The 57,671-nt window shown below is 35.8% G+C and carries 54 protein-coding genes (1 of these 54 running past the window's edge); 34 read left to right on the forward strand and 20 right to left on the reverse strand.

Annotated elements, in window-relative coordinates:
* Window positions 1–873: 873 nt before the first annotated feature.
* From ACRD69_RS11115 to ACRD69_RS11125, 3 genes are read right to left on the reverse strand one after another with little or no spacing between them, the layout of a single operon-like run.
* Window positions 874–3,072, reverse strand: coding sequence for an OmpA family protein (locus ACRD69_RS11115; RefSeq protein ID WP_430815158.1), 2,199 nt, complete (start codon window positions 3,070–3,072; stop codon window positions 874–876).
* Window positions 3,073–3,119: 47 nt separating this feature from the next.
* Window positions 3,120–4,061: a PorP/SprF family type IX secretion system membrane protein gene (locus ACRD69_RS11120; protein WP_430815159.1), complete on the reverse strand. Its 942-nt coding sequence runs from the start codon at window positions 4,059–4,061 to the stop codon at window positions 3,120–3,122.
* A gap of 33 nt (window positions 4,062–4,094) precedes the next feature.
* Window positions 4,095–14,018, reverse strand: a complete 9,924-nt coding sequence (locus ACRD69_RS11125) for a cadherin-like domain-containing protein (protein WP_430815160.1) — start codon at window positions 14,016–14,018, stop codon at window positions 4,095–4,097.
* Between the two features lie 309 nt (window positions 14,019–14,327).
* On the opposite strand from ACRD69_RS11125, the gene ACRD69_RS11130 reads away from it, so the two are divergent.
* A complete protein-coding gene (locus ACRD69_RS11130) occupies window positions 14,328–15,113 on the forward strand; it encodes a DUF4382 domain-containing protein (protein ID WP_430815161.1) in 786 nt (261 codons plus the stop codon).
* A 268-nt stretch (window positions 15,114–15,381) separates the two neighbouring features.
* Here the strand turns inward: ACRD69_RS11130 and ACRD69_RS11135 are convergent, their stop codons facing one another.
* The 4 genes from ACRD69_RS11135 to ACRD69_RS11150 form a co-directional block, all read right to left on the reverse strand.
* Window positions 15,382–15,975 (reverse strand): indolepyruvate oxidoreductase subunit beta, encoded by a 594-nt coding sequence (locus tag ACRD69_RS11135; RefSeq protein ID WP_430815162.1) that lies wholly within the window; start codon window positions 15,973–15,975, stop codon window positions 15,382–15,384.
* A 66-nt stretch (window positions 15,976–16,041) separates the two neighbouring features.
* Window positions 16,042–17,655 (reverse strand): thiamine pyrophosphate-dependent enzyme, encoded by a 1,614-nt coding sequence (locus tag ACRD69_RS11140; RefSeq protein WP_430815163.1) that lies wholly within the window; start codon window positions 17,653–17,655, stop codon window positions 16,042–16,044.
* A gap of 110 nt (window positions 17,656–17,765) precedes the next feature.
* The gene (locus tag ACRD69_RS11145; protein WP_430815164.1) at window positions 17,766–18,176 is read right to left on the reverse strand and encodes a secondary thiamine-phosphate synthase enzyme YjbQ; all 411 of its coding nucleotides are present in this window, start codon (window positions 18,174–18,176) and stop codon (window positions 17,766–17,768) included.
* 54 nt (window positions 18,177–18,230) lie between these two features.
* Window positions 18,231–19,184, reverse strand: coding sequence for an NAD(P)-dependent oxidoreductase (locus ACRD69_RS11150; RefSeq protein ID WP_430815165.1), 954 nt, complete (start codon window positions 19,182–19,184; stop codon window positions 18,231–18,233).
* Between the two features lie 425 nt (window positions 19,185–19,609).
* On the opposite strand from ACRD69_RS11150, the gene ACRD69_RS11155 reads away from it, so the two are divergent.
* A complete protein-coding gene (locus ACRD69_RS11155; protein ID WP_430815166.1) occupies window positions 19,610–20,212 on the forward strand; it encodes a Fic/DOC family protein in 603 nt (200 codons plus the stop codon).
* Here ACRD69_RS11155 and ACRD69_RS11160 read toward each other — a convergent pair.
* The gene (locus ACRD69_RS11160; protein WP_430815167.1) at window positions 20,202–20,369 is read right to left on the reverse strand and encodes a hypothetical protein; all 168 of its coding nucleotides are present in this window, start codon (window positions 20,367–20,369) and stop codon (window positions 20,202–20,204) included. The two genes, ACRD69_RS11155 and ACRD69_RS11160, sit on opposite strands and share 11 nt — an antisense overlap.
* A gap of 182 nt (window positions 20,370–20,551) precedes the next feature.
* Between ACRD69_RS11160 and ACRD69_RS11165 the strand changes: the two genes are divergently transcribed.
* The 5 genes from ACRD69_RS11165 (at window position 20,552) to ACRD69_RS11185 (ending at window position 27,032) form a co-directional block, all read left to right on the forward strand.
* Window positions 20,552–22,996, forward strand: a complete 2,445-nt coding sequence (locus ACRD69_RS11165; RefSeq protein ID WP_430815168.1) for a TonB-dependent receptor — start codon at window positions 20,552–20,554, stop codon at window positions 22,994–22,996.
* Between the two features lie 126 nt (window positions 22,997–23,122).
* Entirely contained in the window at window positions 23,123–24,298 is a 1,176-nt protein-coding gene (locus ACRD69_RS11170) for a PP2C family protein-serine/threonine phosphatase (RefSeq protein ID WP_430815169.1), read from the forward strand.
* A 204-nt stretch (window positions 24,299–24,502) separates the two neighbouring features.
* A complete protein-coding gene (queC, locus tag ACRD69_RS11175) occupies window positions 24,503–25,168 on the forward strand; it encodes a 7-cyano-7-deazaguanine synthase QueC (RefSeq protein ID WP_430815170.1) in 666 nt (221 codons plus the stop codon).
* Window positions 25,169–25,186: 18 nt separating this feature from the next.
* Window positions 25,187–26,044: a 7-carboxy-7-deazaguanine synthase QueE gene (locus ACRD69_RS11180; RefSeq protein WP_430815171.1), complete on the forward strand. Its 858-nt coding sequence runs from the start codon at window positions 25,187–25,189 to the stop codon at window positions 26,042–26,044.
* Between the two features lie 118 nt (window positions 26,045–26,162).
* Window positions 26,163–27,032: an NADPH-dependent 7-cyano-7-deazaguanine reductase QueF gene (locus ACRD69_RS11185; protein WP_430815172.1), complete on the forward strand. Its 870-nt coding sequence runs from the start codon at window positions 26,163–26,165 to the stop codon at window positions 27,030–27,032.
* Between the two features lie 112 nt (window positions 27,033–27,144).
* On the opposite strand, the gene ACRD69_RS11190 is transcribed toward ACRD69_RS11185, so the two are convergent.
* The 4 genes from ACRD69_RS11190 to ACRD69_RS11205 all read right to left on the reverse strand — a co-directional run bounded on the left by ACRD69_RS11190 (window position 27,145) and on the right by ACRD69_RS11205 (window position 31,182).
* Complete coding sequence (locus tag ACRD69_RS11190) at window positions 27,145–27,576, reverse strand: OsmC family protein (protein WP_430815173.1); 432 nt, start codon at window positions 27,574–27,576, stop codon at window positions 27,145–27,147.
* 25 nt (window positions 27,577–27,601) lie between these two features.
* Entirely contained in the window at window positions 27,602–29,293 is a 1,692-nt protein-coding gene (locus ACRD69_RS11195) for a SulP family inorganic anion transporter (RefSeq protein WP_430815174.1), read from the reverse strand.
* 80 nt (window positions 29,294–29,373) lie between these two features.
* Window positions 29,374–30,939 carry a tetratricopeptide repeat protein gene (locus ACRD69_RS11200; protein ID WP_430815175.1) on the reverse strand — a complete coding sequence of 522 codons (1,566 nt, stop codon included), beginning with the start codon at window positions 30,937–30,939 and terminating at the stop codon, window positions 29,374–29,376.
* Window positions 30,940–31,020: 81 nt separating this feature from the next.
* Complete coding sequence (locus ACRD69_RS11205) at window positions 31,021–31,182, reverse strand: hypothetical protein (protein ID WP_430815176.1); 162 nt, start codon at window positions 31,180–31,182, stop codon at window positions 31,021–31,023.
* 155 nt (window positions 31,183–31,337) lie between these two features.
* On the opposite strand from ACRD69_RS11205, the gene ACRD69_RS11210 reads away from it, so the two are divergent.
* Together ACRD69_RS11210 and ACRD69_RS11215 are read left to right on the forward strand one after the other, a co-directional pair.
* On the forward strand, window positions 31,338–32,531 hold the full coding sequence (locus ACRD69_RS11210; protein ID WP_430815177.1) for a recombinase family protein: 1,194 nt from the start codon (window positions 31,338–31,340) through the stop codon (window positions 32,529–32,531).
* 243 nt (window positions 32,532–32,774) lie between these two features.
* Entirely contained in the window at window positions 32,775–33,059 is a 285-nt protein-coding gene (locus tag ACRD69_RS11215) for a hypothetical protein (RefSeq protein WP_430815178.1), read from the forward strand.
* 81 nt (window positions 33,060–33,140) lie between these two features.
* Here the strand turns inward: ACRD69_RS11215 and ACRD69_RS11220 are convergent, their stop codons facing one another.
* The 7 genes from ACRD69_RS11220 to ACRD69_RS11250 form a co-directional block, all read right to left on the reverse strand.
* Window positions 33,141–34,592 carry a DNA adenine methylase gene (locus ACRD69_RS11220; RefSeq protein ID WP_430815179.1) on the reverse strand — a complete coding sequence of 484 codons (1,452 nt, stop codon included), beginning with the start codon at window positions 34,590–34,592 and terminating at the stop codon, window positions 33,141–33,143.
* Between the two features lie 3 nt (window positions 34,593–34,595).
* Window positions 34,596–35,105: a hypothetical protein gene (locus ACRD69_RS11225; RefSeq protein WP_430815180.1), complete on the reverse strand. Its 510-nt coding sequence runs from the start codon at window positions 35,103–35,105 to the stop codon at window positions 34,596–34,598.
* Window positions 35,106–35,475: 370 nt separating this feature from the next.
* Window positions 35,476–35,775 (reverse strand): hypothetical protein, encoded by a 300-nt coding sequence (locus ACRD69_RS11230; RefSeq protein WP_430815181.1) that lies wholly within the window; start codon window positions 35,773–35,775, stop codon window positions 35,476–35,478.
* Window positions 35,776–35,920: 145 nt separating this feature from the next.
* Window positions 35,921–36,196: a hypothetical protein gene (locus ACRD69_RS11235; protein WP_430815182.1), complete on the reverse strand. Its 276-nt coding sequence runs from the start codon at window positions 36,194–36,196 to the stop codon at window positions 35,921–35,923.
* Between the two features lie 29 nt (window positions 36,197–36,225).
* Window positions 36,226–36,474, reverse strand: coding sequence for a hypothetical protein (locus tag ACRD69_RS11240; RefSeq protein ID WP_430815183.1), 249 nt, complete (start codon window positions 36,472–36,474; stop codon window positions 36,226–36,228).
* Window positions 36,464–36,655 carry a hypothetical protein gene (locus ACRD69_RS11245; protein WP_430815184.1) on the reverse strand — a complete coding sequence of 64 codons (192 nt, stop codon included), beginning with the start codon at window positions 36,653–36,655 and terminating at the stop codon, window positions 36,464–36,466. Before ACRD69_RS11245 ends, ACRD69_RS11240 begins: the two co-directional genes overlap by 11 nt.
* 19 nt (window positions 36,656–36,674) lie before the next feature.
* Window positions 36,675–37,199, reverse strand: coding sequence for an NUMOD4 motif-containing HNH endonuclease (locus ACRD69_RS11250; RefSeq protein WP_430815185.1), 525 nt, complete (start codon window positions 37,197–37,199; stop codon window positions 36,675–36,677).
* Window positions 37,200–37,934: 735 nt separating this feature from the next.
* On the opposite strand from ACRD69_RS11250, the gene ACRD69_RS11255 reads away from it, so the two are divergent.
* Together ACRD69_RS11255 and ACRD69_RS11260 are read left to right on the forward strand one after the other, a co-directional pair.
* Window positions 37,935–39,170, forward strand: coding sequence for a hypothetical protein (locus ACRD69_RS11255; protein WP_430815186.1), 1,236 nt, complete (start codon window positions 37,935–37,937; stop codon window positions 39,168–39,170).
* A gap of 10 nt (window positions 39,171–39,180) precedes the next feature.
* Window positions 39,181–39,495 carry a hypothetical protein gene (locus ACRD69_RS11260; protein ID WP_430815187.1) on the forward strand — a complete coding sequence of 105 codons (315 nt, stop codon included), beginning with the start codon at window positions 39,181–39,183 and terminating at the stop codon, window positions 39,493–39,495.
* Between the two features lie 43 nt (window positions 39,496–39,538).
* On the opposite strand, the gene ACRD69_RS11265 is transcribed toward ACRD69_RS11260, so the two are convergent.
* On the reverse strand, window positions 39,539–40,021 hold the full coding sequence (locus ACRD69_RS11265; RefSeq protein ID WP_430815188.1) for a hypothetical protein: 483 nt from the start codon (window positions 40,019–40,021) through the stop codon (window positions 39,539–39,541).
* Window positions 40,022–40,066: 45 nt separating this feature from the next.
* Between ACRD69_RS11265 and ACRD69_RS11270 the strand changes: the two genes are divergently transcribed.
* The 23 genes from ACRD69_RS11270 to ACRD69_RS11380 form a co-directional block, all read left to right on the forward strand.
* The gene (locus ACRD69_RS11270) at window positions 40,067–40,405 is read left to right on the forward strand and encodes a hypothetical protein (RefSeq protein ID WP_430815189.1); all 339 of its coding nucleotides are present in this window, start codon (window positions 40,067–40,069) and stop codon (window positions 40,403–40,405) included.
* Window positions 40,406–40,480: 75 nt separating this feature from the next.
* On the forward strand, window positions 40,481–40,732 hold the full coding sequence (locus ACRD69_RS11275) for a hypothetical protein (RefSeq protein ID WP_430815190.1): 252 nt from the start codon (window positions 40,481–40,483) through the stop codon (window positions 40,730–40,732).
* A 13-nt stretch (window positions 40,733–40,745) separates the two neighbouring features.
* The gene (locus ACRD69_RS11280; protein WP_430815191.1) at window positions 40,746–40,910 is read left to right on the forward strand and encodes a hypothetical protein; all 165 of its coding nucleotides are present in this window, start codon (window positions 40,746–40,748) and stop codon (window positions 40,908–40,910) included.
* Between the two features lie 188 nt (window positions 40,911–41,098).
* Window positions 41,099–41,260, forward strand: coding sequence for a ribbon-helix-helix protein, CopG family (locus ACRD69_RS11285; protein ID WP_430815192.1), 162 nt, complete (start codon window positions 41,099–41,101; stop codon window positions 41,258–41,260).
* 19 nt (window positions 41,261–41,279) lie between these two features.
* Window positions 41,280–41,816 carry a hypothetical protein gene (locus tag ACRD69_RS11290; RefSeq protein ID WP_430815193.1) on the forward strand — a complete coding sequence of 179 codons (537 nt, stop codon included), beginning with the start codon at window positions 41,280–41,282 and terminating at the stop codon, window positions 41,814–41,816.
* A 161-nt stretch (window positions 41,817–41,977) separates the two neighbouring features.
* Entirely contained in the window at window positions 41,978–42,160 is a 183-nt protein-coding gene (locus ACRD69_RS11295; protein ID WP_430815194.1) for a hypothetical protein, read from the forward strand.
* 165 nt (window positions 42,161–42,325) lie between these two features.
* Window positions 42,326–42,532, forward strand: a complete 207-nt coding sequence (locus ACRD69_RS11300; RefSeq protein WP_430815195.1) for a hypothetical protein — start codon at window positions 42,326–42,328, stop codon at window positions 42,530–42,532.
* Entirely contained in the window at window positions 42,525–42,911 is a 387-nt protein-coding gene (locus ACRD69_RS11305) for an HNH endonuclease (RefSeq protein ID WP_430815196.1), read from the forward strand. Before ACRD69_RS11300 ends, ACRD69_RS11305 begins: the two co-directional genes overlap by 8 nt.
* Window positions 42,898–43,143 (forward strand): hypothetical protein, encoded by a 246-nt coding sequence (locus ACRD69_RS11310; RefSeq protein WP_430815197.1) that lies wholly within the window; start codon window positions 42,898–42,900, stop codon window positions 43,141–43,143. Before ACRD69_RS11305 ends, ACRD69_RS11310 begins: the two co-directional genes overlap by 14 nt.
* Window positions 43,144–43,262: 119 nt before the next feature.
* Complete coding sequence (locus tag ACRD69_RS11315) at window positions 43,263–43,598, forward strand: P27 family phage terminase small subunit (protein ID WP_430815198.1); 336 nt, start codon at window positions 43,263–43,265, stop codon at window positions 43,596–43,598.
* Window positions 43,585–45,402, forward strand: a complete 1,818-nt coding sequence (locus tag ACRD69_RS11320) for a terminase TerL endonuclease subunit (RefSeq protein WP_430815199.1) — start codon at window positions 43,585–43,587, stop codon at window positions 45,400–45,402. Before ACRD69_RS11315 ends, ACRD69_RS11320 begins: the two co-directional genes overlap by 14 nt.
* 17 nt (window positions 45,403–45,419) lie before the next feature.
* Entirely contained in the window at window positions 45,420–46,697 is a 1,278-nt protein-coding gene (locus ACRD69_RS11325; protein WP_430815200.1) for a phage portal protein, read from the forward strand.
* On the forward strand, window positions 46,694–48,337 hold the full coding sequence (locus tag ACRD69_RS11330) for an HK97 family phage prohead protease (RefSeq protein WP_430815201.1): 1,644 nt from the start codon (window positions 46,694–46,696) through the stop codon (window positions 48,335–48,337). Before ACRD69_RS11325 ends, ACRD69_RS11330 begins: the two co-directional genes overlap by 4 nt.
* Before the next feature lie 80 nt (window positions 48,338–48,417).
* Window positions 48,418–48,951, forward strand: a complete 534-nt coding sequence (locus tag ACRD69_RS11335; protein WP_430815202.1) for a hypothetical protein — start codon at window positions 48,418–48,420, stop codon at window positions 48,949–48,951.
* A gap of 1 nt (window position 48,952) precedes the next feature.
* Window positions 48,953–49,264 (forward strand): hypothetical protein, encoded by a 312-nt coding sequence (locus tag ACRD69_RS11340; protein ID WP_430815203.1) that lies wholly within the window; start codon window positions 48,953–48,955, stop codon window positions 49,262–49,264.
* Between the two features lie 2 nt (window positions 49,265–49,266).
* Complete coding sequence (locus ACRD69_RS11345; protein WP_430815204.1) at window positions 49,267–49,731, forward strand: hypothetical protein; 465 nt, start codon at window positions 49,267–49,269, stop codon at window positions 49,729–49,731.
* Window positions 49,732–49,734: 3 nt separating this feature from the next.
* The gene (locus ACRD69_RS11350; RefSeq protein ID WP_430815205.1) at window positions 49,735–50,094 is read left to right on the forward strand and encodes a hypothetical protein; all 360 of its coding nucleotides are present in this window, start codon (window positions 49,735–49,737) and stop codon (window positions 50,092–50,094) included.
* 17 nt (window positions 50,095–50,111) lie between these two features.
* Entirely contained in the window at window positions 50,112–50,567 is a 456-nt protein-coding gene (locus ACRD69_RS11355; protein ID WP_430815206.1) for a phage tail tube protein, read from the forward strand.
* 53 nt (window positions 50,568–50,620) lie between these two features.
* Window positions 50,621–50,929, forward strand: coding sequence for a hypothetical protein (locus ACRD69_RS11360; protein WP_430815207.1), 309 nt, complete (start codon window positions 50,621–50,623; stop codon window positions 50,927–50,929).
* A gap of 86 nt (window positions 50,930–51,015) precedes the next feature.
* The gene (locus ACRD69_RS11365; protein ID WP_430815208.1) at window positions 51,016–51,285 is read left to right on the forward strand and encodes a death domain-containing protein; all 270 of its coding nucleotides are present in this window, start codon (window positions 51,016–51,018) and stop codon (window positions 51,283–51,285) included.
* Between the two features lie 18 nt (window positions 51,286–51,303).
* The gene (locus ACRD69_RS11370) at window positions 51,304–53,664 is read left to right on the forward strand and encodes a phage tail tape measure protein (RefSeq protein ID WP_430815209.1); all 2,361 of its coding nucleotides are present in this window, start codon (window positions 51,304–51,306) and stop codon (window positions 53,662–53,664) included.
* 2 nt (window positions 53,665–53,666) lie between these two features.
* Window positions 53,667–55,754, forward strand: a complete 2,088-nt coding sequence (locus ACRD69_RS11375; RefSeq protein WP_430815210.1) for a hypothetical protein — start codon at window positions 53,667–53,669, stop codon at window positions 55,752–55,754.
* Window positions 55,755–55,760: 6 nt separating this feature from the next.
* Window positions 55,761–57,671, forward strand: the 5' portion of a protein-coding gene (locus tag ACRD69_RS11380; protein ID WP_430815211.1) for a tail fiber domain-containing protein. Its footprint extends 1,173 nt past the window's final position; 1,911 of the gene's 3,084 nt are visible here — the first part of the coding sequence; the start codon lies at window positions 55,761–55,763; its stop codon lies off the right edge, out of view.

The raw sequence follows: 57,671 nt of genomic DNA on the forward strand, positions 1-57,671 counted from the left end.
GCAGCAGATGGAGCTTTTATCCAAAGAAAATATTCTTTTTTATCTTCTTCTCTTTTTCAAGTACAAACTAACGATTACACGGATTAAATCCTTCGTATTTGATTACCAAGCTGTAAATAGCAGGCTGTAAGTCTGCCACATCATAGCCCGGGGCAAAGCGCACGAGTGTTCGAAAAGATTCAAACATTCACATATATAGTGATTTACATGATGCATAGATCTATACGTTTATAAAACTTCTTTTCGAACACTAAAAGGCAAAGCTTAGCGACGCCCCGGGTTTGTAATGCCAATAAAAAACCGGTGCAACAGCAATTGTTCTTCGCGCATTTCTGTTCCATGCACCGGCATAGCCAATGCCCGATTATGAGTAAATTTAATGTGAGATGTGTGGATGTTCGATCTATACATTTCAACTCATCAACTAATAAACACTTAAACTTTTAAACTCTTTCATCAGTTCATCAATTCGACAATTCGACAGCTGGCTTCTTTGGACGTGAGGATGTGGGGATGTTCGATGTTCAGTCAATATACCTCAACTCATCAACTAATAAACACTAAAACTTTTAAACTCTTTCATCAGTTCATCAATTCGACGATTCGACAACTGGCTTGTTTGGATGTGGGGATGTACGATGTTAAATGTTCGATCTATACATTTCAACTCATCAACTAATAAACTCATCAACCTTTTCGACAGTTTGACAATTAAGCAATTCGACAGTTAGCCTGAATGAACCGGTGCTGCCGCGCGAGTGCGATAGCGAAGGACTAACTTAATGGCATTGCGCGCACACCTATGAATACAAAAAGCCGGTGAATGACTTCAACCGGCTTTTGTGTGTTTCTGTATGGTGCCTGGATATGCTACTACATTTCTATGATGGTTACTTCTGAACGGCGGTTGGCCTGATGTTCTGCTTCGGAACAAGGTACGCCATCGGCACATTTGTTCTTGAGACGTGTTTCACCATAACCCTTCGCCTGGATACGATCGGCCGCTATACCGCGGTTTACCATATACTCTACTGCCGACTCGGCACGTCGCTGCGACAACACCTGGTTGGAGCTCTTAGAGCCTCTGGCATCGGTATGTGATCCCAATTCTATTTTAATATTCGGGTTATCGTTCAGGAATTGAATCATATCATCCAGTTCTGTGGCTGCATCTTCCCTGATATTCCATTTACCCAGGTCGTAAAGAATTTCAATCTCGATACTCTTGCCCACTTCTGCCTTCTCCATTTCAAGTTCCACAAATTCATTCACATTAACATAGCCCGTATCACGACCGACAGTTGAGAATTGAACACGCTTTGTAAAGAATTCCTTTTTAGTGAAGACAAGGTCATAATCCATATCCTTTTCCAGCTTTGTTCTGAAGGTTCCGTCGCTTCCACTGACAAGTGCATTTGTTTCGCCGGTTTTAGCTTCCATGGTCAATGTCACTTCCGGTATCGCTGTCATATCCGGCAGTAAAAATACATTCCCGTATATTCCATAAACCGGTAAAGGAATCAGCTCCATTTCATGTTCATCAACATCATCGCTTACGTCCACCATGTCAGCATAGGGATAATAATCAGGTGCATTGACCGCCAGTGTCAGGCTAGTCATTTCAAGGGGTAATTCCGTTTCGATCATACCCTCTGCATCAGATATAAGCTCTTTAATGATGTTACCCTCAGCATCTTTTAGGTGAACAGGAGTATTGGCTATGATCTGGCGGGTGTTTTTATCAAGCAACTTACTTTTTAAGTGCTTTTTAAAAGTGACAGCATTCAATATTTTAAAGCTGTAAATATCATCATCTCCTTTCCCCCCTTCACGATTGGACGCAAAATAGCCATCGATACCATTCTCTTTAAGAAACAGGCTAAAATCATCCTTCTCGGAGTTGATGGGATACCCCATATTATGCACCTGGTACTGACCATTGCTTTCTGAAGCAACAAACAAGTCCAGTCCACCCAGTCCTAAATGACCATTAGAGGCAAAATACAGTTTTTTCTCCGCATCGATAAAGGGAAACATCTCATCCCCTTCAGTATTGACATCAGAACCCAGGTTAACAGGTTCAGACCATCCGTTTTGGGTGCGGGATACATACCAGATATCTGATCCTCCCTGACCACCTTCCCGGTCGCTTGCAAAATATAAGCGTTTGTTATCACGGGTCAGAAATGCATGTCCTGTTGAATAACGCTCACTGTTAAAAGGTAAATCCACCGGCCTGGCCCATGTTCCGTCTGACAACTTGTGAGACACCATCAGCTTCAGGTGATTGGTGCCATCTACCCCTTTTTTACCCAACAAATTATTGAAGGTGTTACGGGTAATGAAAAGCTCCGTTCCATCGGCGTTAATGCATACCGGACCATCGTGGTACAGAGATTTAAGATCGGTAGACAATAATTTTGGTGTACCATAGCTGTGCTCCTTAACCTTAGCTGAAAACACATTCAGATAAGGTGTTTCTTTCCAGGCATATTCCCGGCGAATAACCACATCTATCTCTCGGGCTGAAGTAAATACTACTTTATCGTCAACGACAATGGCACCAAAGTCTGATTGAGCGGAGTTAAAGTCCAGCTCTTCGATCAAATAGCGTTCTTCAGATAAGATCTTCTCAATGGCCGGTAATGAGTTGTTCTGCCTCACAGCCCTGGTATCATCCTGATGACTTAGTAAATACTTAGCCATATAACGGTCTGCTTCGGCATATTTACCATTATATTTTAAGGCCTGAGCATAGAAAAACAGGTCATCATCGGCTATATCTCCATGACTGATGGATGCATACACATTTTCAGCCTGTACCGTCTCATTAACTTTCATATAGGCCCGGGCCAGTTGCCCTTTCACTGAATCATTCAAATAGCCTTTTTGATATAAAGGCTCGTAACGACGGATTGCTTTGGCATAGGCCAGGTTATCATAGGCCTTTGAGGCCTGGTTGACACGGTATGTATTGACCAGGCTGTCCAGTTTATTTTTATAGGTCTGAGCTTTGCCGGGCATTGACAATATGAGCAGGCAAAGTATAATAACAGATGTTCTTATTTTCATCTTCTTTGAGTTCTTGGGATTTTTATACCAAAATAACATTGGTCTGATTAGAAATACCTTGGCGACTTAACCTTGTTTTTAAGGAATCCGTCAAAATCATAACTGACAATAATTTCATGACTACCATTGTTGTAATTATTCAGTTCTGAAACGGTAAAATCGTATGAATAACCGATCATCAGCTGTTTATTAAGTTTGATGTTACCGATAAGAGCGACTGCATCACCAATACGGTAGGTCGCACCCAGCCAGTAGGTATCTTTAATTAAAAACTGCCCGGTAATATCAGTCGACGGCGGTGCACCATTCACCACCTTGGTGATCAATGATGGCTTGAACTTTAAGTCCTGGTTTAAATCAAAGATATAACCTCCCATCAGGAAAAAGTGCTGTTTTAAATCGCTGATTGACCCATAAGACGATTGATCCCCGCTTAGTTCGGTCTGAATAAGTTTAGGTACCGATGCACCCACATAGAATTTATCGGAATACATATATAAACCCAATCCCGCGTTAGGCTGAAAGCGTTGTTCCACATTATCCATAAATGCCACATCACTATCACCCACATTCAGATCAGTCAGGTTGACATAGTAGTTGTATATCCCCCCCTTTACGCCCATCGATAAGGTAAGTGTTTCGCTTAAGCTAACGCGGTAGGCATAATTGACATTCACATAGTAGTTATTAACCGGTCCGTGACTATCGGATACAACCGATAGTCCCAAACCCATTTTATAATTATTCAATGGCGTGTGCATGGTAAAATCATAGGTGCGTGGAGCACCATCCATACCCGTCCATTGCATACGTGATAACAAGAGCACATTCATGGCATTCCGTGTTCCCGCATAAGCAGGGTTAACCGAAACCGTGTTAAACATGTATTGTGTATACAATGGTTCCTGCTGTGCACTTACCTTATCTGTGACTAACAGTAAGAGCATCATTCCTAAAACAACTAAAGTATTTTTATATAATCGTTTCATTTCTTTCTTATTTACTATTCCTTACTGTTCTGCTTATTTATTCAGGTAAATATTTCCTTGTATCTTCTCACCGGTATCCTGAATTGTAATGATGTAATAGTATGTACCAACCGGTAACTCGTCACCAATGCTAAAGCCAACATTAGATATACCGTTCCAGTCATTCTCATACTTATCTTTGCGATACACAACATTACCCCAGCGGTTAAACACTTCGAAACTTACTTTATTGAACTGTTTGACCCAGCCGATCACAAAGGTATCATTCACCCCATCACCGTTTGGTGAGAAGCCTTCCAGCACTTCCAGTTCTTCGTAGCATCTATCCTCATCAATACGATTAGGAGTACCATCATTATCACAGTCTCCGTCAGACTCATCAGCATCCAATACACCATCATTATCTGAATCCAGATCAATGTAATCTTCCAGGCCGTCACCATCAGTATCAACATCACCCTCATCTACATCCAGGATGCCGTCTCCATCTGAATCATCGTCACGGAAGTCCTCTATACCATCTCCATCAGTGTCTTCATCTCCTTCATCTTCATCAAGTATACCATCATCATCAGAATCCAGGTCTTTATAATCAGGTGTACCATCTCCGTCGGTATCCACATCTCCTTCATCCTCATCAAGGATACCATCACCATCAGAATCTTCATCCTCATCATTTGGTATACCATCACCATCCAGGTCATCATCACCTTCGCGATCGTTATCTATGCCATCACCATCCCTGTCGGTGTTCTCCGTAACGGTAATGGTAACAACAGCTGTTGCACATTCCTGTGGCGTTCCGTTATCACATACCTCATAGGTAAAGGAATCAGTGCCATAGAAACGATAATCCGGCGTATAAGTAAAGGTACCGTCGCTATTAAGCACCAGTTCCCCGTTTGTTACATTGACTACCGGAGTTATATTGACCGTTAGCGTATTATTATCCGGATCACTATCGTTCTCCAATACTGTGGTACCATTAAGCACTTCTCCTTCCTCAATGGTAACTTCATCGTCAAGAGCTATCGGTGCTGCATTGTCGGTATCATTATCAAGGTTTGTAACTGCAACAGTTTCACTTAAGCCGTCGTAGCTATCGTCAGAGCCGGCATCGTCAACTGTCAGTGTTAAGGTGTAGTTGATGTCACCATCGACTTCAGCATCGTCCTGACCTGTTACAGTCACTGTCTGAACCTCATTCCAGTTAGCCGGAGTGAAAGTCAAGGTGCTTACATCCAAACTACCTTCCGTTGCATCCAGGCCGCTGATGTTGATCACCACATCGCTGGCCGGCTGTGTATTTAAGACCACATCGAAGCTATCCGTTGTTCCGTTTTCTGATGTTTCGGTCGAGCCACCACTTAAGGTTACAGAAAGACCGGCAGTATCATTGTCGGCATTGATTACCGATACGGTTTCACTTAAGCCGTGGTAGCTATCGTCAGAGCCGGCATCGTCAACTGTCAGTGTTAAGGTGTAGTTGATGTCACCATCGACTTCAGCATCGTCCTGACCTGTTACAGTCACTGTCTGAACCTCGTTCCAGTTAGCCGGAGTGAAAGTCAAGGTGCTTACATCCAAACTACCTTCCGTTTCATCCAGGCCGCTGATGTTGATCACCACATCGCTGGCCGGCTGTGTATTTAAGACCACATCGAAGCTATCCGTTGTTCCGTTTTCTGATGTTTCGGTCGAGCCACCACTTAAGGTTACAGAAAGACCGGCAGTATCATTGTCGGCATTGATTACCGATACGGTTTCACTTAAGCCATCGTAGCTATCGTCAGAGCCGGCATCGTCAACCGTAAGTGTTAAGGTGTAGTTGATATCACCATCAACTTCAGCATCGTCCTGACCTGTTACAGTCACTGTCTGAACATCGTTCCAGTTAGCCGGAGTGAAAGTCAAGGTGCTTACATCCAAACTACCTTCCGTTGCATCAAGGCCGCTGATGTTGATCACCACATCGCTGGCCGGCTGTGTATTTAAGACCACATCGAAGCTATCCGTTGTTCCGTTTTCTGATGTTTCGGTCGAGCCACCACTTAAGGTTACAGAAAGACCTGCTGTATCATTGTCGGCATTGATTACCGATACGGTTTCACTTAAGCCGTCGTAGCTATCGTCAGAGCCGGCATCGTCAACTGTCAGTGTTAAGGTGTAGTTGATGTCACCATCGACTTCAGCATCATCCTGACCTGTTACAGTCACTGTCTGAACATCGTTCCAGTTAGTCAGAGTGAAAGTCAAGGTGCTTACATCCAAACTACCTTCCGTTGCATCAAGGCCGCTGATGTTGATCACCACATCGCTGGCCGGCTGTGTATTTAAGACCACATCAAAGCTATCCATTGTACCATTTTCTGATGTTTCGGTCGAGCCACCACTTAGGGTTACAGAAAGACCTGCTGTATCGTTATCGGAATTGATTACCGATACGGTTTCGCTTAAGCCATCGTAGCTATCGTCAGAGCCGGCATCGTCAACCGTAAGTGTTAAGGTGTAGTTGATGTCACCATCAACTTCAGCATCGTCCTGACCTGTTACAGTCACTGTCTGAACATCGTTCCAGTTAGCCGGAGTGAAAGTCAAGGTGCTTACATCCAAACTACCTTCCGTTGCATCAAGGCCGCTGATGTTGATCACCACATCGCTGGACGGCTGTGTATTTAAGACCACATCGAAGCTATCCGTTGTACCATTTTCTGATGTTTCGGTCGAGCCACCACTTAAGGTTACAGAAAGACCGGCAGTATCGTTGTCGGCATTGATCACCGATACGGTTTTTGAAGCGATAAGATCAAAATCATCATCGCTATTAGCTGCATCAACACTTATAGTAATATCATAAGACTGTTCGCCATCTACCAGATTATCGTCTTCGGGTGTAACAGTTATTACTTGAGCTTCATCCCAATTGGATGGGGTAAACGTTACTGAAGCCTGCACTGTTCCTTCATCGTCAGATTCAGAAAGCAATAAGACAACATTGCTGACCGGTTCAGCCGTCAATACGATCGTAAAGTTATCCGTTGTACCATTTTCACTGGTCGATAAGGAATTTTTGCTGACAATAAAGTCTGCCACATCATTATCCAGGTTACGAACAGATGCTGTTGTTGACAGGCCATCATATGCGTCATCTGAATTGGCATCATCAACGGTCAGGGTTAAAACGTAATCGATTGATCCATCAATCAGTTTATCATCCATACCTGTTATTGTAACAGTCTGTCCCTTATCCCAATCTGCATTGGTGAATGTAAGCGATGAGGCACTTAGTTCACCTTCCGTCGCATCCAATCCTGTGATAGTTATAGTCACATCACTTGCAGGTTGCGTGTTCAGTACCACCTCGAAACTATCTGTTGTTCCATTTTCGCTTGTTTCATTGCTTCCGTCAGTTGCGGTAATCGTCAAACCAGCCACATCATCATCAGAGATAATGGCTATAACCTGCTGATCACCATCTTCAGAAGCATTTACAACATTGGTAATATCTGCTATAATCGTCTCATCTCCTTCCGCTTCAATATCATTAAGTCCTGTTAATGTAATCGAAGCGCTTGTTGATAAGGCCGGGATGCTTAAATTAAGAGACGTATTGTTATAATCTGTTCCGACCGCCGAACCCGATAGGTTAACATCAACCAATACCTCCTGAACACTTGCGTGGCTTAAAACAGCCTTTATGGTAGCGGTACCACCATTCTCAGAGAAAGGAGATCCTGTTAATTCAAGCGTCACAGTTGGTTGAGCCTGTGCATCGGTAATCGTTGTAGTTACCTGTTGAGCACTTGCTTCTGTTGCATTTATAACTGAAGCAATATCAACTATTACCGTTTCATTTCCTTCATAAACCAAATCTGCTACTGCTGTGATGGTCACCGTGCCGCTTGTTGAACCGGCAGGTATCACGATCTCAGTGGCAGAATTGGCATTGCTGCCTGCTGCTGTTGTGGCATCGGTACCGCCCAAGCTTGCTGTACCCGAGTATGCCAGTGTGACGGTCACCGGCAAGGCCGACGGTGCATCGATCTCCGCTGTAACAGTGGCTACACCTCCGTTCTCAGCTATACTCGCGTTATTAACTGATAATGTTACGTTTGGAGCGTTATCATCGTCTGTGATTGTCGTTGTTACCTGCTGGGCACTTGCTTCTATGGCATTGTCCACCGAGGCAATATCAACTATGACAGTTTCATCATCTTCATCGAGCGCATCCTGAACAGCTGTGATGGTCACCGTACCGCTTGTTGAACCGGCAGGTATCACGATCTCAGTGGCAGAATTGGCATTGCTGCCTGCTGCTGTTGTGGCATCGGTACCGCCCAAGCTCGCTGTACCCGAGTATGCCAGGGTGACGGTCACCGGCAAGGCCGACGGCGCATCGATCTCCGCTGTAACAGTGGCTACACCTCCGTTCTCAGCTATACTCGCGTTATTAACTGATAATGTTACGTTTGGAGCGTTATCATCATCTATGATGGTCGTTGTTACCTGCTGGGCACTTGCTTCTATGGCATTGTCCACCGAGGCAATATCAACTATGACAGTTTCATCATCTTCATCGAGCGCATCCTGAACAGCTGTGATGGTCACCGTACCGCTTGTTGAACCGGCAGGTATCACGATCTCAGTGGCAGAATTGGCATTGCTGCCTGCTGCTGTTGTGGCATCGGTACCGCCCAAGCTCGCTGTACCCGAGTATGCCAGGGTGACGGTCACCGGCAAGGCCGACGGCGCATCGATCTCCGCTGTAACAGTGGCTACACCTCCGTTCTCAGCTATACTCGCGTTATTAACTGATAATGTTGCGTTTGGAGCGTTATCATCGTCTATGATGGTCGTTGCTACCTGCTGTGTTCCATTCTCAGCACCATTGGTAACTGTTGATATATCAGTAATAACCGTTTCATTGTTTTCATCCAGTGCATCCTGAACAGCTGTCAAAGGAACAGACGCCTGTGTCTGACCTGCCGGGATAGTTATTGAGCCAGCCATTGTATAGTCACTGATGATAGTGGCTGTACCTGTATTGATCAGGTTAACAACTATATCATGGACACTGAGAATATCAGTTGTGGCTGTGATCGTTGCAACACCTCCGTTCTCAATGATTGGCGAATCTGCCAAACTTAATGTTACAGAAGGGGTGTCATCATTCTGGATCGTATAGGTCGTTGTTGTTTGAGCGCCAAGACTAACACCTGCAGACTGCCCTGACAATTCAAAAGTGATTGTCTCATCATTTTCTGCTAAAGTTTCATCAACAATTGCCAGACTTAGTGCAATATTCTTAGGTGTTGTGTAATCACCGGCCGGAATAGTTACAAGTGTTGTAAATGTATAGTCATCAGTCAGACTTGCAGTACCACCGGTAATTGTCGCATTAACAGTAACATCGACCGGCAGCACCTCTCCTCCTGCCGTCACTACAGGGATATCACCGCCTGTATTCTCAGCATCTGTATAAGACGCTGCGGTAAATTGGACTGTCAGCGCGTCTATTATGTTAGTTACAGAAATAGCAATATCTTTTGAATCCGTCAGACCCGATTTATCCTTAACCGTTACCGTGATGTTATAAATATTATTACTATCATCATCAGTCGGGTTTTCATAATCAGTGGTATTTTTAAAGGTCAACTCACCTGTTGAAGGATCAATATCAAAATCATCAGCATCAATACCTGATACAGAGAATTCTTTAGTTTCATTCGCATCCTCATCCGTTGCAGTAACAATCTGAACGTCCGTAACACCTTCTTCTAAGCTAAGATCAGTAGCACTAATAATTGGTGCATCATTCTCTCCATCTATTGTGAGGGATAAAGTAGCAGATGCAGTTCCCCCGTTACCATCGTGCATGGTATATGAAAATGTTTCAACAACACTTTCTCCCGCAACCAACTGGCTTACTAATGGGTTTGAATTATCTGGTGTATAGGTAAAATCTCCCAAAGCACTCCATACCAATGTTCCGTATGTCCCAACATTATTACCTGTTGATGTGCCCTCTACTGTTTGTACCAGTAATACATCATTTGGCGTATTAACATCTGTATCATTGGCAATTAGTCCACTTGCCGCATTGACAGTGATGGAAGCATTCTCATCAACATTATGATCATCATCATTGGCGACAGGATCATTGTTAACACCATTGATAGTAATGGTTAAGACTCCTGAGTCCGTTAGACCACCATCATCTGTAATGGTATAGTTAAGTGTTTCAACCAGTGATTCTCCAGCACCCAATGAACCATCGCCACTTTGTGTGTAGACAAAAGATCCGTCTGCTGACCAAACCAATGTTCCATGTGTAGCAGCGTCAACCGCTGTTACAGTAATTTCTTCACCAGGAATAACACCGATATCAAAGTCCTCGTCATTACGCATCAGACCAAGGGCAGCACTAATGTTTAATTCCACTCCTTCATCAACAATGTAATTATCATCTGCTGCAACGGGAGCATCATTTGCCGCTGTTCCAACAACGATGGTTCTGTTATATACTAAACTATTATCATCGCCGTCGTTAACAGTGATACTTATCTCTCTGACACCGACACTACCTGTAGTGACAAAAGTAAGTGAGTTTAAAAGCGTTTCATACTCACTAATTGATGCATCACCCGAAATATTCAATTCACCGGGCGTTGCGTCATCAATAACCAATGCCCCTGTATAAGTTTCTGATAACACATCAGCACCTGACTCAAAATTGCTTGTGATCTCAATTTTTGCCGATACCATATTTAAATCATCTGCATCACTAATATCAGCATTAGACATCATGCTGACTGCAGGGTCTGCTATCTGATATTCAACAGCCGTCGCTGGTCCTTCAATTACAGGTGCATCGTTTACGGGTACAATTGAAATGCTTGTCTGTGCAACGAGACTTTCAAGGAAACCATCGTTCACCTTCACCTCAATTATCCTATCTGTTGAAGTTGGATTATCAGATGTATTAAGGTATTCAACCTGATGAATGGCAGTTTGATAATCGGCAGCAGAAGCTGCTCCTGACAGTTCCAGTATATTAATACCATTCTCGTATTCGATTGACACACTAATACCTGCCGGTAAACTACCATTGACCTGCAATAGATCTTTTGATGCATCAAGCGGATTGGTCAGTTCAAATGTGACACTCTGCAAGTCTATACTTCCATCGCTATTAATGATCACATCAACATCTCCGAGCGCCGTGCCTGCAGTATTCTCTGTAAAAGAAGATACATAGTCGCGTCCTGTAACAGATGAGTCATCTGAATCCAGATCAAGATTTGGCTTTACTTTTAGTAAGATGGTGGCAACAGCAGTATTACTGCTATTACCATCTGGATCTTCAACAGTAACATTAATGATCCTGTTTTCCTGGTTGATACCTGTCAACTTGGTATTCTGATAGGTAATCGCTTTAATAATATTCTCATATTCAGCCAGAGTACCTGAACCCGTCAGGGTAATATCACCGCTTGCCTCTTTAGTTATTGTTATTCCTCCAACTGTTGCTCCTTCATTGGGGTGGCTAATTGATTCAAAAGACCCATCCGGACGATTTGTCAAAACAATGCTGGCACTTTGAATCGTCGCTCCGTCCTCATCAGCGATTAAATTATCAGTATCAGAAATAGCAACAGGAATCAATACGTCATCGGCACTTTCTTTGATCGCAAAAGCCACCGTATAATCGCGTCCATCTGTTCCTTCACTATTATCTCTGTCTAAATCAATCTGTGGTGCATTGGTGATCTCACAGTTACGTATGCTCACAATGAATCCAACATTATTAACATAGTTACATTCAAGTGTTGGTGAGTTATTTTTTTCGAGTGTGGCACTCAAGGTTTCGCCGACTGCCAGGCTCTCCTCGTAATGATTGGCTAGTACATACAGGTCAAGATCACCATCAGCATTTGGATCGGTGACCGTATATGTTTCATCGATGGAAGATCCAACCTCTACGTTCTGACTGGTATAGAAAGTTCCAAGGTAGGTTGCCAGCTCCTCATAGGGGTCTCCGTCAAAAACAGCGATTGGTGTGTTGCGGGGAGTTTTCCAGTCTCCATTATTTTCAAGTGTTACGGTAAATGTAATTTCTTTAACCGACACACATTCATCGACATTAATGGTTACATTCTCTGTTGTCAGGTCACCCACTGCAAAAGTAGGCTCAGCATCCTGGGTCAGGAAAGTCGTTTGAACCAGGAACCCGTTAAAGGCCTGGTTATATTTTTCCAGGAAGTTATAGTTAACACCTTCAACAGGGAGTACTATCTCCTGTTGTGTTTGTGGAATGATCAGGTCAGCCCCCACATTGGTTACAATATAACCATGCTGGTTCCATGTTTCACGCGCCGCCACCCAGGGAGCATCTTTCGAGCGATAAACAGCTATATAATCATCACCACCACTATTACCTGAACCTGCGTTTGATTGAGCAGAAATAATAATCTCAGCCTGTCCGTCGTCATCGGCATCAGCTACCAGTGGATAATCAGTACGGGTACCGGATCCTGAAGTTACTTTAGCCAGTTCTGTTCCATCACTACCTCTCCATATGTATAAATTATGCTCATCGGAATAAACTACCTCAGCATTTCCATCACCCTCAAAGTCAAAGAGTGTACTACCGGTCATTTGGGACGCGTCATAGATCTGCGTGCCATCATTACTGCCATCTCCATCTTTTCTCCACTTGGTTTCAAGGGTATTAAGACTTTGGTTATATTCGATAACCACATAAGTATGCAAACCTGCCAGGCCGATCTCAACAAAACCATCATTATCGAAATCTGCCACATTACAACGTCCTGCACGAGCTGAAGACTTTGAACCTACAGACCCAGAACGTACGACAAAACTTGTACCTAGCTGCTGGGCAGTATATGGATCATATACATATACCATCGGATCACCCTCAGCGGCAGACACGATTACATCGATTTTTCCGTTGTTATCAACATCTCCAATACTTGTAAAACCATCCGCGTTGTCGGAGGTTAAGGGATTAGTAAAACCATCAATATCAACAACTACCGCTTCCTGTAAAACATTAGCAGGTGCTGCAGTTAAATCAACTGTGTAAATCTTGTTACCGGCAATAAGCTCCAGACCATCTGCTTCTGGACCAAATGTATTGCTTGTACCCGGAATAACATCGCCTGATTTAAATACATCATAGGCAAATGCCCATGCATCATTTACATTGTTGCATCCCTGGTTATGACTAGCGTCACCTCCATAATAGCTGAGTGTGGCCGCATCGTAAATATAGTTTCCAACATAAATTTCAGGTGATCCATCCATATCGAAGTCGGCAATCTGCGGACTCGCTTCACTGCTATGAGCAGACTGCGTTGAAATGGCTCCTTGTGTCAAAGCATGTGAAAAGGTTCCGTCTCCATTGTCGGTCTTCGTATAATCCAATCTCACGACTTTAGCACTTCCGTCAACAAAGAAAATACATCCCTGATAGCTTTGTGCCGTTCCAAGGTTAGCTATAACGACCTGTGAGTAATGGTGATTCGTAGAATTATAACTCACCAGGTGAGTACCATCAATACCGTTAAACACACGGATATTATTGGTTCCGCTATTCTTAGCACCATCCTTACCAACTAATTCAGGTACGCCATCGCCATCCAGATCGCCAACAAAAACACCGCATCGCTGATCCAGGCCATATCCTGTTTCTGAACGGTATTTCAACTCAAGAGTATATTTATCCAATACTGGTGGTTTCTCGCGGCAGGTGGGTACCGGCTGTCCAAAATAGAAATATTCATTACCGACATTATCTGTACAATCGGGGTCGAATATATCTACTAATCCATCGCCATCATCATCAATTCCATTGTTACATATCTCTTGTGCACGAAGATATGTGGTAAGACTTAATAGTGTTATAAACACAAAACACTTAAAAACGCTATTCATCAAAAATATGTGTAAGGTTGTTTGTACTCGTTTTCCTTTTTTCAAACAGTGTCTCTACGCATAAACTCCCCCGTTAGTTTGGCTATTTAAAGCGAATATGATTAATACAACATTCAACCTGATGAACCTCCTTTCAGACTTGATGAATGAACGTCAAAAGCCAGATGCAATCATGCAATGAAAGCGGCGCATGAAAAAAAGATGTATTATAATCTCTCTGTAAGGTTTTTTAAACTGGACATTGGCAATAAAGACATGTATTTTTATGGTAGTCACTTATAATAATGTTGAATCTTAAATAGTTATGTTATGCGATTAGTAGTTGGATTAATGCTGTGTTTGTTAGTTATTTTTGTGGGGTGTAAGGATGATGATAATAATGATAAAATGTCGAGCATGGAAGTGCGCTTAACCGATAGCCCTGCTGAGTACGACAATGTTTGGATTGACGTTGAAGAAGTGAGAATAAACACCTCCTCTGAGGATGAAGAAGGTTGGCAAACTTTAAGTACAGAAGATGGAGTTTACGATCTTCTTGAGCTGACTAATGGTAATGATACCCTTATTGCAGGAGAAGGCCTTCCTGCCGGACAAATATCACAGATGCGTTTATTATTAGGGGATGACAATACATTAGTAAAAGAAGGTACAAGCTATCCTTTAAAGACTCCATCAGGACAACAATCGGGCTTAAAGTTTAACATTAATGCAGAATTAGTCGAAGGTGTTACTTATAAAATCTGGATTGATTTTGATGCGGGGCGATCAATTGTTGAAAAGGGAAACGGAACCTATTCTCTTAAACCAGTTATCAGAACATTTACAGAAGCAACCAGCGGCAGTATTAAAGGTGTTATAGATCCGGTAACAGTTAGATCATACATTATTGCTATTTCAGCCTCGAATGATACAATAGGTACATTTAGTGATACCTTAAACGGTGAGTTTTTATTAAGGGGCATTGCAGAAGGCAGCTATGAAGTGGAGATTGAGCCTGCAGATGAATACGAAAAACAGGAAATAAACGATGTTAATGTTGTGTTGGGACAAACTACTGATTTAGGTACAATAACACTGCAGATGGAGCCTCAGTAGTAAAAAACTTAAGGATTCTGCATGATGCTGAAGACTATGATACCAACCACTTTGGGATTTCTTCCGCATTCACCTGTGTCTCCTTACGCCCGCCCTGCTAATCCGCGCTCATACCAGTGACCGGTCAACATACTGTCAAAACTATCGATTTGAGTGGGTTGCTTAGCCTATTTTCAAGTTTAGATTAACTGATATTTACCAAAAAGAGGGTATCCGTTTTTATGGATACCCTCCTTATCAGTTTATATATGTTAATATTTGTGTGAGCTTAATTCCGGCTTGCCAGAATCTCTTCTGTAGCAGCACGTCCCGCGCGTAAAGCATTTATATTAGACTCAACAACAGCATCACCTTTACGTCCGAAAATCTTACGCAAACCTTCTTCCAATGCACTGAATTCGATGTCAATAAATGGAGAAGCCGCGCCTAACATAACAATATTGGATGAACGCTTTGTAGCTACCTCGGCAGCGATCTTATCAGCATCAATTGCAATATGATTTGGTTGTTCGGCAACCTTTGCCATTACCTCTTCCATCTCAGGATAATTCGGGATATTAACAAAAGGTGTTGTATTGGTTACCAACCATCCGCTTTTAGACAGATAAGGCAAGTAACGCAATGACTCCATTGGTTCCACTGATAAAATAATATCTGCTTTACCCCTTGGTATCAAATCCGAAGAAATTGGGTTACTGCTTACTCTAAGGTGTGACTGAACATCACCGCCACGCTGGCTCATACCGTGAACCTCCGCTTGCTTCAGGTGTAAATCCTTATCCACAGCAGCCATACCAATTGTTGCCGCGATAGACAAAATACCTTGTCCGCCTACACCTGCTAAAACTATATCTGATTTCATTTTATTATCTTTTAGATTGTGCCCGATGCTTAGTGCACAGTGCACTGAGTACTAAGCACTATTATTTTACAATCCTAACTCTTTAACTTTTAATACCAGGCTCTTATTTCGTAAAGTCTGAATACACTGACGACGCGGAATAATAACCGATACACCCTGATAATCGAACTCCTCTTTGATGATGTTAACCATTTCATCAAGGTTGGCAGCCGTTGGCTTAAACACCCTGATGTGCTCAGGATCAACACCAATACCTTCAATGATCTGCTCCAGGTGACCAAGTGCCTGAGAATCCTGTCCTCCGGTCATTCCGGTTGTATAGTTGTCAGACACAATAACCGTGATAGGTGTTCCTTCGTTAACCGCATCCAGCAAACCTGTCATTCCAGAGTGTGTAAAAGTAGAGTCACCGATCACAGCTACAGCAGGCACAAGACCAGCATCGGCGGCACCTTTGGCCATAGTGATCGAAGCACCCATATCAACACATGAGTTAACGGCATTGTAAGGAGGCAATGCACCTAAGGTATAGCAACCAATGTCGGCGAATACACGTCCCGGTCCATATGATTCAAGTGCAATATTCAAAGCTTTATAAGCATCGATGTGACCACATCCTTTACACATTGCCGGCGGACGACCAACCATCAGCTCGGGTACATCAGCACCTTCTTCAAATGGGAATCCCAATGCATTGGCAACAATATTTGGAGTTAACTCACCGTCACGAGGTAAAGTACCGTCTAAACGACCTTTAACAGGTGTACCTGCTTCCTGGTATCCCTTTAGCAACTCTTCGATCACCGGGTAACCGTCTTCCAGTACAAGGATGGAGTCACACTCTTCAACCATGCGCTCGATATCCTTACGTGGCATTGGATACTGGGAAAGCTTTAATACAGGATTATTTAACTCACGTCCCTGGAAATTCTCCATTAAATAGTTGTGCGCAATACCACAAGCTATAATACCCATCGAACGGTCTGAACCATCGGTATAAGTATTATATGGTGATTCCATTGAGATTTTCTCAAGATCAGGACGTGTCTCAATCAATTTCTTATAGTTTCGACGAGCGATAGATGGCAAAAGAACAAACTGTGTCGGGTCCTTTGGCAGGCTTACTTCACGCTCTGCCAATAAAGGCTTGCGAACAACTCCTGCACGGGAGTGAGCTAAACGTGTTGTGATACGGATCATTACCGGCACATTGAACTTTTCTGACATTTCAAAGGCAGCATATGTCATATCGTAAGCTTCCTGCTGGTTAACAGGCTCCAAAATAGGAATCATAGCGAACTTACCATAAACACGGCTATCCTGCTCATTCTGACTTGAGTGCATTGATGGATCATCAGCAGCAACTACTACGAAACCACCGTTAACACCTGTAATAGCAGCATTAATGAATGCATCAGCAGCCACATTCAATCCCACGTGTTTCATACAAGTCATAGCACGCTTACCCGCATATGCCATACCCAGTGCCGACTCCATTGCAGTCTTCTCGTTACTCGACCACTTACTATGTATATTACGTTCTTTGGCAATCTTTGAATCCTGAATATACTCAGTAATTTCAGTCGATGGCGTTCCAGGGTATGCATAAACGCCTGACAATCCGGCATCAATAGCTCCCTGAGCAATCGCCTCATCTCCTAACAATAATAACTTTTGCATTGTGCTTATTTGGTTTTATATTATTACTTATTTGCTTCGGTTCGCTAAGTAACAAATATCTAAACCCTCTACTAATGACATTTATCAACGGTTACAATTTGTAACCATTCTTAATAATAAAGTGTAAGCACAAGGCTCCGAGAGCCCCCATAATTCCTGAATTCACAAAGATAAATACCTTGCCAGATACCTAAGTTCAACCGTCCGTTTGATATGGGAATTGTAAGTGACGCTCCAAGCAATGATGATTTAATATGCGCCGGCATATCATCAGACCCCTCCAGAGTATGCTTATAATCAGGATCATCCTCAGGCACAAGCTTATTGAAGACCGTTTCAAAATCCTCACGTACAGTATAATCTGCATTTTCATTTAAGGACAAGCCAGCCGAAGAATGTTTAATAAAAACATTTAACAGGCCTGTTTCTGGTAATTGCGGTATGGCCGACAAAACTTCATTTGTTATCAAATGAAAACCACGACCATACTCCCGAAGCCTCACCTCAATCTGTTCAATCACTATATCAATACTTTAGGCAATGTAACAATTTTATCTTCCATCACTAACAATATATCAGCTCACCTGATTAGGAGGAACCTTTCCTTCAAAGAAGGCTTTAATATTTTCTGCCACAAGAGCTGACATCTCACCACGTGTTTCATGGGTAGCCGTGCCCAGATGTGGCATTAAAAACACATTAGGCATTTCCCGTAAGGCATCGGGAATAGTTGGCTCGTTATCAAACACATCAAGTCCGGCACCAGCAATAACACCATTCTGCAGCGCCAGAACCAGCGCCTGTTCATCCACCACAGGTCCACGAGCCGTGTTGATCAGGAAAGCTTCGGGCTTCATTAACTGAAATTGTTCTTTTCCAATAAGTCCTTTTGTTTGAGCGGTTAAAGGCATATTTAGCGAAACAACGTCAGATGTCTTGAGTAACTCCTTCTGGGAAACATAGCGGGCATTCAAGCGTTTTTCATCATCAGCACTCACCTTGTTTCTATTGTGATACACCACTGACATACCTGATGCTACGGCTCGTCGTGCCAAAGCTTTCCCAATAGCTCCCATCCCAATAATACCCAGTTGTTTTCCAACCAGTGTTGTACTCAGGTTGCGCATTACACCCCACTTCAACTCTTCTTTGTTTTTAAGAATATTATTCATCTCACCCATTCGTCGCGCAGTACCAATCATTAACCCCATGGCTAATTCAGCTGTCGGTTCTGTTACCGGATCGGGACTATTGGTGACCACAATTCCTTTTCGTGTAACATGCTCCATGTCTATATTATCATAGCCTGCACCAAAATTGGCTATAATCTTCAAACCAGGTGCTGCGTCAATTACATCATTACTTAGTTTATTTCCATAAACAGTCACAATCGCATCAACATCTGCAACCTTATCGATCAACTCTTCACGAGTAAATGATTCATCTTCAGGATAGATAATTTCCCAGCCGGGAAGTATTTCTTCAAACTGCTGACGCGGAACAGCCAACATGATCAGTACTTTATTCATTGAAACGTTTTTTTATTCGATGTTATACCATATGAGGTTTGTAAAGATAAAATCATTCTTAATCAAAGCCAATATGACTTTTATACCAAATATAGAATAGAATGCATTTTAACTACATGCCTCTGAGCGAAGCTGGAAATTGATCAATAAGTCATAATTTTTACAGAGTCGTGTTCCAATGCTATAAAATACAACGAAGTCAATCAGTTTTTCAGAAAAGCAATAGGAAATACCACTTATAAACAGCACATTACAACAAACGAACAGGTCGAAACAAACCACTATCACATCATGCTTTTCATTCAGAATTTTCTATTTATCAGTGTTCTGAGGTATAAAATTTAATCTCGAACCCAACTTATCACTTGCCAATTGTTTTTTTTAAGGCTAATTTGACTAACCCAACTTTTATATTTTTTGTGTTAATGCCGTATCTACATTCAAAATATGATATACCGGGCGATAATGGCCAGCATGATGTTCTTCCTAATTTATTGGGAATTTCAAGCATTGAAGCCATTCACAAAGTTGAATTTGAAGGCTTTTTAAAAGCCCAGTATCAACTTCTTGAAGAATTAACAACACAAACTCATTTTGATTTTTCGTATATCAAGCGGATACATCATCTTTCATTAAAGACACTTTATGACTTTGCCGGTCAGTTCAGGACTGTTAATATGACAAAAGGCGGGTTCCTGTTTCCAACAGCCAAATTTTTACCGCGGATATGTCATGATTTTGATGAAAACATCATGTTTCAGCTTCCTAATTATTACAATAATAAAACAGAATTAATCAAAGACATTGCGAAAGTACATGCTGAACTGCTGTTTATTCATCCTTTCAGAGAAGCTAATGGACGGGTCGCCAGAGTTTTGGCAAACATGATGGCTGTAAAGCAAGGCTATGATTTTTTAGGATTCTACAAAATAACCCAGCGACAGTTTAAAGAGTACATCATTGCAGTACAGGCTGCTGCAGATCACAACTATCAGCCCATGACAGAAATTATTACTGCTATTTTTTAATTTCCTCCTCTACTCTCCCCACAATCGTTTTTAATTCTTCGTCGGAAAAATGTATCCCTTCTATTTGAAATGAATCAACCAAAGATTGTAGAATTTTTTGGAATCGCTCATCACTGTTTTTAAGGGTAGGATGGTTATCAATTATCTTAGTCTCCATAGCTTAAAGATACGAAAAATCAATTGTTTTCGTTTACTCTTAACAAAAGGTTTTTAGTATTTACATTGAATTTTTCAGATACATAATTCCTTTCTATTTTTACGTGCATTATTTGGCACATTTAAAGTGCCTGAATAATCATCAACATTCAATTAACTAAGCTAAAACAGCAGCTCAATATCGTGAAAAGCAATTTAAATCTATTATACACCATTATTCTCTTATGCCTTGGATGGCATTCAGTTGCCCAGGAGAGAATTTTAATCGAAGGTACTGTAAAAGACAGTCTTAAAAAAACAATCCCATTCGCTAATATTACTGTTGTTAATGGCAGCGAGGGTGGTGTAAGCGATGAAAAAGGGCGCTTCTCGTTCAGAACTTCTCAACCCCTGCCATTTGAGATCCAGGTTTCATCAATTGGATACCGCACTAAAACAATTGAGATCAGGAATGAGCAGCAGAGCAAAAACCTGCTTGTTGAACTTTCACAAAAAGAAGAAAGTATTGGCCAGGTAGATGTTGAAGGACGAATCACCGATCAATCATTTAATAAGATAGACCCTAAGTTAACCAACCGACTACCCGATGCCGGCGGTGGCAATATTGAAGGCCTTGTTAAAAGCCAGATGGGCGTTTCATCCAATAACGAGCTAAGCTCACAATATCGGGTGCGCGGTGGTAATTACGATGAAAACCTTGTGTATGTTAATGACATTGAAATCTATCGGCCTTTTTTAATTCGCTCAGGTCAGCAGGAAGGTCTCAGCTTCATTAACCCCAACCTCATTTCTTCAATTAAGTTTTCACCGGGAGGTTTTGAAGCCCAGTATGGTGATAAAATGTCATCGGTACTTGATGTCAGATATAAAAAACCGACGGAATTAAGCGGAAGTGTGAGTGCCAGTCTCTTAGGAGCATCTGGTCATATTGAGGGAAAATCAAAAAACAACAAATTTACAGCCATCACAGGGGTGCGTTATAAAACCAATCAATATCTTCTGGGTACGCTTGATGTGAGTGGAGATTACAACCCCAGCTTTTTTGATGTTCAAACCTTTTTGACCTACCAACTCTCAGAAAAATGGTCACTTGAAGCACTGGGTTATTACTCACAGAATAATTACAGTTTTGAACCGGTTGACCGGGAAACATCATTCGGAACGATCAACGAAGCTAAAAAGCTTAAAATCTACTTTGAAGGCCAGGAAAAGGATTTATTTCAAACCGGCCTGGGAGCCATCTCCTTGAAGTTTATGCCTAATAGTAACAATCAGTACAAGCTTACAGCCATGGGTTACAGGACCTATGAAGAAGAGACCTATGATATACAAGGTCAATACTGGTTACAAAACATTGAAAACCTGGATGGCTCAACTCCTAACCCGCAAGAGGACGGCATTCAGAATATTGGTGTAGGCACCAACATTGAACATGCACGTAATGACCTATTGGGTGTTATTCAAAACATGGCATTACAGGGTAAACATCAACTTAATAAACACCTCCTTTCGTGGCAGGTTAAATATCAGCACGAGTATTTTAAAGATTACATCAACGAATGGGAGATGCGTGATTCGGCAGGATACTCTCTCCCTTACTCCGATAAGGAAGTGAAGTTTGTTTACTCTTACAATGCCGATGCCGAAACATCGAGCAACCGGGTTACCGCATACCTGCAGGATGAATTCCGCATCAACACTAACAATGGTTTTATTCTTGTCAATGCCGGTATCAGAACGAACTACTGGGACTTTAATGATGAGTTTCTCATCAGCCCGCGTATTAACTTTTTGTTTTATCCAGATATAACTAAAACAACACGCTATCGACTGGCTGGAGGTATTTATTACCAAAGCCCTTTTTACCGGGAAATGAGACGACCGGATGGTAGTATCAATGAAAATATAAAGGCACAAAAATCCGTTCAGTTTGTTGCCGGAATAGACCGGATCTTCGAGGCTATGGATCGTCAGTTTAAGTTTACCAGTGAAGCGTATTACAAACACCTGACAGATCTGAATCCCTACCAGGTTGACAATGTAAGGGTGCGTTATGCGGGTGAAAACAATGCTAAGGGATATGCCACCGGTATTGACTTTAAACTGCATGGTGAATTTGTTCCTGGTGTTGAGTCATGGGCTAACCTGTCACTTATGAAGACAGAAGAGGATATTCTTGATGATTATTACATTGAAACAGATGAAGAGGGCAATGAAACGATCATATATCCCGGATATATACCTCGTCCATCGGACCAACGCTTTTCGTTTTCCCTATTCTTTCAGGACTACCTGCCGAACAATCCGAGCTTTAGAGTTAACCTTAACTTTTTATATGCGTCGGGTTTACCATTCGGACCACCACAGTCGCCACGCTATATGGCAACACACCGAATGCCGGCCTACAGACGTGTTGATATTGGATTTTCTAAAGATTTAACAAAGTGGCTCAATAAAAACAATACACTCGTCAAAGATTGCTGGATTGGTCTTGAGGTCTTTAATTTGTTTGACATCAACAATACCATCTCGTATTTTTGGGTAAGAGACATACATAACCGTCAGTATGCGGTTCCGAATTACCTTACATCACGACGTTTAAACCTTAAACTAACTGCATTTTTTTAAAGAAAAGAGTAACTTGAAAATCTTATCAACTCAGGCCTAGGCATATGAGTAGTAATTGTAATAAAATACAACTTTAACTCATTTTTTACGTAATTAAACCAATAGTTACATTTATTAGGTATTTTAATGACTCAGCTCGACCCGACCATATTATTGGTAGATGATTCAGCAGTTAATCTGGAAATTCTTCAGGAAGCTCTATCGCGCTACAACACTGTTACGGCCAGTAATGGGGATGAAGCAATGGAAATTGCATTCTCAAGAAACAAGCCGGACCTCATATTATTAGACATAGTGATGCCGGGAATGGATGGCTACCAGGTTTGTAAAATACTTAAGAGCAATGATCTTTCTAAGGATATACCGATCATTTTCATAACGGGGCAAAACGACTCTGAGAGCGTTTTAAAAGGCTTTGAAGCCGGAGCCATTGATTACATCACAAAGCCTTTCAATATTATGGAATTAAAAGCTCGTGTCAAGACTCAGCTTTCCATTAAAATGGCACGTGATCAAAATCAACGCCTGATCAATAAAATAAAAACCGTCAATAAAAAACTGACCGATAGTATTGAGTATGCGCAAAAGATTCAGACAGCCAGTCTACCTTCAAAGGAGCTGCTTGACAAATTGCTGCCTGAGTATTTTGTGATGCTTAAACCCCGTGACATAGTCAGCGGTGATTTTTACTGGGTTGAGCAGGCCGGTGATAAATTAATAATAGTGGCAGCCGATTGCACAGGACATGGGGTTCCCGGTGCATTCATGAGCATGTTTGGCGTTGCCTACCTGCACGAGATAGTTGGAAAAAACAAATTTACACAGCCGGCTGAGATTATTAATGAATTACGCCGCATTGTCATTGAATCACTAAGACAAGATGAAGACAGTGAAGTTAAAGACGGCATGGACATTAGCATTATTTCCATTGATAAAGCTAAAAAGGAAATTGAATTTGCAGGTGCTTTTAATGACATGCTTTTAGTGCGCAATAATGAAATGAAGATTTACCAGGCGGATCATATGCCTGTTTCCATCGGTGAGACTAACAATCCTTACACCAACCATGTAATTTCATACGAAAGTAATGATTGTATTTACCTGTATTCAGATGGTTTCCCGTCACAATTTGGCGGCCCCAATGACAAAAAGCTTATGCAAAAGGGCTTTCGTAATTTGCTATTAGAGAACCACCACTACACAATGACAGAACAAGGTGATATATACAACAATTTCTTCGATGTATGGAAAGGCATCAATGATCAGATTGATGATGTTCTGGTCATGGGACTAAGACTATAATTACCTATTTATATTTTACGCGTTTAGAATTCATTTCTTTTTACTTATCTTTGCGCCGTGTTTAATCACTGACAGTTCGCAACCATCCTGTCATTAAACAAAACTAGGAGATTAATAGCATTTAATATCTGCTGATACGGATTCCTGTATCAGTACACTCCATTTTGTTTAAGCCTTGATTGCAGCTGTCTAATCATTGATACAATGAAAAAAGCTGTCGTATTATTATCTGGAGGCCTGGATTCTGCCGTTGCCTTGCACCTTGCTAAAAGCGAAGGATTTGAACTTCACGCCATATCTTTTGATTATGGCCAGCGTCATAATCGTGAACTGGAAGCAGCCAAAGCCATAGCCAAACAAACAAAGGTAGCCAATCACCAGGTTGTTACCCTTAAATTGGATAAATGGGGTGGATCGTCATTAACCGATTCAAGCATGGAGGTTGAAGACGGAGATGTAACACGCAATGATATTCCTGTTACTTATGTCCCTGCCCGAAACATGGTATTTTTATCTGTTGCCGCATCATTAGCTGAAGCTATTGGAGCTCAGGATATTTTTATCGGTGTCAGCCAGGTAGATTACTCTGGTTATGTGGACTGCCGACAGGAGTTTATTGACAGTATGGAGAAGACCATCAACCTGGGTACGGTGATGGGTGCCGAAAAGAATCTACCAATTAAAATCCATGCTCCCTTTGTCAATAAAACAAAAGCTGAAGAAATACAACTGGGTGTAGAATTAGGCGTTGATTTTGGATTAACATGGAGCTGCTATCGCGGAGGTGAGAAACCTTGCGGCACATGCGACAGCTGTTTGTTAAGAGCTAAAGCTTTTGCTGAGGCAGGCGTTGTGGACACATCATTATAATAATAGAGAGAAGTTGAAATGGAGAAGTTGGTATTAGCCAAAGAGGGTGTTTTTCCTGTTGTGAAGGATCACAAGGGTCATGCAATTAACAACGAACCCAAAACAGGTTTACAAATGCCTGGAACCATACAGGGGGAAGGTAAGTTGGCAGGAGTCCCTTCACTTTTTATTCGTTTATCAAGCTGTAACCTACGCTGTATCTGGCAAATGGAAGACGGTAGTTATTGCCGTTGCGATACAACTTATGCCTCTTTTCATCCTGATGAAATTATTGAACTGGAGGTTAATGATGTTTATAACTGGGTAAAACATAACCTGGGCAGTGTCAGACATGTTGTAATCACCGGGGGTGAACCACTTTTGCAAAAAAGAGCCCTGGTACAACTTTGTCAGAAGCTTAAGGAAGAGTTGAATGTACATATCACTTTAGAGTCAAACGGCTCCTTATATGATGCCGGTGTTGCTGAATGGATTGACTTATTCAGCATTTCACCAAAACTCAGTAACTCTGAGCCACATCCTGAAAAATTAGCTGCTTATGGCCTGAAAGAATCGGGGCCCTATAAGTTTCATGCACAAAAGCGTCTTAACACAAGTGCTCTTCAATCGTATATAGATCTGGTAAATGAGTCTGATAAAGAGTTGCAGTTAAAGTTTGTAGTGGGCAAGTCATCTGACTACAAAGAAATTAAATCTGATTTTCTGGAAGCACTTAGCAGCTGGAACGCTAATGACATATTGCTTATGCCACTGGGAGCAACACAGGAAGAAATAGCAAAATCATCTCCTTTGGTTTTGGAGATGGCCATTGCCAATGGCTGGCGCTTTAGTCCGCGGGTCCACATTGAGCTTTTTGGCTCAAAATCAGGAGTGTAGGATTGGAAGCCAGAAGCAAGCGTTCAGAAGCAAGTGCTGTATAACTAACCAGCAGAGGTTTTAACTATAGTATAAAAACGGTTAAAGGCAGCATCAGTAATAACTAATCATTTCACATATGATTGAAGGAAAATTCTTAGGAAAACAAGTCGAATATCCGCAGCAATATGCCCCTGAAATGCTGGTGGCTGTACCACGTCATTTCAACCGTGAACAATATCAACTAAACGATAAGAACCTGCCTTTTATCGGATTGGATGTATGGCATGCTTATGAATTAAGTTTTCTGACTAAAAAAGGATTACCAGTCACCGGTTTATTGAAGGTAGTTTACCCAGCCACCAACAAAGCCATCGTAGAGAGTAAATCATTAAAGCTGTATTTGAATTCTTTCAATATGCATCGCTTTGGCAACACTGCTGAAGAGGGATTAAGAGAAGTACTGACGATCATTAATAAAGACCTGAGTCAAGTGCTGGAAACGGTCGTGGAGACAGGCTTTTTTAAACACGACAAACACGCTGCCACCTTTGATTTTTCTGACTTCACAGTACTGGAAGATGCAACAGATAGTGATTCTATCCAATTCACTCACTATAACGAAGCACCTGAACTGTTAATATCAGCCAACAAGGCCGGTGAACTGAAAATAGCCTCTCACCTGTTACGCAGTAATTGCAAGATCACCAATCAACCGGATTGGGGCAGCTGTTATATTCATATAAAAGGTGCATCATTACCCGATGAAACAGCCCTTTTAAAATACCTTGTTTCCATCCGTAATGAAAATCATTTTCACGAGGAGATATGTGAGATGATCTTCAAACGACTCTGGGATAGTTTTAGCCCGGATGAACTGGCGGTAAGCTGCATCTATACACGTCGTGGTGGCATTGACATTTGCCCTGTAAGGGCTAGTCACACACACTTATTACCTCTTGCTCTGACAAACCCATCCGTTTTATCAGAGAAGTTATTAAGACAGTAAGACAGACTACTGCTAAATAAAAACCGCTAAGCACACATATGGCTTAGCGGACTAATAAGTGACCAGAGGTCACAATTCAATATTAAACTCAGGATAAAGATCTGCCGGGTTTCTACTCTACTAAAACCGCTTTAATGGCACTTGTATTGGTCATGTTATCTGCTATTGGACATCGCTTCTCAACATCGTGCAAAAACGCTTCCTTTTCTTCCTTTGACATATCTGCATCTATCTCAACATAGGTTCTGATCTCAACAAAACCTGCGCGCCCCTCTTCTGTTTTGCCCAAAAGAAAATTCTTATCAATATCACCTTCAAGCTTAACTGATATACCTCTTACCGGCAGACGGCGCTGATTGGCAATAATACGACCGATGGCACAGATACATGCCGGTAAAGACGCCAGGAAAATTTCCATTGGATTAGGACCTTCATCTGTCCCAGCGGGCTTTGGTTGGTCAATTACAAAGTTATGTGAACATGAAACTTCTGTTCGGAAGCCCTCTTTCATCTCAGCTCCCACTTTTAATGTTGATATAGCCATTTTCTTTAATATTTAATTGTAAAAATTATTTCCCTGTACTAATGGCAAGTCCGCCAGAAAACTCTTCCGGCAAGCCATTTTTTGCTGTAATTTCATTTGCCAGTTTTAAGGCCTGTTCAAATGAATCGCATATATATTTTGGATCTATGACATCCATGACTCCATTCTTGTCCAGGTCATTTTGAACTGTACTATTCACTCCCGACAGAATGATAGCCACTCCGTATTTTTTCAGAATAGACAATGCAGCCTTTAGGTTATAAGCACCTGTTTGATCAACAAATGACACATGTCTCATACGTATTATCAATACCTTAGATGTTCCGCCCAGCTCCCTGATACGCTCTGAGTACATGCGCGCAGAAGCAAAAAATAATGGCCCGCTTATTTCATATACCCCAACTCCTTCAGGCAACGCTGAATAATCTTCAAGAAGGTCTGTATCAATCACATTATCGATCCGCTTATTGTTGATATCGGCCATTCGTTTCATAAACAAAACGGCAGATAATACAACTCCTATTTCAATGGCAACAGTAAGGTCGACAAAAACCGTCAGTACAAATGTGATAAGCAGAATAAGGCTATCGAAAAAAGAGCCCTTGAGAACAGCAATAAAAGAACGCCATTCGCTCATGTCATAAGCTACTACCATTAAAATACCTGCCAGGCAGGCCATTGGTATTAACTTTGCCCAGGCTCCTAAGAACAGCATTATCAACAACAAACTTAGTGCATGGACAATGCCTGCCACGGGTGTACGCCCACCGTTTTTAATATTTGTCGCAGTACGTGCTATGGCACCTGTTGCCGGTATTCCGCCGAAAAAAGGAGTTACAAGGTTGGCAATACCCTGTGCAATCAATTCGGTATTGGAACGATGCTTTCCTCCTGTCATACCATCAGCAACAACAGCCGAAAGCAAGGATTCAATACCTCCCAGGAGAGCAATGGTTAAGGCGGGTGCAAAATAGATATGTATATTGGCCAGATCTATCCGGGGCAGGGACCAGCTTATGGTATTGGGAATGTTACCGAAATAGGTTTCGATGGTCGCCACAGGTATATCAAATATAACAACGAGTGGTGTAATACAAACAATTGCCACAAAAGAGCCTGGCACCCTGGAGCTTATATATTTAAAGTTAAGACTGATCAATATGGTCAGTATAGTAAGTAATATGGCGTAGTAATTAACCGTATTCAGAGATGAGATATACGTTAACCACTTTTCTGTAAAACCCGCCGGAACAGAATCAATAGAAAGACCTAAACCATCTTTGATCTGTGTAGAGAAAATAACCAGGGCTATACCACTGGTAAAGCCTACAACCAATGGTTGAGGAAAATACTTAAGCAGACTACCCAGTCGCAACAAGCCGAAAGCAATTAAAATAAGACCAGCCAATATGGTTGAAATAACCAGTCCTTCCAAACCGTATTGCTGTACTACTCCATAAACAATGACTATAAAAGCACCTGTGGGTCCACCTATCTGAACCCGGCTTCCACCCAAAAACGATATTATAAAACCTGCAATAACAGCAGTTATCAACCCCCTTTCCGGAGAAACGCCCGATGCTACGGCAAATGCAATAGCCAGGGGCAAAGCAACAATTCCTACTACAATACCGGCAAGGACATCATTACCTAGTTGACGCCTGGAAATACCAGTTTTTAAAAGACTAAAAAACTTGGGTTTAAAGATAAAATTCATAGTGTGTGAGTCATTCAGCTCACAAAAGTAAGAGTATTTTTGAACATACGTTCATTACTACATGAATTTATCTTTATTCTTTAAATAAAACCAAAGCGTCTAAGATCCTGTCTTATTTCCATATTGGTAGGATCGAGCTTGTTAGCTTTCACATAATATTTTTCGGCCATCCGCTTATTTCGCCTTGAAAATTCATAATACACAGCAACCGCTCTGTAATGCAAAGCCCACTGTCGTTTGATGTCATGGTATTCCTTTAAATCAAATTCGCTTTCAACCCCACCCATGAACTCAACGGCCTTGCTTAACTGGTTATTACCAAGGTAAGCATTAACGAGATTTCCGCACATCAGCAGATAACTTGATACAAATTCAGGATGTGTATTCAGAAAGGTAAATTCTTTTCGCAGATAATCCAGCTCATTAAGCCGCAACTCAATACTTTGTGGCACAAAACTAACATTGCTAAATACCCTCGCCTTGGCACAGTTATTTAAATCCTCCTGAAGATACAAGCTGCCCGGATTGTATTTATGCGCCAGACAGAATTGTCTGAACGCTTTATCCATTTTTCTCTTAACAGCAAAGGCCTCCCCTTTATATAAGTGATACCAGAATGAAATTTCATTTGTTACAACAGTATCCTTCAGGTTTGTTGAAAACAAGGTATATACCTCATCATAGGCATTCACATCGTTTTCCTCAAATAAATACTTACCTGAAAAGTACTTAAAATCATTGGCTACATTGTGTTTATTATACTTCTCAGGCAAAACCTTATATAAATCGATAAACACTTCTACATCATCGATATCATTAAATTTATGAAGGGCCAGGTATTCTTCCATTAATAAAACAGAAAAATATTTCGTTCGTGGATCGGGATGTATCTGGTAGGATTTTTTGAAATACTCCAGCGCTCTTTCATTGTTGCTGTTTTGCAGTAAAAATATACCCTCATTATAATATTGAAAAGCAGCGAGCACCTCCAGTTCAACCGATGTTGCATTATAATAATGAGCACCAAACAATTTATCAACTGTACTACTGCGGTATTCAAAATCAGATATCAGTTTATTATCCTTTAAAAACTCAACATACTCACGCTTAAAACGTGTATCAGGATTTAGATATCCTCGCAAAGGATCAGTGGTTTCAACCTTAATTCGCTCAGCATCGGGATACACCACTAAATAAACATGGGTTGGCAGCTCCTTTATCTCATAGGGGATATTCAACTCATTAAATATAAGTGCATACAACGCCGATGCCGACACGCAGTTATACAGACCCGCTATAAAAATATCGGAAAAGAAAGCTTTCTCATCGTATCGTCTAAAAAAGTTATTGTGAACGGATTTAAACAGGTACTTTATAACTTTGTCGTGCTTGGGGTGCTGAAGTTTCTTTGGATCAAGTGTCTTTATAAAATTATCGATCTGCAGTTGTGCATTGACCTGCGTTAATTCATCAGATCTGGGCGTAATGGCCATTAACAAATGGAGGTAGTCAACATTTGCAGAATCGCTTAAGTTGGTAAAAGCAGCCTCTTCAAAGGACGAATTAAAATTTAAAGACAATTTTTCTTGCGAGTGTGTCCACACAAGGGTGAACACCCATAAAACGGCGATAAAGATGGTTCTCATACTGGGATATTAAAGATTCTGATTAACTCAAAGTTAACAATATATCGTTAATACTCGCCAGTTATTTCATCAAATATACCATCAATCATTACTAATTTTTTTGGGCCCGAGTTCAATGACCTCCATATCTTTAATCGCATTACCATCAATTGCAAAGCGCAATGCAGTGCGCACAGCATGAAAACCAGATATTCCACAAGCTCCTGGATTTAAATGGAGCAGGTCAAGTTTCTTATCGTACATAACTTTTAAGATATGAGAATGTCCGCTAATGAAAAGCTTAGGTGGATTTGTATAAATCGTTCCCTTTACCAGGTTATCATATTTACCTGGGTAACCACCAAGCGTGTATGTGTCATCTATAGTTAATCTTTATATCTTTACTTCAAATCAGAAGTATGAAAACAATCGCCTATATCAGAACGTCAACCACGAACAAACAGGATTTATTAAGACAAGTTGAACCAATTAAGAATTTCTGTGAAAGAAAAGGTCTATTATTAGATGATAACTTAATTTTTTCGGATGAAATCAGTGGTAATGTGCTAACCCATGAAAGAACTGGTTATAAAAAGCTATTGAAATTTGTAAATGATTATAAGGGTAATAATTTACACGTTGTATTCGATGAAGTTAGTAGATTGGGCCGTAGACAAGATGATATACACAATAATATCACCTTCTATACGGAAAGGTCAAACCCCATCAACATACACTTTGTAAATCCTGAATGTAGCTACTTTGATGATAATGGTAATGTAGATGAAGGTGCTACAATGATAATTTCTTTATATGCTCAATTCGCAGCCGCTGAAAGAAGAAAAATACAACATCGTGTAAACACTTCAATTTCAAGAAGCGCAGCAAAAAACAAGCACTTAGGAGGTAAATTTGTACCATATGGTTACAAGGTTGTAGATTCATTCTATCAAGTGGATGAATCAGAATCATTAATTGTGAATGAAGTATTTGACCTCTATATCAGCGGATTAGGGCAATTAAATATAGCTAAACACCTTAACCGAAAGGGTAAAAAAGCAAGATTAGGTGGTGAATTTATACCTAATGTGATTATGCAAATGATTAAAAATCCACAATACAAAGGGGTAAGAGTTGTAAGAGGTGAAGAATATTCAATACCTGCTATCGTTGATTCTAAAAAATGGGAAAAAGCAAACGATTTACGAAAATCGAAAAATAGGGTTGGTAAAAGAGTAGTTAAAAATACTAATCCATTAGTTTCTAAACTTAAATGTAGATGTGGTAGTGTTATTATTGTATATCCACGTGGTGGTAAATTATCATATGGATGTCATAGGCGTATCCAACAAGGTAAAAAAGCATGTAACTACCTGCTTACAGTTGATTACAACATATTAAATAATGCTATCCTAACCTACTTTGAATTAAACGCTAAGAAAAACACTGATATTGAAGATAGGATTAATGTACTTTCGGTTGAAAAAAAGAACATTGAAGATATACTAATTCCTAATACTAATAATGACCTAAATGATATAGATGAACAGTTAGATAGAGCAGCTAAATTATTTATCAAAAAGCGATTAACTGAAAAAAAATACGATGAATAGGTTGATGAAATAAAGAATGATGAAAAAAGGTATTATGATAATCTAATTCTTTACAATGAAAGAATAAAAGAAATTGATTTACAAATCAATGCATTAAAAGAAAGTGGTAAAATCACGAATATTAAGGATATAAATAATTTCAAGCATTTTTGTCAAACTCAATTAGATAATATTGTTATTCAGAAAGTTGATAGAAACTATTTAGGTGTATTTGAAAAGTACTACACACATGGTCATGAAGTTGTGTATAAAGTCAATATTAGTACAATTGATGGTGATACCTATGAATTATTTATTGGTAATCGAAGTAAATTAATCATTGACCATGTTTACCATATAATTGATGTTAAAGGTGAAAAACCTAATGTGCAGATGTTTAATACATTCTTTAAGGGCGATAAGGAACAAATAAATGGTGTTGCTCAATTACCCGAATTTGATGACATAGAAGAAGTAATTGATGGTGATATAACAGAAGGTTATCTAATTACACCGATAAAGGAATTTTTAAAAATTGAAGCTAAATAATTAAAAAAAGCCTGATAGCGTTAATTGAACTTATCAGGCTTCATTAATTCCATAATCTTAGCTTTTTCATCTTACCATAATTTAAGCAGCTTTTTTAATTGATACTGCATCATTTTCTTTCTTCAAAACAAAAAGTAATTCATTCACCTTCTTCTTTTTAGATACTGTAGATGATTTTGTTGAAAATCTACGAACAGACGTACTTTTAATTGATACTTCACCATATTTAGATAATATCTGTTGCACGTCCTGAACACTGTTTTTATCATCATCATTGAATGACAATAGAATGTACTTAGAATCAGTGTTTTTAATCAAATCATCAAGTGTTTTCTTAAAATGTAATTTACTTGCATATTTTGACCTGTAATAATCTTTAGGTTTGCCCGAAATCACATTTATATTAGTTGGTTTGATGTTGGTGTTAATAGTATTCAACATATGGTAATAGGACCCGTATTGAGTTTTGCAATATGGTATATCAAAGTATGCTATATCCAAACCTTTCAAACCTTTTACCAGTTCATTACAATCTTCATTGTGATTAATTACATCACACTCATATTCAGAAAATAATGGAAGTGGTAACGTAATTTCTTTCAATGGTCTATTCTTGTGATACTTCGAAGGATTTTTACCACCAAATGCACCTATACCATCGGCTTTAAAGTGAGAAGCAAAACCACCATTAGTATTTGCATGGTTGCAAGCTGAATAGAATAATGGGCCTAATAAAAATGGTTGAATATCTTTATCTACATGGTCAATCATACCACGTATGTTATCAATGATTTTAGCGTTTTTATTCGAAAAGAAAACACGTTCACCCTTCTGAATGTTGGTATCATCTTTTGGGGCGTACATATCGCTTAAAATACCACCATCACCTGCTAACTTATTATCGTTTAAGTACTGGTTGATTTCTTTTATTTTATCCAAATCAACATCAGATTTGTTAGCCAAATAACAGCTATTAATTACATGTGAATATGGTTCAATATCATTTGTGTGTAATTCACTTGCATATTGCTTTAAAATCCTTGCAACAACACCTGAACCTGAAAAGCCATCAAGTATTTTAACTTTTTCAATACCTTCTTCTTTCATGATGTTCTGTACTTCATCACCAATAAAATCTAATAGGTATCTTTTATTACCAAAATAGCTAATTACCTGCTTTTTAGTGTAATCATCACTTTCTTTTGTAGAAGCTAATTTATCATGCAATTCATTGATAGTATCAATCTTTTCATCATTCTTTTCCTTTAAAGTGATGTACTTTTTTTCACTTTTTTCAAGTTGCTTTTTTAATGTTGATACCTCTTTCTTTAATGAAGATACTTCTTTTTCATCGCTTTTTGTAGTAGCAGGTGATGGTGATAATGATGTTGTAATAGTTGCACATACATTTAATAGTAATTCGTGCATCTTTTTATTCTCATCATTCTTTGCTTCTAATTCTGTTTGTAAGGTTGCTACTTTATCATTCACAATACCTTCTACTGTTTCTTTAATTGCTTGCTCTAAATTCATTTACTAATTATTTTTTAATTGGTTATTAATGATAATTATTTCATTTATTTTATTGATTTTCATTTTTCTATTATAAATCTTATACAGCCTTGCAATTTCTTTATCTTCAATCACAATAGATTTATTCCAAGTTAAAGGATAGTATCTTAAATTATTACATCTTGTTAAGTCATTGACCCATGAATCAATATCAGGGTATTCATTTTCTTTCATCCCCTTATATAGACGGGCAATTATATAGTTGTCATATCTACCATTAGTATCTATATAAGGAATATTCACATCATATCTTGTATCTTTATATTCACATTCCTCAATAATTACTTCATCTTTTAAAGTAATATCCAACATGTATTCATGTTCTGCTGCAATTTCAACTGCTTCATTATAATTATTTGCTGCAATAGTTAAGTTTGTGTCATTTAACCTGTCATATAATCGGTAGTGATTCAATCCACTATTTGCATCTTCTTTTATTTTATTGAGTGTAAATTTTCCTACTCCAAATTCCATACTTTATAAATTTAAATGGTTAATAATTTAATTTAACAATATCACGTTTGACATATGCTAAATTCGTGTTTCAAAATTTTGAGAGGGCAAAAGTAGTAAAAATTTTGCATATACACAAATTTTGAATACTACGCAAGTCTTTTTAAAATTAATTTATATTCTTTAAAGGTCTGTATTACAGTACATTTAAGATATTTAAAAAAATCCAAAATTATTTTTATTGGAAATTTGACAATCTAAAGGAAATAACACATCTGTCTACATCAATATAATCTATAATGTGCATATGTTAACTAGGTGATATTAGGATAAAAAAAAGAGCAACCATAATTGATTGCTCTTTGTAAATGAATTAGTTGTATACTTTATTCTAAAATTCATCATCCAAATAATCTTCAAATTCTTCATTACTTTTAAAAATTTTCGTGCCAGGAAAATTACATTTATTACAAAAACTATCTACGTAATTACTAACTCTTACAACCTTATCACCTTCATTCGGTGCAATATGTACACCATTGTAGATAACAACAACATCAGATGATAGACATTTTGCGCATAATTCTATTTCATTAATATCACCGAATTTTTTTCTTTGTTTATCCACCTCTATATAGAAATTATTTAATGCTTTTTCTTTCTTCATTTTTTTTAATGCTTTTTCTTTCATATTATTTAAAATTTAATTATTCATTTATTACTTATAATACCCAACGGTCCTATTTGTAGGATGAGTTTTGATAAAAGTTTAAAAAAAAATCAAAAAAAAAGAGCAACCATAATTGATTGCTCTTTAAATGAGGTAGATGTAGGTGTTATTCACCTTTTAATTCTTTTAATCTTTTTTCTAATTTTTCTATTTCAGCAGCTTTCATTTCTTCTACTTTATCTTCTGCTAATTCAGCTACACTTCTATAATTATCTATTTCTTCAAATACTGAAAATCTAATTAGATTACTTATCAATTCAAATGTTGGCTGTTCACCTAATGCTTTCATTAAAGATTGGTAATAAGTTTTTGGTTGTTTTTTCTCTAACAAACCTGCAATTGATTTAGCAACTTCTGCACTACTAAACTTTTTTTCGCTCATAGTCTTATTTTTAAAATGTTTACTCAAAATTAGCAAATAAATTTAAAATACACATCATCAACTATACCATCACTTTGTTCAAATACTTCAACTATACCGATTTTTTTATAATGTAAGAAGTTGATAGATGATAATAGTTTTTCTTTCTTCTTCAATGAAATAAAAGGTACTTTGATTAATATACTATCATCATCATGTGTTACTATGCTACCTGATAGGCTTAATTGACTGCTTACTAATGCTATATGTTGTCCGAACTGGAATGTGTTATTCTTCATAGTTATTTAGGGTTGATTTTTCTTCTTTCTTCTTATTCACATCAATCACTATTTCACCAATTATTACAGATAAAAAAGCTACAGATACGAATAAATAAGGATGAATTAAGGCACTTAATATAGTAAGTGATACTAATAGTGCTATTGTTGCAATTACGGTCTTATTTGGTTTATTTTTCATGTTTGGTTAAGGTTTATTTTTATATGTTTTTCCAACATTTTTTATTTATAATATTGAAAAGTTGCACATATGTTATACCAAAGTATTGAGCGATAGAAGTTTTTGATTCTTCATTTGCTTCAACTAATAACCTAATATCAATTACTTCTTCTTTTGATAACCTTTTACCATATTTTTTACCACCTTTTAGGCCCAATTCTACACAATGGCGTAAATTCTCTTGTCTTGTAACCCATTCAAGGTTATCAACATGATTATTCGACTTTATACCATCTTTGTGGTTTACTTGTGGTTTATTATCAGGGTTTTTAACAAAAGCACTTGCAACTAACCTATGGATATAATGGTCTTTCCATTTTCCATTAACACCACTTAATCTTACTATCATGTATTCTGACGAATTTCGTGGTTTCAAAATTCGTTCTTGAATTACTCTTAAACCAACTTTACCTTTTACTTTTCTTTTAAGTGATTTTATATTACCTAAGTTTGATACTTCATAAATTTCTTCATATCCTTTAATTTTTTTCCATACTTCGTTCATTTCAAATTTGACTATTTTTTTGAAGCAGTATTAAACTACCTTTACTTTATATATCTGAAACGAAATGTCAAAAAGTGGTTGTTTTGATATTTTTTTCAATATTTTTTATAAAGTCATTGATTAGAGTATTTAAATGAAGATTATTTTTTAATATTTTTTTTATTATAAAAAAAATTGAAGGGGTAATACTGCTTTGCAGCATTACATTCAGCTACTAACGTAGCTTCATTTATCAATACTTCAATGTTAGATTCTTTGTATTAATATAGGATGGATAACCCTGGATATTTATGGTATTTTGATTTTTACAAAATACCCTTGTATATGTATGTGTATCAGGATGTAGTGTGGAATATGTAATAATAAAAATGGATGATATAGTATATGTTATATCTCTTTATATTATTCTTATTATCTTTTTTTTTTACTTCTATCTTGTATTATACTATTTAATCTATTTATTCCTTTAACATAGCTAACCCGACCTATTCACTCGTAGAGGGAGAGGGTTAGCAGTTTATTATTAATACTATTATTCTTATTTATCTTCTTCTTTTTTTTTACTTTTTTTTCAAAAAAAACCTGAAAAAACAAAAAACCATTTTCAATTCTGGATATATAAAGAAGTAGACAATACTTCATTTTATATTTTAGGTGGAATTGATGAAGGAGTAGCTACCTGATTCACCCACCATTTTAAAATAGAATGAAGCACAAAAAAGAATATATCATGAAGTGAACAAAAAGTACAGGGTAATTAGAGATTTACCCATTAAGAATTTTAAAAAGTCAGACCAACCAAAGGTTAAAGTTTTCCTTACTAAATTATTTCAAAAAAACTATTCAGTATCACATCTATTATCTGATTTCCACAATACATTAGGTGGTGCATATTTTTCTTATACTGAATTAAAATTAATCTTTGGGAATAAGTACAACCAGTACCTACAACAGTTAGAAGAACTACAGTTAATTACAGTATTCAAAAACTACAGAACTGAATACGGTCATAAATTAAATGTAATTACACCACTCTTTACTTTACCATTCAGATATACTACAGTTGAATATGGTACTAAAGAAGAAAAGATATTAGCAAAGTACTATGCTTACAAAAAGAAACAATTAGGTGATTATTATTGGATGTTCACCAGTACCTACAACATTTCTATTAACATCACTAAAAAACAATTTATTAGCCTGATGAAAAAGAAATATTCATCATATGTAGCTAAAAAGAAATTTGAAAATAAAGATGTGTTACCACTTGATGAATATGTTGATACACAAGTAAAGCAGATATACAATACTATTAAAGCTTTTAATAAAGCAACATATCGTGAAAAGTTAGATTACTATTCGGTTGATTCAACCTTTGGAAATAGATTTTATTCAATTTTCACGCTATTACCAAATGAAATAAGAGCAGATTATTTAAGCGATTTTAACAATCAATTAGATTTAAAAGGTAGTCAAGTGTCAATACTTGCTAAATGGTTCAAAAATTATGGTCTAACAGCCTTTGTTGATGATTTAAATAACAATGATATTTACCTGATGATGAAGGAAAAGTATGATTTAGATAATAGAGATATAGCAAAGGTGTTTATGTTTAAAATGATTTTTGGTAAACTATTTATTGAAGGTAAACATGGTAATAAATTCATGAATAAGTATCATCAAATCTTTTCGGGTATGTACCCACAGGAGGGAAATTTGATTTTTAAATTAAAAGGTGAAAAGAATACTTTAAAAAAACAGCATAGTATTTTAGCGCAAAAGCTACAGAGGCTTGAAACATCAATGTTTTCAAAAGTTTGGTGTGAATTGAAAAAGAATAGAATACGCTTTATTTCAGTGCATGATGAAGTGATTGTGAGAAGTAAAGATGTACAAAAAACAGAAGAAATAATGAATACAATAATATCTGATGAGTTATCAGGTATCAATGTTGTTATTAATAAAAAATAATTTAAGATTAATGTTTTGGAAAAAGAAGGATAAAACAACAGAAGTATTTGAAAATCTAATAGATGATTTTCAAGATATAAGGGATGAAATTGAAATGGATGATTCACCTTTTGATGTGTACCAAACATACCAAACTACACTTAAATATATTTTGTGGGATTTAAAAACGAATTTTAAAGACACGGTTATGTTTACAGATTTATTTTATTCACATGAATTTTGGATAAAAGAAATTTATCGTTTTAAAGATAGTTTTGAAAATAACATTGTTTATCAAAGAAGTATGAAAATCAAAAAATTAAAAGAAATCATCAACAATCAATAATACCATCACCACCATTTGAACCACCTAATTTCAGGTGGTTTTTTTATTCTGTTTTATACTGCTTTTCAAATGGGTTAAACATTTCATTACTTTGCATCCTTAACCACCTTACATTACCATCAATAGGTTTTAATTTAAGTTCTTTTCTTAAATCATTTCTTAGACTGTTAATTAGTGGGTCTAACTGAAAAGTACCACCCGCTGCAACATCATCTGCTAATTTCCTTGCTAATTTTGCTTGTTCAAGACTACCAAATAGTTGAATATCGGTTACCAGTGCTTCTAATTTCCTGTTACGTTCAGGTGTTTCACCACGATGTGCTATTTCATTTACTAAAGTTCTATAAGCATCAATTACATGATTTAGAGTTAAATCACGCTTCTTTTGTTTTTGTGCTCTTCTATTTGAAAAGTAATTACCGATTAACCAACCAGTGATAGCAACCAATACAGGTATACTAATTTTTAATGCTTCTATGTACATGTGTGAAGTTTTATCTAAAGATAATATTTCTTCTTTAACCATCAACTAATTCTTATTCTAACACTATATAAAAGAAAAGATTAACTGATGATTAATAGTAGAAATAAAGGTAATAATTATGAAAGAAAAATAATGAACGAACTTAGACCATTTTTCCCTGATGTAAAAACAGCACGTAACGAATCAAAAACATTAGATGATAGTAAGGTTGATTTAGCTTTTACAGGGTGTTTTAATATCCAATGTAAAGCAGTTGAAAGTATGAGTGTCAACCAAATATTAGAGGTGCTTAAATCAATGCCTAATGATGATAATTTGAACGTGATGATGTATAAGAAGAATAGAAAGAAAGAATTAGTAATGATGTATAAAGATGACTTTTATGAGATATTAGAAATGTTGAAAAAAGATGAAAATAATCTGTGATTTTACCCTTTTTGAGTTTCAGGAAAAGATATATACAGTATAGGGTTTTTACTCTAAAAAAAACAAGAAATAATAATGTATAAAAAGAACTTAGTAAAAGTAATTTACAAATATAAAGATGTGATTAGATATGTACCATTAGAGAAAATGAATGATGATGTTTTTGTAGCACAACTCACAAAGGAATGTACACAAAAAATAGCTGAGGAATATGAAATTGTAGTTGATAAAACTGAAAGATTGATGTTAACAGATGATGAGATAGTTAGGATTGAAATTAGTGGTGAAGATTTAATAGGTACAATAGGTTTAGCAGCTAAAAAATAAATAGAGTTTAACCATGAACCCAAAAGTCGAAAAGAAACTAAAAGATTACCAAAGTAGAATAAGAGCAAATAAAGGAAAGAAAGAAGTATATGCATCATATATGGATAAGTGTGATACAGATATTAGATACTGTGAAAAGATGATGTTAGAGCTACTTAAAAAAGAAGATAAAGAATAAATGACATTTACAATTATAGGAACAACAACGAAAGATAATTTATTTGGTAGATACGTTAATTACTATCATTATTATAATATACCACATCTATATGTGAAGGATGAAAAAGAGATATATGTTACAAAAGAAGCAGATGAAAGATTTTCTTTTCTATGGAAAAATCATATTAAAAAACAATCCAATGAAAATTGAAACAGAAACAAGATAATATAATATCAATAAAAGTATCAGATGAATTATTACATCAATTAGAAGATAAATCATCAAAGTTAAATATGAGTAAATCAGCCTTTATTAAGCACTGTATTGATTTGTACTTAGAAACTACCGATACACTACTAAAACTTTAAAAAAAGAAGCTAATTATGAATGAAAAGAACATATAATAAAGAATGGTTAGAGCAATATATCTACGATAACGGAATAACAATAGAAGAAGCAGCAACACAATTACCTAACCTATCAGTAAAAGAAGCTTACAACCTTATTTATGGTAAACCTATTACTCAAATTAAAGGTCATATAACAGATAATGAATATCTAACAGAATCAGAATACATTGAATATTCACCATTAGATGATGATTTAAGGGCTGAATTTGAAAATAGATACATTGACTACACAGATAACTATTACTTCAAATATTGCAGCGATAAATGGTTAATGGATAATAGGTCATTAACTTATGAAGACCACACGCATGATATTTTTTTGAAGTTAATGTTGAAAGAAACAACACCTACTAAAAAACTAATTAGTAAGTGTATCCATGATAACAATGTTGATTACTACCGAAAGAATAAGAAAGAAAGAATAACAGATATACCACCTGATACATACTATTGTAGTAATGATGGTGAATATAATTTACTACTACAAGAATTGATTAAAAAATATCAAGAATAAGTATTACTATTTACCTATCTGATACGGTTATATTATAGAAGGATATAACAAACGAAATTAAAATATAATTAGCTTATACAAATCAGGGTGGTTTATTCACCTGAATAGTAAAATCTATCCACCCACTTAATTAAGCTAATCGAAAAAAGATATAATAGTATATGGAAGAAAGACAAATTTTAAAAGTTGATGCAAATGCATTACAAACGCTTGTAAATGTTGCTAATAGTGCAGTATTAAAAGTATCACCAAATGAATTAAACGATATACTTAAAGCATTGGATGTTGAAGCGTTAAACAAAGAAGAACAACCATTAAAAGATGATGGTAAAAAAGAAGAATAAGAAAGAATGGTAGAATATTATTATTTGATTGGTTTTTTATTAGTATTCTTCACATGGTTAACTACTTACATTACTGTTAAAGTTAGATTTGACCCAACAACCAAAGTAGCTACAAAATATGAACCACGTTCAAAGGTTGCTATATGGTTTAAATGGGCTTTTTATATGAAGTTGATACTATCAGCTTCAATCGCTTTATTCTTACCTAATTTCATTCATTTATACTACCAATCTTTCTTATTCGATGTATTTGCGCTGATGTACATACATAGTTATTCTAAAGGTGATTTAAAGAAGTTGCAACGATGGTATAAAGGTGTTAGTGCAAAGGGTAAGATGATAAGAGAAAAGAATGATGTAATAGATGGGTAAGTTTAGGTACATCAATGATGATAAACCACAATTCAAATACTTACCTGAAACAGAACGTGATAAACAACAAAAACATGGATGGACTAAAGAAAGTTCAGATGATGGTTTCTATGATAGTGTATTATGGAGGAATACAAGAAAGATTAAGATAGAACAAAACCCATATTGTGAAAAGTGTAAAGAAGATGGTAGAATAGTACATACACAAGTAGTTGACCATATTACACCATTAGATGTTGCACCTGAATTAGCAACAGTACAATCAAATTTAAGAAGTTTATGCTATCCGTGTCATAATGATAAAACCCGTAAAGACCAGTATGGTAGGTATGAAGATGTAAGAGTAAGAAACAAATATGAAAACTATGGAGAAGAATAAAACAGATGATACCAAATCAACCAAAACCAATAAAGTAAAGGTTGTAAGGGAAAAGAAGAAAACAGATGATAATACACAGGTACGTTATATGGCAGTTATTAGAAAGGCAAAAGGTCATAATGTGTATAACAGTCAGATGTATAAAGATAAGAGTAAAGCAGAAGATTATATTAAAGTGAATAAGAAGCAAGGAGATATAAAAGCATCCAAGATAATCACAATAAAGTTATAAAGCCGTGGGGGGCTAACTTGTAAAATGATGATTATCAAGGATAACCACACGACCCTACATAGCGCACATTTTTTTAAAGTTTTTAGATAGGGGGGTGGTTGAAAATATGATAATTAGAAATGGCAAGGAAAAAAAAGATTGAAAATGTATTACTTGATAAAGAAAAACAGATAGTTAAGTATTTAAAAGATAAAGGAATATATGAAGATGTTGATGATTTTTTAGTATCACAAGTGATTGAAAATATTAAACAAATACATGATGCAATATTAGATATTAAAGCACGTGGTAATTTAGTACCCATTTCATCCAATGGTTTGATTGGTATGAACCCATCTATAACAATCTACAATAAAGCTTTAAAAAATTATCAAGACTTGTGTAGAAAACTATGTTTATCACCACATGATAGGCAGGTTTTAAAGATTGAAGTAGATGTAGATGATGGATTCTAAAACCAAATTAAAAAACGAATATATTGAAGCATGTATTAAGAAGGGTGAAAAATATGAAGATGATGCAATATCAGGTGATATAATTGTACCTGATACTATTAGATTAGCAGCATTAAGAAACAAGGAATTAAGAAAGAAATACATCTATAAAAGAGAGGAATTAGAAGATGTATATAAGTTTCTATTTTATATAAATATACCAAGACAAAAAGCAGGTGTTATGAGGTTTGTTCCTGCTGCATGGCAATGTTTTATTATCAACGCTATTTATGGTATTTATATTGAAATCAATAAAAAGAGTGAAGATTTACCCGACCCTGATGTAGAATATTTTCAGGATGAAAACAATAAACTAAAAGTTAGTGATGAAATTGTAATAGAGCGTTTATTTATTGATGTTCTCATTTTTGTTAGTAGAAAGTCAGGTAAAAGTGTTTTAGGCGGGTTATTATCCTTATATGGACTTATGAAGGGTAATAGAAGTTGTGAAGTATATTTTTTTGGTAGAGAAAAAGCGCAAGCATTACACTTATTAGATTATCTGAAAGATATAATATCAATTTCACCTTCTTTAAATAGAAGGGTTAAACAACTTCAATATAAATTAAGATACGAAAGTAAAGAACAAGGTAAATGTAAAGCTGAACCATTAGGTTATGATAGTTCAACCAAAGATGGTTACAAACCTGATGTATGTGTATATGATGAATTTGCTGCATATCCTAACAGGTCAATAGTTGAAGTTATGGAATCAGGGCAAGGTGCAACATTTTCACCATTGAATGTATTTATTACATCAGCTAATTTTTTTACTGATTACCCGATTGTTGAAGATATTGAAACAGGTAAAAAAATATTAAGTCCTGATGAAGAATTAACCAATGATAGAAAAGCTTACTTCATCTATCAACTGGATGATAAACATGAGGTTAGTAATGAAAAATCATGGATTAAAGCTAATCCTGGTATTGGAAGTAGTACGAGTCTGTATAAATTAAAGCAACTGTATGATAGTGCGCAACTTACACATTCAGGTAAAAGAAACTTTTTAGTTAAAAACTTGAATTTCTTTATTAATGAAAATGAAGGATGGTTAGAAAAGGAATATATTGAAAGATGTAGTAAAAAGTTTGATATAGAAGAATTATATGGTGGTCGTGCATGGGTTGGTATTGATATGAGTGAATCAACCGATTTATCAAGTATTACAGTTACCATTGAACACCCGAAAACAAAGAAATTACATCAGGTATTCAAAACATTTTTCCCACATAAACAGGAAAATAAGAAGTTAAGGAAAACAAAGTTAGATTTAACAGAATGGATTAAGAAAGGGTATATCATACCACATCCATATGAATACATTGATGAAGCATTAGTATTATTAGAAATTGAGCAAATAATTAAACTATTTGATGTTAAATCAATTGTTTATGACCCTTGGGGTGTGAAGAAGATTATAAAACAATTAAAAGCTAAATACATAGGTGAATTTAAAATTGAAAGTTTCCCACAAGAACCAAAATATTTTAATGCACCAATTAGGGAATTAGAAAAGCTAATATACTCTAAACAGATTGTTTTTGAAGATAACCCTATGTTTAGGTATAACATTGATAATATTGTGCTATTCCGTAATTATAACGGATATGTAAGATTTGATAAAAAAGTAAGTAAAGATAGTATTGATATGGCAATTTCTTCTGCTATGTCAATAGGTGCTTATTTAGATACAGAATATGATGTTATCAGCCTGATAACAGAAGATGAATACTATGATGAAGATGAATATTCAGATAGTTAAAAAAATAATGCAAATGAATGAGTTTACTTAACTTTATGTATGGGTTAGGTGGAAGTAATGGTATTAAACAATCAAACTTACCATCTTCTGTTGTTCAAAAGATAATAGAAGATACTAATAATGGTAAGCTTTCAATTCAAGATAATAAGATATACGCATATACTTGTATATCTATTATTGCTAATAATTTTTCAAAACTTAAAATCAATGTAAAGAAAGATAATGTGATTCAAAAAAATCACCCTTTACAGTATGTTTTGAATTATAAATTAAATAGTTATCAAAATAAACAAACTGTATTTTCTACATTAGAAACACATAGAAATGAAACAGGTAATAGTTTATTATGGATTGAATCAAGAAGGCCGTATAAGTTTAGAATATTACCACCTGAACTAATTCAAGATTATGAAATTATAAATGGTGAATTAACCTATAAAATATTAGGTGTAAAGGATATAAGATATAAAGATAAATTCCCATCTGTAATAAAAGCAAGGGATGTTTTACACTTTCGTCAAATAGCAGATGATGGTGTATTAGGATTATCACCATTAGTTGCAGCACATTCAAGTATCGATATGCTAAATAATGCAACTTCAACTATTAATAACTTCTATAAAAATGGTGCTATTACCCAATTTGCGTTAGAAAGTACAGTACCAAATAATGAAGGTAGTGCAGCATTAGCAAAAAAGAGTAGAACTAATTTCAAGAAAACTAATACTGGTGTTGGTAATGCAGGTGAAATAATAAAATTACCATTTGGTCATAAACTTACACCATTAGCAGTTAAAATCGTTGATGAAGCTTTATTAAAAACAGTAGCTTTTAATAGGGATGCATTTTGTTCTATGTATTCAATGCCTAATAGCTTTTTAAATGAACAAGATTCAACAAAGGATATTGAACAGGATACATTACAGTTTAAAGCCTTGTGTATGAGTCCAATTGCATCGATTTATGAAAATGAAATGATGTTTAAATTATTATCTAAAAAAGAAATATTAGATGGTTATTCAATTGAATTTGATTTAGATGGGTTAGTTGAAGTTGATACTAAATCAAAAGTACAGGTTTATAAAGATGCTGTTAGAAATTTTATGATGTCACCATATGAAGCATCACAAAAATTAGGTTTTGAAAATAATAGTGATGAAGCTAAAAAATTACGTGGTGAAGCTCAATTAATACCACTTGTTGATTTTGATAAGTACCATCCATTATTACGAAATGACCCAACAGCAAAAGGTGCTAATGACAACAAGATAAAAAATAATAATAACGATGAATGATTAAAGAAACATTGAAGATAATTCGTTCAGTATCAGATGTTGATGAAGATGTTTATATTGAATTTTATGCTTCTGTTTATAATCAAAAATCAAAACCATTTTTCTGTAAACATACCAATAAAAATATTGTAGAAGTAATGGTTGATGGTGCATTTGATGATGTTTTAAAAAATCCTGAATTAGATTGTAAAGCAACCGTATTTCATGATAAGACAAAAATAATAGGCAGAACATCAGCAGGTACGTTAACACTATCAAGTGATGATTATGGATTGTTAGCACGTGTTAGAATGGGTAATACTCAATTACACCAAGACACAATAGAACAAATTGAAAGGGGTGATTTATTTGAATGTTCATTTATAGCACCTACCAATGATTACGACTACAAAATTGAAGATAATCAAACTGTTAGATATGTTAATAGTGTTCAACATTTAACAGATGTATCAATAGTTGATGAAGGTCAATATAAAAATACAATAATAATGAAGCGAGATATGGAAGATATTAATAAAGAACAAGTTAAAGAAACCAAAGAATTAATTGAATTAAAGTATGAAGAAAAGGTTGAAGATACTGATGATGTAAAGGAAAAAGCAGAAGATAAAACAGAAGAACAACCCGAAAAGAAAGAAGAAAAGGTTGATGAAACTGATAAAGAAGAAAATTCTAAACAAGTAGAATTAAAAAATGAAAAGAAAGAAGAAATCATTGAATTAAAAAATGATAAAAAAGAAGAAGATATAAACATGATTAACAATGAAAACAAAAATGTAGATAACATTGAATTAGTAAGAAATTTCTTAAATGATACAACACAGAATGGTACTATCATGCTTGAAAGAGCAGGTGAATTAACAACTACTGTTGCAGATAATTCAATTGTACGTAAACCTGAAGATATTTCTATTGTAGGTAAAGAGTTAGTATTTAACTCATTAAATTGTGATTATCACAATAATGCAGTTGGTTATATACCATTACCATATAAATCACCCGCAGTTGGTCAAGCTGTTGCAGAATTAGCATCTGTTACACAGGATACAATCGATATGAATGGTAATATTTTAACACCTAAATCATTTCAATATCAATTTAAATATTCATTAGAAACTGTTGCAGCAGCAGGTGATGCATTTGTACAGAAATTAATTGATGATGGTGTGAAAGGTGCTTATAGAGCATTTGAAAAATCAGTATTTGATAAACTTATTGCAGGTGCAACAACAGTAACAGGTACTAATACTTATACAATGGAGAATTTAGATTTAATTGAAGAAGAAATTGATTCAACTAATGATTTAACTTTCTTATCTACAAAGAAATCATACGGTAAAGCAAAGCGAATTAAATTAGATGATGGTTCAGGTTTATTTTATGCTAAAAACGGAAAAACACATGGTGAGTCAAAGTGGATTTATTCAACAAACTTTGTTAATCCAACAAATGAAGAATATGTAGTTTGTGGTGATTTAAAAGAAGGTTTAGCAATCGCAGATTATAACCAAAAGATGATTGTAAAAGATTTTACATCAGAGCCAGGTCAATGTATCGTAACTGTTATAATTATGATGGATTCAGCTCTTAAAAATCCAACTTTAATTTATAAGTCAGAGGATTTAGACCCAACAGCTTAATTTTTCCTCTATATACCCAACCCCTTTAGATAGTTAATCTTAATTATTTAAAGGGGTTATAAATCAATCAATTAATAAATATGAAAATCATTAGAGATAAAAAAAATAGAATTATACCTATAACATTAGAACAGGTGAAAACCCAGTGTATAATTGATTTAGAATATGGTGATGAAGATGAAAAATTAGATAGGTTTTTGAAATCAACAATTAACACATTTGAAAATTATATTTCGGGTGAAATTCTATTAACTGATGTTACAATTATTACTGATGATGTAAGTGGTGATGAGTTTAAATTTAAAGTTGGTGGTTTTAGTTCACTTTCAGGTGTTACGGTAAATGATATTGAAATAACAGGGTGTACCGTTATTACAAATGATTATAGTGAAATAGATTATTCGCATAACAATCACTTCATTTTACAACTACCTGAAAGTGTAAATGCAGGTGATATTGTAAAGATTTATTTTAAAACAGGTTTTGATGAAGTACCATCAGATATATTAGATGCAATATTAAGAGGTGTAAATGATAAGTACGATGCTAATTACATTGATAAAAGAACATTAAATGAATTAAACTCATACATAATAAATTATTGGGATTATTAATATGGAAGGTAGATTTTTAAAATATAAGATTAAATGGAAAAAGAAAACCATAATCAAAGATGGGTATGAAAATATTGAAAGTGTAATTGAAAAAGATATTAAAGCCTATCTAATGAAGCAAACAGGTAATAAAGGTGATGATAATAATGAAAAATTCACACATCAAAATTTAGTGTTTAAAATCCGTAATCATTACAATATAAATTACACTGATATTATTGTATATGATGGTTTTGAATATGAAATAGATAATATTTTACCAACACTTGATAAACAATGGTGTGAATTGTATGTATCAAAAATTAACACATAATTATGGCAGATATAGGTTTTAGAATTGACCAATCGGATTTAGTTAAAAAGGTTGATAAACTTGTTGGTTTAACTTCAAAAGAAATGATTAGTGTTTTTAATCGTTCATTGGCTAAATCAGCATCTCAAACTGTTGTAAAAGAAGCACGAAGGGATTTAAAAAAATGGTTATCATTTTCGGAAGATAGCACAGGTGAAACAGCACGTTCATTAGGTGTTAAGAGCGCACGTAAAAAACCATTGGTATTAGTTGGTGGTAGAAAGGGTAAATATAATTCTCAACTCATCCACATATTAGACCAAGGTACAGAAATCAGAACAACTAAAGATGGTAAAAATACTGGTCGTGTTTTAGGTTTAAATTTTTATCTAAATGCCTATAAAGCAAAGGTAAATAGTTTAGAATCAGAAATGATTAAAAACATGAATGATAACTACTTAAAGAAAGTAGTGAAAAAGTTAGAATAATGAATGATTAATATTGATGAGTTAGTTTATGAATTTTTATCTGGTTATACCGAGTTAGTAGATATTATTGATGATAAAATATTTGTAATTGATATACCTGAAAATACATCATTACCTGTTGTGCAAATTGGTAGTGAAACAAACGTTGAAAGAACAAGAGATAAAAGAATAGATAAAACAGAATTAGTTATTCATATTTATTCCTCTAAACATTCACAAGGTTGGGAAATCATGGAAAAAATTGTTGAATATTTAGATTTAGCAGAAGATGGTAATACAAATACACAATTATTTTTCAAACATAGACATGAACAACATAATGGATATTCACATATCCAAACTATCACATTTGATGTGAAATAAAAAAGAATAATGATTACATGGCATTTCAAAAGACTAAACCAATCGATGGTAGTAGCATTTTAATAAAAATTGATGGTAAACCAATGGGTTTACAAACAGCAGGTTCATTAAATATTGAACGTGAACCAAAAGAAGTAACTTTCAAAAAAATAGATAGAGCAACCAGTATTTATAAGGATTTTACAGCAGGTCAAATTACATGGACTGTTGAAAATTCAGCTTATTGGCTTGGAATTTCGGGTGATACAGAAATGGTAAGTTATAGAGATATTTTAAATAAAGTTCAATCTGTTGATAGTTATGAAGTAGAAATTGTAGTAGAATTTGTACAAGGATTAGATACTATAACCATTACAGGACAAGCACTAATTAGTAATTTATCATTTGATATTACTAACAGTAATGAAGATTTAACTTATAGTTGTTCATTACAAGGAACTGGCGCATTTACAGTTGCAGAAGTTTTAGGGTAATAAATAAGGGGTGATAATTCACCCTTTTTTTATAAAAAAATATAAAGATATAGATGAAAAGAATAACAATTAAAGGAAGACAATATGAAGTAAAAGAAACATTTAGGGCAATTTTTGATTTTGAAGAAAAGTATAAAAAACTAACACCTGAATTATTAAAAGAACAATTTGAGTTTTTATACTTCATTTTAAAAAATGCTAATAGAAAAGATAAAGAAGATACGGTTAAGTTTAAAATGACTTTTGACCAATTTATAGATGTATTAGAAGAAGATAAAGAAATATTTAATACACTAAATGATGCATTAGCACCTGATGTACCCGAATCAACAGAAGATGGTGAATCAGAAAAAAAGAATTAGTATCAATTCTAAAAGTATTTGGTGATGTTGTTGTTAATTCATCAATATCACCTGATTATTTTTGGTATGAATTAACACGGGAAGAATTGATACATGTTAATAGTGCTATTGAAGCAAATAACCGTGAATTGTGGGAAATTGCAAGAATACAGGCATACCACACTGTACTACCACATATTGATAGTAAAAAAATAAAGAATTTCACACCTCAAAAATTTATGCCTTTTGAATGGGATAAATACAATAAACGCTTACAAGAAGTAGTGAAAAAGATTGAACTATCAAGAGAAGAAAAATTAAAAATCATGCACCGTTTAACATCAGCTAAATCAACAGGTGAAGTTTTTAATTTTTAAAAAATAATCCCTAGTGAATTGGCAGGAAGCATTGAAACACGTATAGCCTTGCGTGGAGATGTGAAAGATGTACTCTCTAAAATGAACACCTTTCACAATAGGGTAAATAGAGGTAATCAAAAAATACAAAACTCATTCAAAACAACAAATACACTCATTACAAAAATGGGTGGTTTGATGGGTGGTTTAGCATTAGCATCATCTTTTAAAAAACTAATAAATACAGCAGGTTCATTTGAGAATGCAATGAGTCGTGTTCGTGCGATAACAAGAGCATCAGATGATGATTTTCAGTTATTAAGAAACGCAGCGTTAGAAATGGGTAGAACTACCATCTATTCATCTTCACAAGCAGCACAGGCATTACAAGAGTTAGGTATGGCAGGTTTAGATGCTAATCAATCAGTATCAGCCTTACCACAGGTATTACAATTAGCATCAGCAGGTCAATTACAATTAGCTGATGCAGCAAACATTGTAACAGGTGTAATGAAGGGTATGAATTTAGAAATATCCGATACACAAAGAATAAATGATGTATTAGCAGCAGCATCAACAGCAGCAAAAACAGATATTACATCACTTGGTGAAGCATTTGCAAATGTATCATCAACAGCATCAGCATTAGGTGTATCATTAGAAGATACCACAACATTAATATCAACAATGGCTAATGCTAATATTTCAGGAAGTGAAGCAGGTAATGCTTTAAAATCAAGTTTGTTAAGATTAGCAGCACCAACAGTAGAAGTTGCAGAATCATTAAATGAAGTTGGTATATCTGTTAATGATATGGCTAACTATATCAATAATGGTGATATAATGGGTTTTTTTGAACAGTTGCGTGTTTCAATGGCTAATATGTCAACATCTGAAAAAGGTGCAATTTTATCGGGTTTATTTGGTAAACAACAAGCAGGTAAAATGGCAGCTATTATTGGTGCTACACAAGAACAAGTAGACCAACTATCAAACTCTATATCAAACTCAAAAGGTTTTACTGAACAAATGGCTAATGATGGTATTGGTTCATGGCAAAAAGCAACCAAATTATTAGAATCAGCCGTTGAAGGATTATTAATTAAATTAGGTGATGGTGGTTTATTAGGCGTTGTTACTAAATTTATTAATAACCTATCATCATTTGTTAGTTGGATAACTAATTTAACAGGTTCATTTGATTCATTAATACCTGTTGCTTATGGTGCAGCAACAGCAATAACAGTGTTATATGCATCATTAACAGGTGGTTTGAGTGCTATTGTAACAGCCGTTAGTGTAGCAGTCGTTGGTATTGTGACATATTGGAATGATATTATTAAGGCAATAGAAGGTGGTATTAATGCAATAATTGATTTTGCTAATAAATCAACCATATTAAGAACTGCATTTGTAGTTGCAGCAGAATACATTAAGTTCTTTTATGAATCAGTTAAAACATATTTAGGTTTCATAGTTGAATATTTTAAAACACTTGGTACAGTAATATTTAAAGTGTTTGAAGCAGCTTGGAAAAAAGTTAAAAGTTTATTTACAGATGATGATTATTCGTTCGTTGATAATATTACTAATGAATTTAAAAGTGCATTTGATAATATACGAAATGAAGCAAAAGAAAGTGCTGAACACCTACAAAACCAATTAACTACAGCAGTTCAAAATGTTGCAGATGCTTACAATGGTAAAGAAATTGCCCATGTAAAATTAGGTTTAGCAACAACATCAACTAATGTTTCAAAACCATCAACTAATGATAACAAAAAAATAAATAGTGGATGGCAGGCAGGTGATGATTTTGATTTTGAATTTGAAGATTTAAATGAAGAATTAGAAATAGTTGATACTAAATTTAAAAAACTACAAGAAACAGCAGAGCAGGTTGGTAATTCAATTTCAAATGTGTTTAACCAAACAGGGAATAAAATAGTTTCGTCATTAGAATTAGCAGAAGATGGAATGGATGGTTTTAAGAGCACATTACTAAAAACAACTATTGAATTATTATCAATGTATTTAGCGAGTGCATTGTCAGCAGCAATTAGTGGTGGTGCAGCAGCAGGTGCAAGTACAGGACCTGCTGCAATTGCAACAACACCCGCTTTTATAGCAACACTAACAGGTGGTGTGCTTTCAGCATTCGCAGCTATCCCAAGATTTCAATACGGTGGGATGGTAGGAAATGCACGTTATCATGGTGACAATGTGGTTGCAAGACTTAATGAAGGGGAAGGTGTGCTCACACGTCAAGGTGTAGCAAATGCAGCAGCATTATATAATAGTACATCAGATAATGGCGTTCAAACCATTAGAGTAATAGCAAAAGGTGATGATTTAGAGGGTGTTGCTGAATATCGCAACCAAAAAATAAGACGTTTTTAATAATGGCATATGGTCTTAAATTATATTATGAATGGACTTCATTTACAGGAATACACAACAGGGTAGAAATCAGAGATAAAGATAAAGCAGATGATACAGGTGCAATACAAGCTATTGCACTTGATAACTGTTTAGAAATCGAATACCCGAAAAAGAAATTGTGTTATGAACCTATTCGTTCATGTGGTGCAACATTATTTTTTGAATATCGTGGTGCTGAAGGTGTCTTAAATGACTTTTTTACACCTGATTTACAAAAGTTTAAAGTAATCCATTATCAGGAAAGTAATGTTAATTTTCTTGGATTTCTAAATACAGAGATGTATTCAGAAAATTTTGAAACTAATACAGAAAATGGTGTTGAAGTATCATTAACAGCGAATAATGGTTTATCTATTTTAGATAGAATGAATTACATACAATCAGGTGGTACATTTTATTATGGTGTTGACAACTTCAAAACCTTATTAGAAAGGGTAATAAATGCAACAGATTTAGAGTATCAAAACCTTTATATCAAAAACCTTTCAGATATAACAATTGATGGTGTTGTTAAGTCAAATTATTTAGAAGAATTACACATCAACAATAGTAATTGGATAGATGAAGATTTTGAAACGGCAACTATGCGTGATGTACTCGAAAATATGTTATTGGGTACAGGTCTACAGCTCTTTACAATAGAGGATGATATTTATATTTTACCAATAAACCTACAAGCAACAGCATCAGCAACTAATTCTTTCTATCACTATACTTTACCAAGTATGACCAAACAAACTAATGTTAGTATTGATTTATCTGCATTAGAAATTGATGATATTGGATTTTATAAAGGTGGTCAAAGTGTTAGTTATCAAACAGCAATAAATAGTCAAGAAATAGAATTTGACCCATATAGTATTGATGATGATGTAATAAATGGTGAAATAGATGAAGATGATTTATTTATAACTAATACAGGTTCAGAATCATTTGGTAGTGGTGACTATGCTTGGACTAAAGAATATTATTCTGAACACTCGAATTTTGTTACTAACCCAAATCAAACTACATACCCTGCAAAATTTGTAAAAGCATTTAAAACGAACGAACCAACGAAGAATAAGAATTACATTGATATTAAAAGTTATGCAATGACACCATTAGGTTCATATAATTGGGCGGTTGAATCTAAACCTGTACCTATTTATGTAATCAATGGTTCAAAGCTCTTAATCAATATTGAAATGTATTTACAATGTAAGGATAATTGGGAAGGTGACCCTGATGATGAAAGTGGTACGAACTTAAATTTTGGTTTTTTAGAATACGGTTGTGAAATCTACATTAGGTCAGGTAATTATGCATATAATAAGAATACTAAAAAGTTTGATACCTACTTTGATGCTTCATTAAATCTTGGGTATCCTGGTACCTCTAACCGTGAATGCTTAATTCAGGCGCATGATGCAACAGCAACAGACTATACACCATACAATGGATTTGATGAAACATTTACAACTCACAACATTATAGAATTTGATTATGATTCAGGTATTGATGTTGATAACAATATTGTGGTTGGAATAACACCACGTAGAAATGGTTATTTATCAGCAGTTGACTATGCACGAATCTATGATATTAAAATTTCAATTTTCGATGAAACAGCAGATAAATATGGTGTTGATTTATCCGAGTTAGTTAAATCATCTGAATTAGAATTAGATGCACTATACAAAAATAAGGGTAAGAAGATAGAATTAAATTGTGGTACTATCTTAAAAGAACCTGATTTTAAAGTAAATAACCCAAATCAAAGAGGTGCTTTTTTATGGTCAGATGATGGTGTAAACTTCACACCAATAGAGAAGTTTAAAAAAGGTACAGATTTAAATGATTCTGAATATTTTGTATTGAATCAGGTTATAAAAAACTATGAAACACCTTCAACAGTATTAAAAGGTCATTTTAACACATTTAATATCTTAAAACCAATAACATATAATAACTATCTACCAAGTATTAAAATGGTAGCAACAGGTGGTGTATATGACTACTACAATGATACTTTTTCTTGTACTCTACAAGAAATAAAAACGATGTGATAATGAATGATTTACAAGAAGAAATTAAAGACTAAAGAGTTTTCAAGAAATAAAAGAATTTATAATTCAGGTGGTTCATCATCATCTTCATCTATTGGTGGTTCAGGTGTTGGTGGTTCATTTTTAGACCAATATTTTACATTTGATACGGTTAATGATATTCTAATAGCAAATAAAACTATTGCATCTGAAGGTTCATTAGTAGCATACTTAAACAATGGTCAAACACTACCAAGTATTTTTGATGATTTACCAAAAGCAAGTGCAACAGATTTTGGTGTTGTTAAGGTCGGAACAGGATTCAACGTAAATCAGGGGGTTATTAGTCTTGATTCATCAGCCGTTACACCTCAAACACTTTCATTAGTAGGTAATGATTTATCAATTAGTAATGGTAATACAGTTGATTTATCAGGTTTATCACCTGATTTAACAGGTTATGCATCTGAATCATGGGTAAATACTCAATTAACCGATTATGTAACTGACAGCTCATTAAATACAACATTAGGTGGTTATGAACCAATTATAACAACTAAAAATAGTGCATTTAATAAATCATTTAGTGGTTCAGGGAGTGCATCAACAGTTAGCCGTTCAGACCATAATCACAATACATCATATCACCCTTTAAACGGTAATACTTCAACAGCATTTAGTGTTAGTCAATTAACCCTTAAAAGTGGTGTATTTACATATGATGCTGTTGAAGATGAAATTGTGATAAATAAAAATGTTCGTATTCAGGGTAATACATTATCAGAGGGAAGTGTAACAGCATATGCAGCTAATGGTGGTTCATCAACTATATGGGATGGTGCACCGATTGCTTCATATAGTGATAAAGGTATTTTATCAGTTAATAATACTTCACCATTAACAATTACTAATGGTGTGTTATCGCTTAATTCAACAGCAATTGACCCTACATTAACACTAAATGGTAATACCTTAAATGTTAATGGTTCAAGTATTGATTTATCAAGTATTTCAACTGATTTGACAGATTATTACACCAAATCAGAAAGTGATAATAGGTATAGTTTACAAGGTGGTTCATCAACAACAGATTTTAAAGTAAGAAACTTAAATGTGTATGGTGAATTATCATTTATTAATGCCGTTGACATCCCAATTGATGATGCTTTTGTAAAGTTGAATAATGGTAATGCTTTAGTTGATAGTGGTATTAAAGTTTATAATGGTACTGATGATAAAGCACGTTTATTTTTTCAAGCAAGTACAGGTAAATGGGTATTTGGTGATGACGATGTGTATAATAAAATAGCAAGTGAAGAATGGGTATCAGCTAATTACCTTTTATCAACAGGTAAAGCAGTAGACAGTGATAAACTTGATGGTATAAATGGTAGTCAGTTTTTACGAAGTGATGTAGATGATATTAAATGGGGTAAAACTTGGTTTAACAATAATATTACAGGGCAAGATGCAAGTGGTGCAATAGCTCAATTTAACGGCTTTATTCGTACAGGTAATATCTATTTACATACAGGTGGTAATTCACCAAATAATGATAGAGATGGTGATGTTATTAGTAATAACAATGGTCAATTAGAATGGAGAAGTAATAAAGTTTGGCATTCAGGTAATGTTGGTTCAGGTAGTGGTTTAGATGCTGATACACTTGATACTTATCACGCATCAAGTTTTCCACGTAAATCTGAAAATGCTACTATAACGTCTACTTGGAAATTTAGTAATGGTTTAAAAATATCTGATAGTGTTACTACTTCACAAGGTAAGGGTATAAGGTGGCACGGTACAAGTGATGGATATGGAATTTATCAAACTACAGGTGCTTGGTCAAATCCTTATAACCAATTACGATTGCAATGGAATACAGGAATAATAATATATGGTGGTGATGATGCATACCTAAAGAGTGGTGTAATGATA

The sequence above is a fragment of the Carboxylicivirga agarovorans genome (assembly GCF_050589845.1).
Taxonomy (GTDB): domain Bacteria; phylum Bacteroidota; class Bacteroidia; order Bacteroidales; family Marinilabiliaceae; genus Carboxylicivirga; species Carboxylicivirga agarovorans.

Coding starts and splice junctions, on each gene's coding strand:
- ACRD69_RS11115 (WP_430815158.1), bottom strand. CDS start 3,072: ATGAAAATAAGAACATCTGTTATTATACTTTGCCTGCTCATATTGTCA.
- ACRD69_RS11120 (WP_430815159.1), bottom strand. CDS start 4,061: ATGAAACGATTATATAAAAATACTTTAGTTGTTTTAGGAATGATGCTC.
- ACRD69_RS11125 (WP_430815160.1), bottom strand. CDS start 14,018: ATGAATAGCGTTTTTAAGTGTTTTGTGTTTATAACACTATTAAGTCTT.
- ACRD69_RS11130 (WP_430815161.1), top strand. CDS start 14,328: ATGCGATTAGTAGTTGGATTAATGCTGTGTTTGTTAGTTATTTTTGTG.
- ACRD69_RS11135 (WP_430815162.1), bottom strand. CDS start 15,975: ATGAAATCAGATATAGTTTTAGCAGGTGTAGGCGGACAAGGTATTTTG.
- ACRD69_RS11140 (WP_430815163.1), bottom strand. CDS start 17,655: ATGCAAAAGTTATTATTGTTAGGAGATGAGGCGATTGCTCAGGGAGCT.
- ACRD69_RS11150 (WP_430815165.1), bottom strand. CDS start 19,184: ATGAATAAAGTACTGATCATGTTGGCTGTTCCGCGTCAGCAGTTTGAA.
- ACRD69_RS11155 (WP_430815166.1), top strand. CDS start 19,610: ATGCCGTATCTACATTCAAAATATGATATACCGGGCGATAATGGCCAG.
- ACRD69_RS11160 (WP_430815167.1), bottom strand. CDS start 20,369: ATGGAGACTAAGATAATTGATAACCATCCTACCCTTAAAAACAGTGAT.
- ACRD69_RS11170 (WP_430815169.1), top strand. CDS start 23,123: ATGACTCAGCTCGACCCGACCATATTATTGGTAGATGATTCAGCAGTT.
- queC (WP_430815170.1), top strand. CDS start 24,503: ATGAAAAAAGCTGTCGTATTATTATCTGGAGGCCTGGATTCTGCCGTT.
- ACRD69_RS11180 (WP_430815171.1), top strand. CDS start 25,187: ATGGAGAAGTTGGTATTAGCCAAAGAGGGTGTTTTTCCTGTTGTGAAG.
- ACRD69_RS11185 (WP_430815172.1), top strand. CDS start 26,163: ATGATTGAAGGAAAATTCTTAGGAAAACAAGTCGAATATCCGCAGCAA.
- ACRD69_RS11190 (WP_430815173.1), bottom strand. CDS start 27,576: ATGGCTATATCAACATTAAAAGTGGGAGCTGAGATGAAAGAGGGCTTC.
- ACRD69_RS11195 (WP_430815174.1), bottom strand. CDS start 29,293: ATGAATTTTATCTTTAAACCCAAGTTTTTTAGTCTTTTAAAAACTGGT.
- ACRD69_RS11200 (WP_430815175.1), bottom strand. CDS start 30,939: ATGAGAACCATCTTTATCGCCGTTTTATGGGTGTTCACCCTTGTGTGG.
- ACRD69_RS11205 (WP_430815176.1), bottom strand. CDS start 31,182: ATGTACGATAAGAAACTTGACCTGCTCCATTTAAATCCAGGAGCTTGT.
- ACRD69_RS11210 (WP_430815177.1), top strand. CDS start 31,338: ATGAAAACAATCGCCTATATCAGAACGTCAACCACGAACAAACAGGAT.
- ACRD69_RS11220 (WP_430815179.1), bottom strand. CDS start 34,592: ATGAATTTAGAGCAAGCAATTAAAGAAACAGTAGAAGGTATTGTGAAT.
- ACRD69_RS11225 (WP_430815180.1), bottom strand. CDS start 35,105: ATGGAATTTGGAGTAGGAAAATTTACACTCAATAAAATAAAAGAAGAT.
- ACRD69_RS11230 (WP_430815181.1), bottom strand. CDS start 35,775: ATGAAAGAAAAAGCATTAAAAAAAATGAAGAAAGAAAAAGCATTAAAT.
- ACRD69_RS11235 (WP_430815182.1), bottom strand. CDS start 36,196: ATGAGCGAAAAAAAGTTTAGTAGTGCAGAAGTTGCTAAATCAATTGCA.
- ACRD69_RS11240 (WP_430815183.1), bottom strand. CDS start 36,474: ATGAAGAATAACACATTCCAGTTCGGACAACATATAGCATTAGTAAGC.
- ACRD69_RS11245 (WP_430815184.1), bottom strand. CDS start 36,655: ATGAAAAATAAACCAAATAAGACCGTAATTGCAACAATAGCACTATTA.
- ACRD69_RS11250 (WP_430815185.1), bottom strand. CDS start 37,199: ATGAACGAAGTATGGAAAAAAATTAAAGGATATGAAGAAATTTATGAA.
- ACRD69_RS11260 (WP_430815187.1), top strand. CDS start 39,181: ATGTTTTGGAAAAAGAAGGATAAAACAACAGAAGTATTTGAAAATCTA.
- ACRD69_RS11265 (WP_430815188.1), bottom strand. CDS start 40,021: ATGGTTAAAGAAGAAATATTATCTTTAGATAAAACTTCACACATGTAC.
- ACRD69_RS11270 (WP_430815189.1), top strand. CDS start 40,067: ATGATTAATAGTAGAAATAAAGGTAATAATTATGAAAGAAAAATAATG.
- ACRD69_RS11275 (WP_430815190.1), top strand. CDS start 40,481: ATGTATAAAAAGAACTTAGTAAAAGTAATTTACAAATATAAAGATGTG.
- ACRD69_RS11280 (WP_430815191.1), top strand. CDS start 40,746: ATGAACCCAAAAGTCGAAAAGAAACTAAAAGATTACCAAAGTAGAATA.
- ACRD69_RS11290 (WP_430815193.1), top strand. CDS start 41,280: ATGAAAAGAACATATAATAAAGAATGGTTAGAGCAATATATCTACGAT.
- ACRD69_RS11295 (WP_430815194.1), top strand. CDS start 41,978: ATGGAAGAAAGACAAATTTTAAAAGTTGATGCAAATGCATTACAAACG.
- ACRD69_RS11300 (WP_430815195.1), top strand. CDS start 42,326: ATGAAGTTGATACTATCAGCTTCAATCGCTTTATTCTTACCTAATTTC.
- ACRD69_RS11305 (WP_430815196.1), top strand. CDS start 42,525: ATGGGTAAGTTTAGGTACATCAATGATGATAAACCACAATTCAAATAC.
- ACRD69_RS11310 (WP_430815197.1), top strand. CDS start 42,898: ATGGAGAAGAATAAAACAGATGATACCAAATCAACCAAAACCAATAAA.
- ACRD69_RS11315 (WP_430815198.1), top strand. CDS start 43,263: ATGGCAAGGAAAAAAAAGATTGAAAATGTATTACTTGATAAAGAAAAA.
- ACRD69_RS11320 (WP_430815199.1), top strand. CDS start 43,585: ATGATGGATTCTAAAACCAAATTAAAAAACGAATATATTGAAGCATGT.
- ACRD69_RS11325 (WP_430815200.1), top strand. CDS start 45,420: ATGAGTTTACTTAACTTTATGTATGGGTTAGGTGGAAGTAATGGTATT.
- ACRD69_RS11330 (WP_430815201.1), top strand. CDS start 46,694: ATGATTAAAGAAACATTGAAGATAATTCGTTCAGTATCAGATGTTGAT.
- ACRD69_RS11335 (WP_430815202.1), top strand. CDS start 48,418: ATGAAAATCATTAGAGATAAAAAAAATAGAATTATACCTATAACATTA.
- ACRD69_RS11340 (WP_430815203.1), top strand. CDS start 48,953: ATGGAAGGTAGATTTTTAAAATATAAGATTAAATGGAAAAAGAAAACC.
- ACRD69_RS11345 (WP_430815204.1), top strand. CDS start 49,267: ATGGCAGATATAGGTTTTAGAATTGACCAATCGGATTTAGTTAAAAAG.
- ACRD69_RS11350 (WP_430815205.1), top strand. CDS start 49,735: ATGATTAATATTGATGAGTTAGTTTATGAATTTTTATCTGGTTATACC.
- ACRD69_RS11355 (WP_430815206.1), top strand. CDS start 50,112: ATGGCATTTCAAAAGACTAAACCAATCGATGGTAGTAGCATTTTAATA.
- ACRD69_RS11360 (WP_430815207.1), top strand. CDS start 50,621: ATGAAAAGAATAACAATTAAAGGAAGACAATATGAAGTAAAAGAAACA.
- ACRD69_RS11375 (WP_430815210.1), top strand. CDS start 53,667: ATGGCATATGGTCTTAAATTATATTATGAATGGACTTCATTTACAGGA.